Source organism: Mycobacterium sp. E735 (assembly GCF_001666955.1).
In the GTDB taxonomy this organism is placed as follows: Bacteria; Actinomycetota; Actinomycetes; order Mycobacteriales; family Mycobacteriaceae; genus Mycobacterium.
Genome location: NZ_LZIX01000259.1, coordinates 1 through 42,694 on the forward strand (window position 1 = coordinate 1; position 42,694 = coordinate 42,694).

Sequence of the window (42,694 nt, forward strand, 5' to 3'; positions counted from 1 at the left end):
GCCGCGCCGATGGCAGGATGTGGTTGTGGCTAGCGCAGTTCCCCCCGTCAACCGGCGTGGTGTGCTCGCCGGCGGCGTGGCTCTGGCGGCGCTCGGGGTGGTCACCTCCGCCTGCGGCGAATCCCCGCCGAAGCCCCCGGCCGTCGAAGAGCTGCTGGGGCCGTTGGATCAGGCCCGCAAGGACAGCGCGCTGGCCGGTGCCGCCGCAGCGGCCGTCGGCAATCCACCGCAGATCGCCGCCGCGCTGGCGGTGGTGGCGAATCAACGCGCCGCGCATGCCCGCGCGCTGTCGACGGAGATCTCGCGGGCAGCCGGCAAGATCACCAGCTCGTCGACCAGCGAGACGACGAGCCCCAGCCCGAGCGCGGCCGAGCCGCCGGGACCGCCGCCGGCGAGCACACCACGCCGGTTGACGGGGGGAACTGCGCTAGCCACAACCACATCCTGCCATCGGCGCGGCGGCGGTTACGAAGCCAGGCGCGATCGGGTCGTCAGAGGCGATTCCTGGCGTATCGTTGATAGCTGGCTCTCGCGGAACGGCAGCCCTCGCGTTCCGCCAGGACACTGGAGCCGCCCCCAAACCACGGGGCGGCGACACCCTCCAGCTGACCGGACAACTCAAGATGAGGAGCTCGCCGTGACCACCGGGCTACCTTCGCAGACGCAGGTGATCGAGCTACTCGGTGATGAGTTCGCGCGCGCCGGATACGAGATCGAAGACGTGGTCATCGACGCCCGGACGCGCCCCCCGCGGATCATGGTGGTCGCCGACGGTGACGACGCGCTCGACCTGGACACCATCGCGACGCTGTCGCGCTCAGCGTCGACTTTGCTGGACGGCATGGACGGCATCCGGGACCGGTATGTGCTCGAGGTGAGCTCGCCGGGCGTGGACCGCCCGCTGACCAGTGCCAAACACTTCCGCCGCGCCCGTGGCAGGAAGGTCGACGTGGACCTGTCGGACGGTTCGCGGCTGACGGGGCGCGTCGGCGAGACCCACGATCACGCGGTCGCCCTGGTGGTCCGCGAAGGCCGTGACTACCGGGTGCGCGACATTCCGCTCGCCGATATCGCCAAAGCCGTTGTCCAGGTGGAGTTTTCGCCCCCCGCCCAGGCGGAGCTGGACTTGGCGGGCCAGGCCGACAGGAAGGAGCGGCGCTGATGAACATCGACATGGCGGCGCTGCATGCCATCGAGGTGGATCGGGGCATCTCGGTCACCGAGCTACTCGAGACGATCAAGTCGGCGCTGCTCACCGCCTACCGGCACACCGAGGGCCACCAGAACGACGCCCGCATCGAGATCGACCGCAAGACCGGTGTCGTGAAGGTCGTCGCCCGCGAGACCGATGAGGACGGCAACGTCATCAGCGAATGGGACGACACCCCCGAGGGTTTCGGCCGCATCGCGGCGACCACCGCGCGGCAGGTCATGCTGCAGCGGTTCCGGGACGCGGAGAACGAGCGCACCTATGGCGAGTTCTCCACCCGCGAGGGGGAGATCGTCGCGGGCGTCATCCAGCGGGACAGCCGCGCCAACGCCCGCGGTCTGGTGGTGGTGCGGATGGGCACCGAAACCAAGGCCTCCGAGGGCGTGATCCCGGCGGCCGAACAGGTCCCCGGTGAAAGCTACGAACACGGCAACCGGGTGCGGTGCTACGTGATCGGTGTGACCCGCGGCGCCCGTGAGCCGATGATCACGCTGTCGCGGACGCATCCGAACCTGGTGCGCAAGCTGTTCTCCCTGGAGGTTCCCGAGATCGCCGACGGCTTGGTCGAGATCGTCGCGGTCGCGCGCGAGGCCGGCCATCGCTCCAAGATCGCGGTGAAATCCAATGTTCCCGGCCTGAACGCGAAGGGGGCCTGCATCGGCCCGATGGGACAGCGGGTCCGCAACGTGATGAGCGAGCTGTCCGGGGAGAAGATCGACATCATCGACTACGACGACGACCCGTCGCGGTTCGTCGCCAACGCCCTGTCACCGGCCAAGGTGGTCTCCGTGTCGATCATCGACCAGAGCGCGCGGGCCGCCCGCGTGGTGGTGCCCGATTTCCAGCTGTCGCTGGCCATCGGCAAGGAGGGCCAGAACGCGCGGTTGGCCGCCCGCCTCACCGGGTGGCGCATCGACATCCGCGGCGATACGCCGGGTGGTTCCGAGGCGCATTCGCAAGCTCACCCCGAACACGGCGCCACCCATCCGATGGCGCACGAGCGTTAGCGCAGCAACCCCGCCCGCCAGGGCGGCCGCGGGGGAGAGCGCCCAGCACCGTCGGGCGGTTCTGACGATCGGGTAAGTGACGCTAGACTGAGCCGTGATCCAGCGTGAGCCTTCGGTCTCGGCGCACAGGCGTGTGGACGGACCCGTCCGGACGTGTGTCGGGTGCCGGAAGCGAGAGTTGGTCGTCGAACTGCTTCGCGTAGTGGCTGTGTCGCGCGGGAACGGCGAATATGCCGTGATCGTTGACACCAGGAGTAGCCTGCCGGGGCGGGGTGCGTGGCTGCATCCCGTATCGCAGTGCGTGCAACAGGCGATTCGGCGGCGGGCTTTCACCAGAGCGCTGCGCATCGCCGGTCCCCCGGACGTGTCCGCGGTGGTCGAGCACCTAGAGTCTCTAGGCGCGCCCGATCGTCTCGGCACCAACAGAAGAGGCAGCAAAGAACATGAGCACACCGTGAAGTCCCGATGACCATGCGTCATAGCTAAACCCGAGGCGCGGCCCCACGACTGTCGCCTCATAGACAGGAGATGTAGTGGCAGGTAAGGCCCGCGTACACGAGTTGGCTAAGGAACTCGGTGTCACCAGCAAGGAAGTCCTCGCCCGGCTGAATGAACAGGGCGAATTCGTAAAATCCGCATCGTCAACGGTGGAGGCGCCGGTCGCTCGTCGACTGCGCGAATCCTTCGGGGGCGGCAAGGCGGCTCCCCAGAAGACCGCGGCCAAGGCGGCCGCCAAGGCTCCCGTCCGGGGACCGGACAAATCGCTCGATCAGGCACTCGACAAGGCCATCGGCAATGGCGAGGCCGCCGGCGCAGCGACGACGGCCACGGCGCAGGCCGCCCCGGCCGCGCCCACCGAAGCGCCGGCCCGTCCCGGGCCGGTGCCCGGCCGCCCCTCACCGGGACAGCCCGGGCAGCCGAAGCCGCCCGCGCCCGGCCAGCCGGCCGGCCAGCCCGGACCCCAACCCGGCATGACGCCGGGTCCGCGCCCCGGTCCGGCGCCGAAGCCCGGCGTGCGCACCCCGCGCGTCGGCAACAACCCGTTCTCGTCCGCGCAGCCCGTCGACCGGCCGATCCCGCGCCCGGTGCCCCGCCCCGGGGCGCCCCGGCCCGGTGCGCCGCGTCCCGGCGCTTCGCCCGGCAACATGCCGCCCCGTCCCGGCGGCGCCGCCGGTCAGGGCCGCCCGGCCCGGCCCGGCGCGCCGCGGCCCGGCGGTGGGCGCCCCGGCGGCCCCGGCGGTCGTGACGGCGGCGGTGGAAACTACCGCGGCGGTGGTGGAGTTGGGGCCCCGCCCGGGGGTGGCGGCGGTGCGGGAGGTTTTCGAGGCCGTCCCGGTGGCGGCGGTGGCGGCGGCGGCGGCCCCGGTCAGCGCGGCGGCGCGGCCGGCGCGTTCGGCCGTCCCGGGGGTGCGCCCCGACGCGGCCGCAAGTCCAAGCGGGCGAAACGCGCCGAATACGAGAACATGCAGGCGCCGGTCGTCGGCGGCGTGCGGTTGCCGCACGGCAACGGCGAGACGATCCGGCTGGCCCGCGGCGCGTCGCTCTCCGACTTCGCCGACAAGATCAACGCCAACCCGGCCTCGCTGGTGCAGGCGTTGTTCAACCTCGGCGAGATGGTGACGGCCACCCAATCGGTCGGCGACGAGACGCTCGAGCTGCTGGGCAGCGAGATGAACTACGTCGTCCAGGTCGTCAGCCCGGAGGACGAGGACCGCGAGCTGCTGGAGTCGTTCGACCTGACCTACGGCGAGGACGAGGGCGGCGAGGAAGACCTGCAGACCCGGCCGCCGGTGGTGACCGTGATGGGTCACGTCGACCACGGTAAAACGCGGCTGCTGGACACGATCCGGAACGCCAGCGTGCGTGAGGCCGAGGCCGGTGGCATCACCCAGCACATCGGTGCCTACCAGGTCTCGGTCGACCTCGACGGCAACGAGCGGCTGATCACCTTCATCGACACCCCGGGACACGAGGCGTTCACCGCCATGCGTGCCCGCGGCGCGAAGGCCACCGACATCGCCATCCTGGTGGTCGCCGCCGACGACGGCGTGATGCCGCAGACGGTGGAGGCCATCAACCACGCGCAGGCGGCCGACGTGCCGATCGTGGTGGCCGTCAACAAGATCGACAAGGAGGGCGCCGACCCGGCCAAGATCCGGGCACAGCTCACTGAATACGGTTTGGTGGCCGAGGATTTCGGTGGCGACACGATGTTCGTCGACATCTCGGCGAAGGAGGGCACGAACATCGAAGCGCTCGAAGAGGCGGTGCTGCTGACCGCCGACGCGGCCCTGGACCTGCGGGCCAACCCCGACATGGAGGCCCAGGGCGTGGCGATCGAGGCGCACCTGGACCGCGGCCGCGGCCCGGTCGCGACGGTGCTGGTGCAGCGCGGCACGCTGCGCGTCGGCGACTCGGTGGTGGCCGGCGACGCGTACGGTCGGGTTCGCCGCATGGTCGACGAGCACGGCGACGACGTCGAGGAGGCGTTGCCGTCGCGGCCGGTGCAGGTCATCGGCTTCACGTCGGTCCCGGGCGCCGGTGACAACTTCCTGGTCGTCGACGAAGACCGCATCGCTCGCCAGATCGCCGACCGGCGCAGCGCCCGCAGGCGCAACGCGCTGGCGGCGCGGTCCCGCAAGCGCATCAGCCTGGAGGACCTGGACTCGGCGCTGAAGGAAACCAGCCAGCTGAACCTGATCCTCAAGGGCGACAACGCCGGTACGGTCGAGGCGCTCGAGGAGGCCCTGATGGGCATCCAGGTCGACGACGAGGTGGAACTGCGCGTCATCGACCGTGGCGTCGGTGGCATCACCGAAACCAACGTCAACCTGGCGTCGGCGTCGGACGCGGTGATCATCGGGTTCAACGTGCGCGCCGAGGGCAAGGCGACGGAGCTGGCCAACCGCGAGGGTGTGGAGATCCGCTACTACTCGGTGATCTACCAGGCGATCGACGACATCGAGAAGGCCTTGCGCGGCATGCTCAAGCCGATCTACGAGGAGCAGGAGCTGGGTCGCGCCGAGATCCGCGCGATCTTCCGGTCCTCCAAGGTCGGCATCATCGCCGGCTGCATGATCAGCTCCGGGGTGGTGCGGCGCAACGCGAAGGCCCGCTTGTTGCGGGACAACGTCGTGGTCACCGAGAACCTCACGATCAACTCGCTGCGCCGGGAGAAGGACGACGTGACCGAGGTGCGCGAGGGCTTCGAGTGCGGTATGACGCTGGGCTACTCCGACATCAAGGAAGGCGACATCATCGAGTCCTACGAGCTCGTGCAGAAGGAGCGCGCCTGACCGCCACCGCCGACGATGCAGAACGAAGTGATGAGGAGAAGGCGGTGAATTCATAATGGCCGACCCCGCCCGGGCGCGCCGACTGGCCAAACGCATCAACACGATCGTCGCATCGGCGATCGAATTCGAGATCAAGGATCCGGGGCTCGACGGGGTGACCATCGTCGACACGAAGGTCACCGCCGACCTGCACGATGCGACGGTGTTCTACACCGTGATGGGCCGCACCCTGGACGACGAGCCGGACTACGCCGCCGCGGCGGCCGCGCTGGAGCGGGCCAAGGGCGCGCTGCGCACCATGGTGGGGGCGGGCACCGGTGTGCGCTTCACGCCGACCCTGACCTTCAGCCGCGACACCACGTTGGACACCGTGCAGCGGATGGACGAGTTGCTGGCGCGCGCCCGCGCCGCGGACGCGGACCTGGCGCGCGTCCGATCGGGGGCCAAGCCGGCCGGGGATGCCGATCCTTACCGTCCCAGCGGGGCAAGCGACGAGGACACCGGTGACGGCGACCGACGCGAAGACTGAGCTGTCCCGCGCCGCGGGAGCCGGGGCACGCGTCGACGCCCGCGGTGCGGTCGAATTGCTTTCCGCCGCCGAAACCATCGCGGTGGTCGCCCACGTCCACCCCGACGCCGACACCATCGGCGCCGGGCTGGCGCTGGCCTTGGTGCTGGACAAGTGCGGCAAAAGCGTCGAGGTCGGTTTCGCCGAGCCCGCGACGCTGCCCGAGTCGCTGGCCTCGCTGCCCGGCTGTGGATTGCTGGTGGCCGCGGATGCGATGCAGCGCGACGTCGATTTGGTTGTCACCGTTGACGTTCCGAGCGTCAAGCGGCTCGGCGCGCTCAGCGAGCTGGCCGGTCCGGGCCGCGAATCGCTGGTGATCGACCACCACGCCTCCAACGAGCTGTTCGGCACCGCGAATTTCGTTGACGTGTCGGCGGATTCGACCACGATGTTGATCGCCGACATCCTCGACGCGTGGGACAAGCCGATCGACCCGGACGTCGCGCACTGCATCTATGCCGGGCTGACCACCGACACCGGTTCCTTCCGCTGGGCCACCGCCCGCGCCCTTCGGCTGGCGGCCCGGCTGGTGGAGGCGGGCGTGGACAACGCGGCGATCAGCCGGACGCTGATGGACAGCCACCCCTTCGACTGGCTGCCGCTGCTCTCCCGCGTGCTGGGCTCCGCGCACCTGCTGCCCGACGCCGCCGGTGGTCGGGGGCTGGTGTATGCGGTTGTCCGACACCAGGATTGGATCAGTTCGCGTCCCGAGGAAGTCGAGAGCATCGTCGACATCGTGCGCACCACGCAGCAGGCGGAGGTGGCCGCGGTGTTCAAGGAGGTCGACCCGCTGCAGTGGTCGGTGTCGATGCGGGCCAAGGCCGAGGTGGACCTGGCGGCGGTCGCGTCCGCGTTCGGCGGGGGCGGTCACCGGCTGGCCGCCGGCTATTCGACGAGCGGCCCGATCGAGGACGCGGTGGCTTCGCTGCGCAGTGCCCTGGGCTAGGACGCCGTTGGGCTAGAACGCCCAGCTGCCCGCGCGCTGCAGCACGAATCCGTGGTCGCCGCTGGTGGTGTCCAGGCAGGCCACCAGGTTGTCGGCGCCGACGGCGCACGTGACGTTCAGGTACGTCAGCTTCTGGCCCACTCCGAGCAACTTGCCGCCCGGGGGAAGAGCCGCGGGGTTGCCGTCGCATCCGCCGTAGGACATGCGGCTCAATTGGTAGCCCGGCCCCTTGAACTCAGCGGAACCCACCAGGCAGTCGCCCGGGTGCGGGCGCCCGCCGAGGACGGGAACGTCGTCGATCCCGGGCATGTCGCCCTTGCACTTGATGTCCTGTGACGGCTGCGGCGCGGGCGCCGGCCCGCCGTAGAAGTCGCACGCCAGCGAGTACGGGGTGGAGAAACTGATTCGGGGCGGGGTGCCCGGCCCGGAGCTGGCCACGTAGCCGTCCGCCGGGACCGGGGCGAAACCGTCCAGACTGGGAAAGCCCGCCGGTGGCAGCGCGGCCGCGCGCGGCAACGCGGGCCCCGCGAGCGCGAACGCGAGCGCCAGAGCGCCCACCAGGACCCTCACGGTGACGTCGACGACCGTACGCATCAGCTGATCGTATGGGTTGACCTCAGTTCACCCATAAACCAGCGGCGATCAAAACGGACCCGAGGGCCATGACCAGGCCTAATGCCGGCCATTTCCACATCCCGGGGCGTCGGCGAGCACCCGCGACCAGCGCCCCGACGCATGACACCAGCAGTCCCACGGCTATTCCGGCGACGATGACGACCGTCCCGGCGAAGGTGCGGTGGACGAAGTGGGTGACACCGGGGCTGTCGCAGTTATCGCTGCATATCGGCAGCATCAACCACATCGAGGACAACAATGCCAAGGCGAACGCCCCGGCACTGACCACCAGCTGCACGACGAAGAGCAGCACGGTCGCGACGGTGTCCGCGGTCGCTCGTCCGCGCCGCTGAGGCGGCGGGAATTGCGTCATCAGTTCGGCCGCTAACGGACCTGGGCCCGGCCGCGCTGCAGCACCGCCTCGCGGTTGGCGGCGATGTCGTCGCCACTGGTCCGGAACCGGCGGGCCGCCATCGCCTCCTGCCACAAGCCCGCGCTGGTCTGCGCGTCGTCGATCCGGTGATAGGACGCCAGCAGCGCCCGCACCGCGTCCTGGTTGTTGCCGACGATCGACGCCGCCACGGCGCGGGCGGTGCCCGACAGCGCCTCGTGCGGCACCACCTCGGTCACCAGCCCGGCGCGCAGCGCGTCGGCCGCCGACAGGTAGTCCCCGGTCATGCTCATGCGCCGGGCCAGGCCGACGCCCACCTTCTGCGGCAGCCGCACGCTCAGCCCCCAGGTGGGCAGCAGGCCCACGCGGGCGTGGGTGTCGGCGAACCGGGCGTTCTCCGAGGCGATCAGGATGTCGCAGTACAGGGCCAGCTCCAGTCCGCCGGTCACCGCGGCGCCGTTGATCGCACCGATGACCGGCTTGCTCAGCGGTGGCCACCGCGGGGAGATGTCCGGAAGAGCCGAGGAACCCCCCAGCTCCTTGAGGTCCAGGCCCGCGCAGAACACCGGGTCGGTGCCGGTGACGATGATGACGTCGACGTCGTCGTCGGTTTCCGCGTCGGCGAGGGCCCCGAAGAACCGATCCCGCAGCGCGGAGGACAGCGCGTTGCGGGACTGCGGCCGATTGAGGGTCAGGGTGCGCACCCGCTCGTCGGTCTCGATCAGCAGGATGTCATCGGTCATGTGTTCACCGTAGAGGGTGACTCGCGGCGCCTATCGTGGATCCCATGTGCCGGAACATCACCGAGCTGAGGGGCTTGCAGCCCGCGGCCACGCCGCAGGAAATCGCGGCGGCGGCGCGCCAGTACGTCCGCAAGGTCAGCGGCATCACCCACCCGTCGGCGATCAACGCCGAGGCGTTCGAAGCCGCCGTCGCCGAGGTGACCGAGACGACGACGCGGTTGTTGGCGGCGCTGCCCCCGCGACGGCAGCCGCCCAAGACGGTCCCGCCGCTGCGCCGGCCCGAAGTGATCGCCCGCCTCGAGAACGCGCAATGACGCAGACGACCACCACCGGAACCGCGACGCCCGCGCTGAAGGAGTGGAGCGCGGCGGTGCACGCCCTGCTGGACGGGCGGCAGCGGGTGCTGCTGCGCAAGGGCGGCATCGGGGAGAAGCGCTTCGAGCTGGCCGCCGACGAGTTCCTGTTGTTCCCGACGGTCGCGCACAGCCACGCGGAGCGCGTCCGGCCCGAGCATCGCGACCTGCTCGAGGCGGCCGCCGCCGACAGCGCCGAGGATCGCCTGGTGATCCGGGCGGCGGCGAAAGTCGTTGCGGCGGTGCCGGTTAACCAGCCCGAGGGCCTGCCGTCGATCGAGGACCTGCACATCTGGACCGCCGAGTCGGTGCGCGCCGACCGGCTGGACTTCCGCCCGAAGCACAAGCTGGCGGTGCTGGTGGTGTCGGTGCATCCGTTGGCCGAGCCGGTGGACATCACCCGCGCACCCGACTACGGGGGCTGCAAGAGCTGGGTGGAGCTGCCCGTGCGGGCGCCGTTCGGGGCGCCCGTTCATGACGACGCGGCGCTAGCCGAGGTCGCCGCCCGCGTCCGCCGCGCCGTTGGCTGACAGGTCGAGCGGGCCGACGGGCAGCAGCAGCCGGGAGCGGCCGTAGCGCACGGTGTGGGTGGCCGGCCTGGACTGCCGGCCCGTCAGGATCGGCTCGTCGGTGCCCAGGTTGCGCGCGTAACGGGGGAACCAGCTGCCGGCGATCAGCACCCGGATGCGGGAGCCGGCGCGGAAGCGGTGGGCGACGCCGTCGAGCTCGATGCGGAGGGTTTTCTTCGAGTTCTTTGCGTTCTTGGCGGCGGCGTCCAGCCGCCGGTAGCCGTCGCTGACGTTCTTCGATCGGCCCTTGAAGTCGACCTCGCTCACCCGGACGAACAGGTCGACGTGGGGGTTGTCCGCGCCGTGCGCCAGCTCGACCACCGGGCTCCCGTAGACGCAGAGGTCGTGGGTGAGGGTGAGGCTGGTGAAGGCCAGCACGTCGTCGCGCGCGGCGAGCCGGCTGTCGTCGCGGTAGCCGCCGTTCGGCGAGAGCAACGGTCCGCCCGTGGTAGGGGTGGGGTCGGCGGGGTCGTAGCGGAAGGTCGCCGGTGCCAGCCGCGTCAGGTCCGTCGGCGCGGTCTCGCCGAGGTGGCCGCCCGGCCGCAGGTACAGCGCGCGTTCGGTGGTGGCCGGCGGCCAGTCGGGCACGTTGCGCCAGCCCTGCCCGGTGACGCAGACCCGCACCCGGCTGGGCCGGTCCGCGGGCGCGCCGCCCAGGTGGGTGTCCAGCCAGTCCAGCGACTCCCGCATGCAGGTGCTCAATCCGGTGGTGAGCACCTGGGCGTGCGTCCACGGGCCCATGGTGAGCGCGACGTCGAGGCCCCGGCCGCGCAGGTGCGCGTACTGCTGCAGCGTCTGCCTGACGAAGATGTCCTGCCAGCCGCCGATCAGCAGCACGGGCACCTCGGCCCGGTCCAGCGCGGCGCCGCAGCGCAGCGCGTCCCAGAACGGGTCGCCCGGATCGGTGTGCTCCACCCACGACTCGAACCACGGCGCGCCCGCGCCGAGCAGCGCGCGAGCCGTCTCGCCGACCGGCAGCCCGAGGGCCGCCTGTGCCACCTTGCCGCGGTTCTGCAGCTGGCGCAGCGCGGAACGCGCCCGGATCGGGTCCTCCTGGTGGGCCACCATGTCGCTCCAGCCCAGGAAGTCGTTGATGGCGAACGAGCCTGTGCCCCAGACGGATTCGTTGAAATCGTGCGGCCCCACCGTGATGACGGCCGCGGCCAGCTCCGGTGGGGGATCGGTCAGTAGCGCCCACTGGGTGAACCCGAGGTAGGACAGGCCGACGGTGGCGAAGCTGCCGGTGAACCAGGGCTGCTCGCGCAGCCAGGCCACGGTGTCGGCGCCGTCGGCGGCCTCGTTGGCCATCGGCTCGAATGCCCCGCCCGACCCGAACGTGCCGCGCACGCTCTGCAACACGACGTGGTAGCCGCGGCTTGCGTACAGCGCCCCGAACAGCAGCGAGAACGGCAACGCGCGCCCGTAAGGGCCCCGGGCCAGCACGGTGCCGGCGGCCGACGCGGTGGCCGGCGCGTAGTGATCGGCCACCAGGTCGACCCCGTCGCGCATGGGCACCCGCACGCGTTCGACGGTGTAGTCCATCGTCGCGGGCCGCAGCCCCAGCAGCCGGCCGGCGGCCTTGGCGCCGACGTGCCGCAGGGTGTGCAGGGCGGGCTGGGCTGGTCGCGTGGAGGTGATACTCACGGTGCCCAGGTTAAGGCCCGCCGGTCCCTAGAACTTGTAGTAAGGCGCCAGGTCGTTGGCGCGCTGCAGATTGGTGGACATGCAGTCCACCTCGGGATTGGAGTAGACCGTCGAGTAGTACAGCGCCTGCTGCAGCACGCCGTAGCTGGTCTTGAACACGGTCATGCAGGAGTAATACCAGTAGCTGTTGTGGTACGTCGGCTTGAGCACCCAGTACTGCGCGGCGCGGTGGCCCGCGATCGTCGTCTCGACGGCGTCGGGCGGCAGCGTCTCCTCGTAGGTGCGCCAGATGATCGGCTCGACGGCCACCTGGTAGTTACCCGCGTCGAAGTGGCAGCGCAGGCCGTCTTCGTGTTCGGGCGGTGTGAATCCCAGCCCGAGCCGCTGGATCACGTCGAACGGGATGTCCTCGCACGCGTCGAAGGGGCGCGGGTCGGTGGTCGCCACGATCGGGCTCTTCATCGTGGTCTCCATCGGCGCCGCGGTCGAGCGCAGCTCGACGCGCCCACCGCCCTCGGGCCCCGGCGCGGCCCCCAGCCATCCCGCGGTGCCTGCTACGGCCGCTGCGACCAGGGCGCCCACCGCCCCGATCAGACGCACCTTGGCGAACACGACACCCCCTGACGGCTCGGCGCTCCTTTGCCGGGAGTGTACAAGTCGCGTCGGTGAGGCCACAGGGAAACAAGAACACGTTCTAATGCCGCGGGCAAGGGCCGGTCCTGGCCGGCCCGCGACCGCGGGTCATTAGGCTGGTTAATCGTGGCTGGTCAAAATGCGGGGCACGAATCGCCCAACGGGGGACAACCGACGCTGTGGGCCGTCTCCGACCTGCACACCGGGCACCTCGGCAACAAGCCCGTCACCGAATCCCTGCACCCGTCCTCGCCGGACGATTGGCTGATCGTCGCCGGCGACGTCGCCGAACGCACCGACGAGATCCGCTGGGCGCTTGACCTGCTGCGCCGCCGATTCGCGAAGGTGATCTGGGTGCCCGGCAATCACGAGCTGTGGACCACCACCCGCGACCCGGTGCAGATCTTCGGCAAGTCCCGCTATGACTACCTGGTCAACATGTGCGACGAGATGGGCGTCGTCACCCCCGAACATCCCTTCCCGGTGTGGACCGAGCGCGGCGGCCCCGCCACGATCGTGCCGATGTTCCTGCTCTACGACTACAGCTTCTTGCCCGAGGGTGCGACGAGCAAAGCGGAGGGCCTGACCATCGCGCGGGAGCGCAACGTCGTCGCCACCGACGAATTCCTGCTCTCGCCGGAGCCGTACCCGACCCGGGAGGCCTGGTGCCGGGAGCGGCTCGCCGCCACTCGGGCCCGCCTCGAGCAACTCGACTGGATGACGCCGACGGTTCTGGTGAACCATTTCCCGATGGTGCGCGAACCCTGCGACGCGCTGTTCTATCCCGAGTTCTCGCTGTGGTGCGGAACCACCAAGACCGCCGACTGGCACACGCGATACAACGCCGTCTGTTCGGTCTACGGCCACCTGCACATCCCGCGGACCACCTGGTACGACGACGTGCGCTTCGAGGAGGTGTCGGTGGGCTACCCGCGGGAATGGCGGCGCCGCAAGCCGCACAGCTGGTTGCGCCAGGTGCTGCCCGACCCGCAGTACGCGCCGGGCTACCTCAACGACTTTGGCGGCCATTTCGAGATCACCCCCGAGATGCGGCAGCAGGCCGCGCAGTTCCGGGAACGGTTGCGGCAGCGGCAGTCCCGATGACCGAGCAGTTGCTGGTCTCCTCGGTACTGCCCGACGCGCGCGAGCTGGCCTACTCCGAGCTGTATTCCGACCCGCCCGATCTGGCCCCGCTGCCCGAGGAGGAGCCGCTGATCGCCAAGTCGGTCGCCAAGCGGCGCAACGAGTTCATCACCGTCAGGCACTGCGCCCGCGTGGCGATGGGCGAACTCGGCCTGCCGCCGGTGCCGATCCTCAAGGGCGACAAGGGCGAACCGTGCTGGCCCGACGGCGTGGTGGGCAGCCTCACCCACTGCACCGGCTACCGCGGCGCGGTCGTGGGCCGCACCGAGGCGGTGCGCTCGCTGGGCATCGACGCCGAACCGCACGACGTGTTGCCCGACGGCGTGCTGAACGCGATCAGCCTGCCCGAGGAGCGCCACGAGATGGCGGCGCTGCCCGCGGGCCTGCACTGGGACCGAATCCTGTTCTGCGCCAAGGAGGCAACGTACAAGGCCTGGTTTCCATTGACCGAGCGCTGGCTGGGTTTCGAGGACGCCCACATCGTGTTCGACCTCGACCCGCCCGACGGCGGGACGACCGGGGTGTTCGTGTCCAAGATCCTGATCGACGGGCAGGCGCTCGACGGGCCACCGCTGACCGCGCTGCGGGGCCGGTGGTCGGTGGAGCGGGGACTGGTGCTGACCGCCATCGTGCTATGACGTCGAGCCCTGCCGGCCCTGGGTTGGTCATCGTCGACAAACCGGCCGGGATGACCAGTCACGACGTGGTGGGGCGCTGCCGTCGCATCTTCGCCACCCGCAGGGTGGGGCACGCCGGGACGCTGGACCCGATGGCCACCGGCGTGCTGGTGATCGGCGTGGACCGCGCCACCAAGATCCTCGGCCTGCTGACGGCCGCTTCCAAGTCGTACGCCGCCACCATCCGGCTCGGGCAGACCACGTCCACCGAGGACGCCGAAGGGGAAGTGCTGCACAGCGTTTCGGCCGCGCACCTGACGCGCGGGGAGATCGACACCGCGGTCGCCGGCCTACGCGGTGAGATCGACCAGGTGCCGTCGGCGGTGAGCGCCATCAAGGTGGACGGCCGCCGCGCCTACCGGCTGGTTCGCGAGGGCCAGGCCGTCGAACTCGCGGCCCGGCCGGTCCGCATCGACCGCTTCGAGGTGTGCGACGTTCGCTCCGATGGTCCCTTCGTCGACGTCGACGTGGAAGTCGACTGCTCGTCGGGCACCTACGTTCGCGCCCTGGCCCGCGACGTCGGCGCCGCACTCGGCGTGGGCGGACATCTGACGGCCCTGCGGCGCACCCGCGTGGGCCGCTTCACGCTGGAGCAGGCCCGTTCGCTCGAAGACCTGGCCGAGCGGCCCGCCCTGTCCTTGACCCTGGACGAGGCGTGCCTGCTGGTCTTTCCGCGGCGCGAGCTGACCGCCGAGGAGGCCGAGGCCGCGGCCAACGGGCGAGGCCTCTCGCCGGCGGGCATCGACGGCGTCTACGCCGCCTGCGACGCCGGCGGCCGGGTGATCGCGCTGCTGCGCGACGAGGGCTCGCGGACCAAGTCGGTGGTGGTGATCCGCCCGGCGACGCTGTAGCGAAGGGTCCCCATCGAGCGCCCGGTGGGGTTAAGTTGCACACTGGGGGCCTGAGCCGCTGGAAAGGGACAAAGATGTCTAACAAGGTGTACGTCGTCGGCGTCGGCATGACGAAGTTCGAGAAGCCGGGCCGCCGCGAAGGCTGGGACTACCCCGACATGGCGCGCGAGTCGGGCACCAACGCGCTCACCGACGCGGGCGTCGACTACCGCGAGGTGCAGCAGGGCTACGTCGGCTACGTCGCCGGCGATTCGACGTCCGGGCAGCGCGCCCTCTACGAACTGGGCATGACGGGAATTCCGATCGTCAACGTCAACAACAACTGCTCGACCGGCTCCACCGCGCTCTTCCTGGCGGCCCAGGCCATCCGCGGCGGGATCGTCGACTGCGCCATCGCGCTCGGCTTCGAGAAGATGCAGCCCGGTTCGCTGAGCGGCGGAGCCCAGGACCGCGAATCGCCGATGGGCAAGCACGTCAAGGCGATGGCCGAGATCGACGAGTTCGCCATGCCCGTCGCGCCCTGGATGTTCGGCGCCGCGGGCCGCGAGCACATGCGCCAATACGGCACCACCGCAGAGCATTTCGCGAAAATCGGCTACAAGAACCACAAGCACTCGGTCAATAACCCGTTCGCGCAGTTCCAGGAGTCCTACACGCTCGACGACATCCTGGCGGCGCGGATGATCTCCGACCCGCTGACCAAGTTGCAGTGCTCGCCCACCTCAGACGGTTCCGGCGCGGCGATCCTGGCCTCGGAGAGCTTCGTCGACAGCCGTGGGCTGGCGGGCCAGGCCGTGGAGATCGTCGGTCAGGCGATGACGACCGACTTCGAGTCGACCTTCGACGGAAGTGCCAAGAACCTGATCGGCTACGACATGAATGTCCAAGCGGCCCAACAGGTTTACCACCAGTCCGGGTTGGGGCCCGAGGACTTCCAGGTGATCGAGCTGCACGACTGCTTCTCGGCCAACGAATTGCTGCTATACGAGGCGCTGGGGCTGTGCGGCCCGGGTGAGGCGCCCAAGCTGATCGACAACGGCGACACCACCTACGGCGGGCGGTGGGTGGTCAACCCCTCGGGCGGCCTGATCTCGAAGGGTCACCCGCTTGGCGCCACCGGGCTGGCGCAATGCGCCGAGCTGACCTGGCAGCTGCGCGGCACCGCGGACAAGCGTCAGGTCGAGAACGTCAGCGCCGCACTGCAACACAACATCGGTCTGGGCGGCGCGGCCGTCGTGACCGCCTACCAGCGCGCCGAGCGCTGACGGGCGGCTAGCTCGAATGGCGGCGACCCGCGGCGCCCGGCTTCGCCGCGCTTGCGATCGCCGCTAGCTCGAATGGCGGCGACCCGCGGCGCCCGGCTTTGCCGCGCTTGCGATCGCCGCTAGCCGACCACCCAGATCGCCCGCGCGGCCGGGCTGCCCAGGTCGACCGTCGTCTCGGCGCCATCGCCCGAGTCGATCGCCACCGAGATCATGCCGGCGAATTCCCGACGGGTCAGGACCCGCAGCCGGGAGTCGAGGTTGATGCCGACGTCGGCGAAATAGCGCAGCATCTGCGGGTCGGCGTCGGAGATGCGGGCGACCGTTCCGGCGTCGCCGTCGTCGCACGCCCAGAGCTGACGCGCCGGCGGGGTGGGCACCTGCCCGTCCGAGGCCGGGATGGGGTCGCCGTGCGGGTCGCGCTGCGGGAACCCCAGCTTGGCGTCGATGCGGGCGACCAGCCGGTCCGACACCGCATGCTCGAGCACTTCGGCCTCGTCGTGCACCTCGTCCCAGCCGTAGCCGAGCTCGTTGACCAGGAAGGTCTCCAGCAGCCGATGCCGGCGCACCATGGCCAGCGCCGCGCGCCTGCCGGCCTCGGTCAGCGAAACCGCGCCGTATTTCTCGTGGTCGACCAGGCCCTGTTCGGCCAGTTTGCGGATCGACTCCGAGGCGGTGCTGGCCGACACCCCGATCTTCTCGGCCAGCATCTTGGTGCTGACCTTTTCCACCGACCATTCCTGCGCGTTCCAGATGGCCTTCAGATAGTCCTGGCCGACCGCGGTGAGACCGCCACGCTCTTCGTCAGCCTTCACACCGAGAGAGTTTAGGCAACCCACGCCTGATCGTGTGCTCCTCGACACCGTCGCGCATGCGGATCTCCCGGCGGGGGGCCGCGCGCCGTAGGCTTGCGGTCGTGCAGCGGTGGCGCGGCCAAGACGAGATTCCCACGGACTGGGGCAGGTGTGTGCTCACCATCGGTGTTTTCGATGGGGTGCACCGGGGCCACGCCGAGCTGATCGCGCATGCGGTGAAGGCCGGCCGCGCCCGCAACGTCCCGACGGTGCTGATGACCTTCGACCCGCACCCGATGGAAGTGGTCTACCCGGGCAGCCATCCGGCGCAGCTGACGACGCTGACGCGACGCGCCGAGCTGGTCGAGGAGATGGGCATCGACGTCTTCCTCGTGATGCCGTTCACCAGCGATTTCATGAAGCTGACCCCGGAGCGCTACGTCCACGAGCTGCTGGTGGAGCACCTGCATGTGGTGGAGGTCGTGGTGGGGGAGAACTTCACCTTCGGCAAGAAGGCGGCCGGCAACGTCGAGACGCTGCGGCGCGCGGGGGACCGGTTCGGGTTCGCGGTGGAGGCGATGTCCCTACTTTCGGAGCACCACAGCAACGAGACGGTGACGTTCTCGTCCACCTACATCCGGTCCTGCGTCGACGCCGGTGACGTGGTGGCGGCCATGGAGGCGTTGGGCCGTCCGCACCGGGTCGAGGGTGTGGTCGTCCGGGGCGAGGGGCGCGGCATGGAGCTGGGGTTCCCGACCGCCAACGTGGCGCCGCCGATGTATTCGGCGATCCCGGCCGACGGCGTGTACGCCGCCTGGTTCACCCTGCTCGGCCACGGGCCGGTGACCGGCACCGTCGTGCCGGGCGAGCGCTACCAGGCCGCGGTGTCGGTCGGCACCAACCCGACCTTCTCCGGGCGCACCCGCACCGTCGAGGCCTTCGTCCTGGACACCACCGCCGACCTCTACGGTCAGTACGTGGCGTTGGACTTCGTCGCGCGCATCCGCGGGCAGCACAAGTTCGACTCGGTGAAGGACCTCATCGACGCGATGGGCAAAGACACCGAACGGGCCCGCACCACCCTGTCGGCCCAGGACTGATCCGCGGAAGCGTCAGGAGGCGATCAGGTCGTCGATCTGGTTGATGGCCGACGACGCACCCTCCACGACGCCCATGTCCAGCACCTGTCGAAGCGCCTCGGCGGAGGAGTAGGCGCTCACGTAGGTCGCGCGGGTGCCGCCGTCGTGCTCGGCGAACGTGTACACGTTCCTCGAGACCGGCAGGTCGGGGTTCGGGTTGAAGTCCGCGTCGGCGAAGCCGTCGAGGAACGAGAAGCTCGTCGGCTCATCGACGGCCGTGATCTCCCAGTACCCGGCGTACTTCTCCCCGTCGGGGCCGGTCATGAAGTACGTCGTGCGGCTGCCGGGCGTGAGGCTGTGGTCGACGATGGTCGCCGGGTGGGACGGCGGCCCCCACACCCTCTCCAGCTGACGAGGGTCGGCGTAGACCTGCCAGATTCGGGCCGGCGGAGCGGCGAAGTCCGCGGTGATGGTCAGCGTCAGGTTCTCGGGGTCGTGCCGGACGTCGGTCACGGGCATGGTTCAGTCCTCCTGGGTTGGGTCGGATGCGATGAGGTCGTCGACGCGTGCGATGCGATCGCGCCAGAGGAGCTCCAATTCGGTGAGCATGGCGGCCACCGACCGCACGGCCGTCACGTCGCCGCTGGCCAGCTGCTCGCGACCGCTTCGTCGTTTGGTGATCAGTCCGGCCTTTTCCAGCACGACGACATGCTTTTGCACCGCCGCGAAGCTCATGTCGTACTTGAGTGCCAGCGCGGAAACCGAGTGTTCCCCGGCCAGCGTTCGGCGCATGATGTCGCGCCGGGTTCGGTCGGCGAGCGCGTGGAACAGGGCGTCCACCCGGTCCTCCTGGTCTACGGTCACCCGTCCAACCTACAACCAAATGGTTGTAGATTGTCAAGAGCGCGGCGCTGGCCTGCGATTTCTGCGCACGTCACCGCCGCTGATAGACTCGCCAGCCGATACGGCGTGTGCTGCAGTCCGCGGCGGCCACGCACCAGAGTTTTCGCGGCACCGATTGATGGAGATATTTTCGTGGCGCTGACCGCCGAGCAAAAAAAGGAAATCCTGGGCACCTACGGCCTGCACGACACCGACACCGGTTCCCCGGAGGCGCAGGTCGCGCTGCTGACCAAGCGGATCGCCGACCTGACCGAGCACCTGAAGGTGCACAAGCACGACCACCACTCGCGGCGGGGCCTGTTGCTGCTGGTCGGGCGCCGGCGCCGGCTGCTCAAGTACGTCGCCCAGATCGACGTCGAGCGGTACCGCTCGCTGGTCGAGCGCCTGGGCCTGCGCCGCTGACCCGGGTCTACTGAGCGCTACGCCCGCCCGTGTAGAGTGGGAGCGTTCTGGGCCGGTTCGGCCCGAACGAACGGTGCGGCCACGCAGATCCGCGTGTGCCGTTCCAGCGTGTCATGACGGGAGCAGCCCAGTCTGTATCGGGCGGTCTTCGGTAGTGGCAGCCGGGCTCCCCGGATCTGGGGCAGGTCGGCCGCTTCGATCGATGGCCGTAGCCGCATCCAGACTTTTTCCTCTCGTAGGAAGCTCTCGGGTTCAAGCGTGACGACGCGAAAAAGCTGAATACCCAGAGAGGCCGTACGGACACCCATGTCTGTCGCTGAAATTGAAGAAGGCGTGTTCGAGTCAACCGCCGTTATCGACAACGGGAGCTTCGGCACCCGCACCATCCGTTTCGAGACCGGCCGGCTCGCCCAGCAGGCCGCCGGCGCCGTCGTCGCCTACCTCGACGACGAGAACATGCTGTTGTCGGCGACCACCGCCAGCAAGAGCCCCAAGGAGCACTTCGACTTCTTCCCGCTGACCGTGGACGTCGAGGAGCGGATGTATGCCGCCGGCCGCATCCCCGGTTCGTTCTTCCGTCGCGAGGGCCGGCCCTCGACCGACGCGATCCTGACCTGCCGGCTCATCGACCGGCCGCTGCGCCCGTCCTTCGTCTCCGGGCTGCGCAACGAGATCCAGGTCGTGGTCACGATCCTGAGCCTGGACCCCAACGACCTCTACGACGTCGTGGCGATCAACGCCGCGTCGGCGTCCACCCAGCTGGCCGGGCTGCCGTTCTCCGGCCCCGTCGGGGGCGTGCGGGTGGCGCTCATCGACGGCACCTGGGTCGCCTTCCCGACCGTCGAGCAGCTCGAGCGGGCCGTGTTCGACATGGTGGTCGCCGGCCGCATCGTCGGCGACGGTGACGCTAAAGACGTGGCGATCATGATGGTCGAGGCGGAGGCCACCGAGAAGGTCATCGAGCTCGTCGAGGGCGGCGCGCAGGCGCCGACCGAGACCGTGGTGGCCGAAGGCCTGGAGGCGGCCAAGCCGTTCATCGCGGCGCTGTGCACCGCGCAAGAGGAGCTGGCCCAAGCGGCCGCCAAGCCCACCGGCGAGTACCCCGTGTTCCCCGACTACGGCGACGACGTCTACTACTCGGTGGCCTCGGTGGCCACCGACGAGCTGGCCAAGGCGCTGACCATCGGCGGCAAGGCCGAGCGCGATCAGCGCACCGACGAGATCAAGGCCGAGGTGCAGCAGCGCCTCGCCGAGACCTATGAGGGCCGGGAGAAGGAGGTCAGCGCGGCGTTCCGCTCGCTGACCAAGAAGCTGGTCCGCCAGCGCATCCTGACCGACCACTTCCGCATCGACGGCCGCGGCATCACCGACATCCGCGCGCTGTCGGCCGAGGTCGCCGTGGTGCCGCGGGCGCACGGCAGCGCGTTGTTCGAGCGCGGCGAGACGCAGATCCTGGGCGTGACCACGCTGGACATGGTGAAGATGGCCCAGCAGATCGACTCGCTGGGGCCGGAGACCTCGAAGCGCTACATGCACCACTACAACTTCCCGCCGTTCTCCACCGGTGAGACCGGCCGTGTCGGTTCGCCCAAGCGGCGCGAGATCGGGCACGGCGCCCTGGCCGAGCGGGCCCTGATCCCGGTGCTACCGAGCGTCGAGGAATTCCCGTACGCCATCCGGCAGGTGTCCGAAGCGCTGGGGTCCAACGGCTCGACGTCGATGGGATCCGTGTGCGCCTCCACACTGGCGTTGCTCAACGCCGGCGTGCCGCTCAAGGCGCCGGTCGCCGGCATCGCCATGGGCCTGGTCTCCGACGACGTCGAGGTGGACGGCAAGACCGAGCGCCGCTTCGTCACCCTGACCGACATCCTGGGCGCCGAGGACGCGTTCGGCGACATGGACTTCAAGTGCGCCGGCACCAAGGACTACGTCACCGCGCTGCAGCTGGACACCAAGCTCGACGGCATCCCGTCGCAGGTGCTCGCGGGCGCTCTGGCGCAGGCCAAGGACGCGCGCCTGACGATTCTCGAGGTGATGGCCGAGGCGATCGACGGGCCCGACGAGATGAGCCCCTACGCGCCGCGGGTCACCACGATCAAGGTCCCGGTGGACAAGATCGGTGAGGTGATCGGGCCCAAGGGCAAGGTCATCAACGCCATCACCGAGGAGACCGGCGCGCAGATCTCCATCGAGGACGACGGCACCGTGTTCGTGGGCGCCACCGACGGGCCCTCGGCGCAGGCCGCGATCGACCGGATCAACGCGATCGCCAACCCGCAGCTGCCGACCGTCGGCGAGCGGTTCCTCGGAACCGTCGTCAAGACAACCGATTTCGGTGCCTTCGTGTCGCTGCTTCCCGGGCGCGACGGGCTGGTGCACATCTCCAAGCTCGGCAAGGGCAAGCGCATCGCGAAGGTCGAGGACGTCGTGAACGTCGGAGACAAGTTGCGGGTCGAGATCGCCGACATCGACAAGCGCGGCAAGATCTCTCTGGTCCTGGTGGAGGAAGACAGCTCGGCCCCGGCCGACGCCCCGGCGGCCGCACCTGCCGATGCCGCGACCGCGAGCAGCTGACCGCGCCGCGGCCCTGCGCCGCGGCAAGCACACCTTAGAGGTCGAACCCTCGACCGCGCTGCGCCGCAGCACGCTTCCGGGTGGTCTGCGCGTCGTCACCGAGTACCTCCCGGCGGTGCGTTCGGCCTCCGTCGGGGTCTGGGTCGGCGTGGGATCGCGGGACGAGGGTGCCACCGTGGCGGGAGCGGCGCACTTCCTCGAGCACCTGCTGTTCAAATCGACGCCCACCCGCAGCGCCGTGGACATCGCGCAGGCGATGGACGCCGTCGGCGGGGAGCTGAACGCGTTCACCGCCAAGGAGCACACCTGCTACTACGCGCACGTGCTGGACAGCGACCTGGAACTGGCGGTCGACCTGGTCGCCGACGTGGTGCTCAACGGTCGCTGCGCCGCCGAGGACGTCGAGCTGGAACGTGACGTGGTGCTCGAGGAGATCGCCATGCGCGACGACGACCCCGAGGACGCGCTGGGCGACATGTTCCTGGGCGCGATGTTCGGTGACCATCCGGTGGGCCGGCCGGTGATCGGCACCGCGCGCTCCGTGTCGTCGATGACCCGGGCCCAGCTGCACTCCTTTCACGTCCGGCGCTACACGCCGGAGCGCATGGTGGTCGCGGTGGCCGGCAACGTCGACCACGACGAGGTGGTCGCGCTGGTGCGCGAGCACTTCGGGCCGCACCTGGTCCGCGGGCGCCGGCCGATAGCCCCGCGCAAGGGCGCCGGGCGGGTGACCGGACGGCCCGGCCTGATGCTGGGCAACCGGGACGCCGAGCAGACGCACGTGTCGCTGGGCGTGCGCACCCCCGGGCGTGGCTGGCGGCACCGCTGGGCGCTGTCCGTGCTGCACAGCGCGCTGGGCGGCGGCCTGAGTTCCCGCCTGTTCCAAGAGGTTCGGGAGTTGCGGGGGCTGGCTTATTCGGTCTATTCCACGGTCGACATCTTCGCCGACAGCGGCGCGCTTTCCGTCTACGCCGCCTGCCAGCCCGAGCGGTTCGCCGAGGTGATGCAGGTGACCAACGAGGTCCTCGAGTCGGTGGCCCGCGACGGCATCACCGAAGCGGAGTGCCGCATCGCCAAGGGGTCGCTGCGGGGCGGGCTCGTCCTCGGTCTGGAGGATTCCAGTTCCCGGATGAGCCGGCTGGGCCGCAACGAACTGAACTACGGCGAGCACCGCAGCATCGAGCACACCCTGCGGCAGATCGACCAAGTGACCGTCGAGGAGGTCAACGCGGTGGCCCACCGGCTGCTGAGCCAGCCGTACGGCGCCGCGGTCCTGGGCCCGTATGCCTCCAAACGGTCACTGCCCCAACAACTTCGGGCGATGGTATCTTAACCCGCATGTTCGCCTCCTCACTCGCGCCGTGCCGGCGCTCGCCGTCAGCGAATTAGCCCCGTGGTACTGGGCTTTTGGGACATCATGGTGCCCATCGTGGGCGCGCCGATGGCCGGCGGACCGGGCACGCCCGAGCTGGCCGCGGCGGTGTCCAACGCGGGTGGGCTCGGGTTCGTCCCCGGTGGTCACCGCAGCGCGGACCGGTTCGCCGAGGACATCGCCGCCGCGCGCGCGGCGACCACCGGTCCGCTGGGCGTCAACCTGTTCGTGCCCCAACCAAGCGTCGCCGACTGGATGGCGCTGGACTACTACGCCGAAGAACTCGAGGAGATCGCCGACTACTACCAAGTCGAGGTCGGCCACCCGCACTACGGCGACGACGACGACTGGGAGCGCAAGCTCGAGGTGGTGGCCGACGTGCGGCCCGAGCTGGTGTCCTTCACCTTCGGGGTGCCGCCGCCCGACGTCATCCGGCGGCTCGGGGCGCTCGGCCTGCTGGTGATGGTCACGGTGACCTCGCCGTACGAGGCCGGCGTGGCCGTCGCCGCCGGTGCGGACAGCCTGATCGTCCAGGGCCCGGACGCGGGCGGGCACCGGGGCACCTTCGCGCCCGACATGGAGCCCGGCAACGAATCGCTGCACCACCTGATCGACCGCATCCGCCACGCCCATGACGTCCCGATCATCGCGGCGGGCGGCCTGGGCAACGCCCGGGACGTCGCCGCGGTGCTGCACCGCGGCGCGGTGGCCGTGCAGGTGGGCACCGCGCTGCTGCTCAGCGACGAGGCGGGCACCAGCACCGCGCACCGCACCGCTCTGAAAAACCCGGTTTTCGGCACGACGGTGGTCACCCGCGCCTTCTCGGGCCGCTACGCGCGGGGCCTGGAGAACAACTTCACCCGCCTGCTCGACAACGTGGCGCCGCTGGGCTACCCGGAGGTGAACCAGATGACCTCCCCGATCCGGGAGGCCGCGGCCGCCATGGAGGACCCGAACGGTATACCGCTGTGGGCCGGAACGTCGTTCAAGGAGGCCCAGCCCGGGCCGGCGGCCGACATCATCGCCAGCCTGGTGGAGTCCGACTAGGCCAGCAGGCTCGCCGGATCGGTGAACGGCAGACCGAGGTCGGCGGCCACCCGCTCGGACAACAGCGCCCCGCCGTGCGTCGAAAGGCCTTTACCCAGAGCGGGATCCGACCGGCAAGCCGCCTGCCAGCCGCGGTCGGCCAGCGCCAGCACGTACGGCATCGTCGCGTTGGTCAGCGCCACGGTTGACGTCTTGGGTACCGCGCTGGGCATGTTCGCCACGCAGTAGAACTGGGTTTCGTGCACGGCGAACGTCGGGTCATCGTGGGTGGTCGGCCGGGAATCGGCGAAGCAGCCGCCCTGATCGATCGAGATGTCGACCAGCACGGCACCCGGTTTCATCTGCGCCACAAGTGAATTCGAGATCAGCTTGGGCGCCTTGCCGCCGGGTAGCAGGACCGCCCCGATCAACAGGTCCGCGCGCGTGACGGTGCCCTCCAGCTCGTAGGCGGACGAGTAGCGCGTGCGGACCTGTCCGCCGAACTCCGCGTCCAGGAGCCGGAGCTTGCCGATGTTGACGTCGAGCACCGTCACGCTCGCGCCCATGCCGTTGGCGACCCGGGCGGCGTTGTAGCCGGCCGTACCGGCGCCGATCACCACCACGTCCGCGGGTTTGACGCCCGGGACCCCGCCCATCAGCACCCCGCGCCCGCCGTGGGAGCGCATCAGATGGTAGGCGCCGGCCTGCGCCGAGAGTCGGCCGGCGACCTCACTCATCGGAGCCAGCAGCGGGAGGGCGCCATCGGAGGTCTGCACGGTCTCATAGGCGATCGATGTTGTGCCGGAAGACAATAGCGCCTCGGTGCAGTCGCGGGAGGCGGCCAGGTGCAGGTAGGTGAACAGCACCTGCCGCGCGCGCAGCAGCCCGTATTCGGACGCGATCGGTTCCTTCACCTTGAGCAGCAGATCGGCTTCGGCCCACACCTGTTCGGCCGAGCCGGCCAACTGGGCGCCCGCGGCCTTGAACTCCTCGTCGGGGATCGACGATCCCTCCCCGGCGCCCGCCTGGACGAGCACCTCGTGGCCGCGGCGGCTCAGTTCGGCGACGCCGGCGGGCGTGATCGCCACCCGGAATTCGTTGGCCTTGGTCTCGGTCGGTACGCCGACTCGCATGAATTACCCCTTGCTTTGGTTCGCCCTCAAGTGTGGAGAAAGTTCGGATGCGCCGCAATCGACGTGGAGCGGTCCGCACCGTGGCTATGATCGGCGCATGACTGACCCCTGCGTGACGGAAACCGTGCAGGTCAACGCCCGCCCGGACGTCGTGTACCGGCTCATCACCGACCTGCCCACCCTGGCCTCGTTCGCCGAGGAAGCCGAGGCGATGGAATGGCGCAAGGGGAACGCGGCGCGCCCCGGGGCGGTGTTCACCGGGCACAACGCGAGCGCCAAACGGCGCTGGAGCACCAAGTGCACGGTCACCGACGCGGAACCGGGCCGGCTGTTCGCGTTCGACGTGCGGCACTCCATGCTGCCGATCGCGCGCTGGCAGTACGACATCGAGGCGGCCGACGGTGGTTGCCGGGTCACCGAGAGCACCTGGGACCGCAGACCCGGCTGGTTCCGCACGATCGCGGGTAAGGCCACCGGTGTTCCAGATCGCGTGGCCGCCAACGCCGAACACATCCGGCTCACCCTGCAGCGCCTCAAGCAGCGCGCCGAGTCGGAAGAGCCGTGACCCCGCGACGCGAGCCCTCCGTAGCCGTTGTCGGAGCGGGTATGTCGGGGCTGTGCGTCGCAATCGCGTTGCTGCGCAGCGGCATAACCGATGTCACGATCTACGAGAAGGCCGACGAGGTCGGTGGCACCTGGCGGGAGAACACCTACCCCGGCCTGGTCTGCGACATCCCGTCGCGGGTCTACCAGTACACGTTCGCCCAGAACCCGAACTGGTCGCACCTGTTCTCGCCCGGCGGCGAGATCCAGGCCTACCTCCGCGATGTCGCCGACCGGTTCGGACTGCGCGATCGCATCCGGTTCGGCACCGAAATCTCCCACGCCCGCTTCGAGGACGGCCGGTGGCGGTTGCGCGCGGCCGCCGGCGAGGAGTCGACCGTCGACTTCTTGATCTGCGCCACCGGTGTACTGCATCACCCGCGCCTGCCGTCGATCCCCGGCCTGGACGACTTCGGCGGGCGCGCCTTTCACTCCGCGCGCTGGGATCACGCCGTCGACGTGCGCGGCCGCCGGATCGCGATCGTGGGCAACGGCTCGACCGGGGTTCAGCTGGTCTGCGGCCTGGCCGGTGTCGCGGACCGCGTCATGCTCTTCCAGCGCACCGCGCAGTGGGTGCTTCGCCTTCCCAACCCCCGCTACAGCCGGCTCACCAGCATCACCCACAACCGGTTCGGCTGGCTAGACCGGCTGGCCTACCGGTGCTACAGCTTCGGCTACGACACCTTCGCCGCCGGGCTCACCAAGCCGGGACTGCGCCGAAAGATCATGGGGGCGCTGTGCCGCGCCAGCCTGCGCGAGGTCCGCGACCCCGAGCTGCGCAGGGCCCTGACCCCGGACTACACGCCGATGTGCAAACGGCTGGTCATGTCCAACGGCTTCTACCGCGCGATGCAGCGCGACGACGTCGAACTGGTCACCTCCTCGATCGACCACGTGGAACGGCGCGGCATCGTGACCGAAGACGGTGTCCTGCACGAGGCGGACGTCATCGTGCTGGCCACCGGGTTCGACACCCACGCGTTCTTCCGGCCGATGCAGGTGACCGGCCGCGACGGTATCGCCGTCGACGACGTGTGGCGCGACGGTCCGCGGGCCTACCGGACGGTGGCGCTGCCGGGCTTCCCCAACTTCTTCATGATGCTCGGGCCGCACAGCCCGGTCGGCAACCTCGCGCTGACCACCGTCGCCGAATCGCAGGCCGACCACATACTGCGGTGGATTCAGCGTTGGCGCCGTGGCGAATTCGACACGGTGGAGCCCACCTGGCCGGCGACCGAGAGCTTCAACGCCAGGCTGCGTGCCGCGATGCCGGACACGGTGTGGACCACCGGTTGCGACAGCTGGTATCTCAACAAGGACGGGGTGCCCGAGGTGTGGCCCTTCACGCCCGGGGAGCATCGCGCCATGCTGGCCAGCACCGATCTCGGCGAGTACGACTTGCGACGACACGTCACCGCCGGCTGAGCCGATAGCCTAGATGGGCGACCTTGACCCCGGGCAGCGGCTCCCAGTCCAGGGTGCGTCCGTCGGCGTGAAAGCCGTTGCTTTCGTAGAACTTTCGCCCCTGCGTGTTGCGCTCGGCGCACCACAGGACGAGGTCGCCCGAGCGGCTTTCGCGCAGCGCCGTGGCGAGCAAGCGGGTGCCGACACCGTGGCCCTGGGATTCCGCCGCGATGTACAGGGAGTCCAGTTCCACCTGTTCGGGGTTCGCGGGATCGGGGCCGAAGATGGTCATACCGATTGTCGCCGAACCGGATTCGGCGACCCACATGCTCCAGTTGCGGCGTTGCAGGATGCGCGGATAGGCGAGGATGGCCCAGCGCCGGGGCGATCCGAGCACGTCGAGCGTGGAGTCGGGCAGTATGCCGGCCCAGGATTGCCGCCAGACCGGATAGTGCATCTCGGCGACCGGGGCGAAGTCACTCGGTCCGGCTCGGCGGATCGTGACGCCGCCGGCGGTCACGGCCTGGACTGCTCCAGGTAGGCCGCCAGCGCATTGGTCAGGCCGCGGCGCGCCATGTCCAGGTCGGCGTACGAGCCGAGCTGGCGCTCGGAGACCAGCCCGCGCATCGCGCCGGGGATCAGGGCGGCGACCTCGCGCACCCGATCCGGGTCGACGTCCAGGCCGGCGAACGCGTTCTGGCAGGTTTCCAGCCAGCTCTTGCCCCAGGAGAACAGCTCGGCGGCGGTGCGCGGGAACAACCGCTCGAGCTCGCCGGGGTCACGGGGGAGGGCCGCCCGCAGGTTCTCGATCGCGCGCGAGTCCGCCGACGCCAGCCCGTTGTACAGGGTGTCGATGATGGCGCCGACCCGCTCGCGCAGGGGCGCGTCGGTTGAAATCGGCGTCGACAGAGTCGAGAAGGTCGCGGCGCGCCGCTCGGCGGTGCGGTGCAGCACCGCGGCCCAGAACCCGTCCGTGTCGCCGAACTGGTATTGCACGGCACCCCAGGTGGCGCCGATCTCCTTGGCGATCCGATTGGCCGACACCGAGCCCGGGTCACCGGAGGCCAACGACTTCAGCGCGGCCTCGAGCATGCTCTCGCGCGTGGCGTTGCCCCGCCGGTTCGGGCGCCGGTTCGCGGTTCCCGCCCCGCTGACCTGCCGAGTCATTTGCAGAGCCTATCGCGCACAACGGCGGAATTTTCATAGAGGGTACTTTGATTTGTCTGCGGCCCGGCCTATCATTCGTTTCAAGGAGGGATCCCGCATGGCTAAGCCGCCGTTGTCGATGGAACCAACCGGCTGGTTCCAGGTCGCCTGGTCCGACGAGATCGGTGTCGGCGACGTGCACAAGATGAAGTACTTCGGCCAGGAAATGGTCGCCTGGCGGGCCGAGTCCGGGCAGCTCACCGTGATGAACGCCTACTGCGAACACCTCGGCGCGCATTTGGGGTACGGCGGCACGGTCGTCGGCGAGATCTTGCAGTGCCCGTTCCACGGGTGGCAGTGGAGCCGGGAGGGCCGCAACGTCTGCATCCCCTACCAGGATCGGCCCAACCGCGGCAGGCGCATCCGCACCTATCCCGTGGTGGAACGTAACTCGTCGGTCTACATCTGGCACGACGTCGAGCGCCGCGAGCCGTACTTCGACGCCCCCGACGTGTTCGGCGCGTTCCACGACGACAGCAGCGCCGACGACTACTACCCCCAGCAGCGGTTGTACCGGCCGGGCCTGGAGCTGCACCCGCAGTATGTGCTGGAAAACGGCGTCGACTTCGCGCATTTCAAGTTCGTGCACAACACGCCCATCGTGCCGGTGTTCACCCGCCACGACTTCGACGAGCCGGTCTCCTTCGTCGACTTCACCATCACGTTCGAGGGTGACGACGGGCAGAAGATCGAGGACGTCAACAGCGGTGTCGAGGCCATCAACGGCGGCCTGGGCATCGCGGTCACCAAGAGCTGGGGGATGATCGACAACCGCACCATCTCCGCGGTCACCCCGGTCGACGAGTGCACCTCCGACGTCCGGTTCATGGTCTACATCGGCCGCACCCCCGGCAAGGACCCGGAACGGGCCGAGCGCAAGGCGGCCGAGTTCGGCCGCGAGGTGATCCGGCAGTTCGAGCAGGACATCGAGATCTGGCGGCACCAGCGCTACTCCGACCCGCCTGCGCTGGCCACCGACGAGTACGAGGGCTTCACCGCAATCCGCGCGTGGGCCAAGCAGTTCTATCCCGAGGCATTCGCACTACAGGAAGGCTCCACGCAATGAGTAGCTCACCGATTCGCGTCTTCCAGGTGGGAAGCGGAAACGTCGGTTCGGAGATGATCAAGCGAATCGCCACCTATCCCGGCCTCGAACTCGTTGGCGTGCATTGCTATTCGCCGGAGAAGGTCGGCAAGGACACGGGCGAGTTCGCCGGCGCGGCGCCCAACGGGGTGAAGTTCACCGGCTCCATCGACGAGATCATCGCCGCCAAGCCGGACGTGCTGACGTTTCACGGCGTGTTCCCCGACGAGGACCTGTATGTGAATGTGCTCGAGGCGGGCATCGACATCGTCACCACCGCCGACTGGATCACCGGCTGGCACCGTGACAAGAACCACCCGCACCCGTCGGGCAAGCCGGTGAGCCAACTGCTGGCCGAGGCCTGCGAAAAGGGCGGGGCGACGTTCTACGGGACGGGAATGAACCCGGGCCTCAACCAGATACTCGGCGTGGTGTGTTCGGCCGACGTCGCCGATATCGAGAACGTCACCACGATCGAATCCGTCGACGTGTCATGCCACCACTCCAAGGACACCTGGATCGAGGTGGGCTACGGCCAGCCGGTCGACGATCCGGAGATCCCGTCGAAGCTGGAGAAGTACACCCGGGTCTTCGCAGACAGCGTGCTGATGATGGCCGACTGCTTCGACCTGCCGCTGGACGAGGTGAAGTTCAGCTACGAGCTGGGCGCCTGCATCAAGGACGTGGACCTGGGCTGGTACACGCTGCCCAAGGGCTCGCTGGGCGGCAACTACATCAAGTACCAGGGCATGGTGGACGGGGTGCCCCGGGTGGAGACGCACCTCGAGTGGCAGATGACGCCGCACACCGATCCGAGCTGGAACATCAAGGGCTGTTACATCACTCAGATCCAGGGCGACCCGTGCATCTACAACAAGCACATGATCTTCCCCAAGCCCGGCGTGGATCTTTCGAACCCGGACAACTTTGCCTCCATCGGCATGACCGTCACCGGGATGCCCGCGCTGGCGGCCATCAAATCGGTCGTGGCGGCCCCGCCGGGGCTCATCACCAGCGCCGACCTGCCGCTGCGCGGGTTCGCGGGGCGGTTCAAGAGGTGAGCGCGCGGGGGTCAAGGGTCTTCGGCGCGTTCGGGGTGGTGGTAGTCGTTCGTGCGCTGCCCGCGGTCTTGCTCCGGCGGCGGTAGCCACTCGGTCCGGCCGTCGGGCAGCTTCCTTGTCCGCCAACCCTTTTCGATCAGCCTGTGATGCGGCGTGCAGGCGAAGGTGAGTGTGTCGGCGTCGGTCAGCCCGCCTGCGGCCCACTCGTCGAGATGGTGCACCTCGCACCAATAACCCGGCGCGTCGCAGCCGGGATGCGTGCAGCCGCGGTCCTTCGCGTACAGGACGATGCGCTGATCCGGCGTGGCGATTCGCCGCGACCGGCCGAGATACAGCGGGCGGCGCGAGTGTTCGTCGAACACGGCCAGATAGTGGTAGGCGTGGCGCGCCATCCGGATCACGTCGCGCATCGGCAGCACCGTTCCACCGCCCGTCACCGCGCGCCCGGTGCCGGACGTCAGCTCCTGCAGCGTGGTGGAGACGATGACCGTGACAGGTAAACCGTTGTGCGCACCCAGTTGCGGGTTGCCCAGCTGACCGCGTACCAGGGCGTTGATCGCGTCATGCTGACGCTGCGCGTGGCTGCGCGTGTCGCCGCTCGCGGACTCGTCGTTGGGTTCTCCGTCGAGACAAGGCTTTTCGTCGTCTGGATTGCACATGCCGGGGGCGGCGAAGCGCGCGAGCCAGGCGTCGAGGTTGGCCCGCAATTCCGGGGAAGCGACCAGCTTCCCGATGCTCATCCCGTCGGACCGCTGCCCGGCCCAGGTGAAGCCGCGCTGCCGGGCGCGGTCGATGTCGGAGAAGTTCCCGTCGGGATTGATCCGCAGCGCGCACCGGTGCGCGACCTTTTCCAGCTGGTCGGGCCGCAACTGCACCGCCTGGCGGGCCAGGAATCGCTCGGCGGCGTCGACCGTCACGGCGGGTACGGCGTCGGGCAGGTCGCGAAAGAAGGTCTGGATCACGCGCAGGTGCTGCGCGTCGAGCGCTCCGCCGCGCCAGGCCTCGGCGGTGGCGGGCAACTCCGGCGGCAATGGCTGGCCGGTGAGGGTCAGGCGCGGCGTGAGCTGCCTGGCGTCTCGAATCCGCCGGCATGCCTCGCTGTAGCTGATCCGCAGCCAGTCGCCGATGACCTTGTGGACCGGCCCACCCAGGTCCCCGGCATCCTCTGGCGCCAGGCCCGCGATCAGGTCGTGACTCGTCGCAACCTGCTGGCGGCGCGCGGTCTCCATCCGCTCCAGCACCCGCAGCCGGACGGCGGGGCTCAGCGCCCGCAAGTTGAGCGCGCGCACCGACGCGCCGGCCGCGTCCAGCGCGTCGAGCGCCGCGGCCACCTCCTGCGGCACGTCGATCGAACTCATGTTCGAACAATAGGGCGCCCAATCCGGCCCGCGCCACCGCGAACGCGCCGGTTGTGGATAAACACCCGACTGTGGATGAATCGGCCCGGTCTAGGGTGAAGCTCATGCGGGTAGGCGTCTTGGGGGCTAAGGGCAAGGTCGGGTCGGCGATGGTGCGGGGAGTGCAGGCCGCCGAGGATCTCACCCTGTCCGCGGAGGTCGACGCCGGAGATCCGCTCAGCACGTTCACCGACTCCGGCACCGAGGTCGTCATCGACTTCACCCACCCCGACGTGGTGATCGGCAATCTGGAGTTCCTGATCGCCAACGGAATTCACGCCGTCGTCGGCACCACCGGATTCACCGCCGAGCGGCTGGAGCAGGTCGAAAGCTGGCTGGCCAAGAGTCCGAACACGAGCGTCCTCATCGCGCCCAACTTCGCGATCGGCGCCGTGCTGTCAATGCATTTCGCCAAGCAGGCGGCGCGCTTCTTCGATTCGGTGGAGGTGATCGAGCTGCACCACCCGCACAAGGCCGATGCCCCGTCGGGCACCGCCGCCCGCACCGCGAAGCTGATCGCCGAAGCGCGAAAAGGACTGCCGCCCAACCCCGATGCCACCAGCACCGGCCTGCCCGGCGCCCGCGGAGCCGACGTCGACGGCATCCCGGTGCACTCGGTGCGGCTGGCCGGATTGGTCGCCCACCAGGAGATCCTGTTCGGCACCGAGGGGGAGACGCTCACCATCCGCCACGACAGCCTGGACCGCACCTCGTTCGTGCCGGGCGTGCTGTTGGCCGTCCGCCGCGTCAGGGAACACCCGGGCCTCACCGTGGGGCTCGAGCCCCTGCTCGACCTGCGGTGAGCCCGCCGTGAACGCCGCCCTGCGCACCCAGTTGCTCATCGCGTTCCTGTGCGTCGCGATGCTGGTGTACTTCGTGATGCTGGGGCGAATGGCCGTCGCAATGATCGCCTCGGGCCGGGCCGCCGCCGTGGGGCTGGGCCTGGCGGTGTTGATCATGCCCCTGATCGGGCTGTGGGCCATGGTGGCGACGCTGCGGTTCGGGTTCGCCCACCAGAAGCTGGCCAATCTCATTGCGGCCGACGGCATGGAGCTCGACACCAGCGCGCTGCCACGGCGGGCGTCGGGCCGCATCGAGCGTGACGCCGCCGACGCCCTGTTCGCCTCCGTACGCACGGAGGTCGAAGACCACCCCGACGACTGGCGGCGCTGGTACCGGCTGGCCCGCGCCTACGACTACGCCGGGGACCGCCGCCGCGCGCGGGAAGCCATGAAGACGGCGCTCGAACTGCAGGGCCGCCAGTGAGTAAGCCAGTGAGCAAGACGCTGCTGATCGTTCACCACACACCGTCCCCGCACTGCCACGAGATGTTCGAGGCCGTGGTCTCAGGGGCCACCGACCCCGAGATCGAGGGCGTCGAGGTCGTGCGGCGACCGGCGCTGACCGTGTCGCCCGCCGAGATGCTGGCGGCCGACGGATATGTGCTGGGCAGCCCCGCCAACCTGGGCTACATGAGCGGTGCGCTCAAGCACGCGTTCGACTGCGCCTACTATCAGCTGCTCGACTCGACGCGCGGGCGCCCGTTCGGCCTGTACCTGCACGGCAACGAGGGCACCGAAGGCGCCGAGCGCGGCGTCATGTCGATCACCACCGGGCTGGGCTGGGCCAAAGCCGCAGAGACCGTGGTGGTTTCGGGCAAGCCGGACAAGGGCGACCTGCAGGCCTGCTGGGAACTCGGCGCGACGGTGGCCGCCCAGCTGATGGAATGAGCCGTCTAGGTGTGGGTCGGGTTGAACGCCTCGGCCGGTTGGGCCAGGGCCAGCGCCGAGCTGGTGCCGATCGGCCCGTGCCGGTCGAAGAGGGTGGCGGCGCCGGTGGCCACCCCTGCTGCGCCGTAATGGCTTTGCGCCGCCAGCCCCAGGAATTCACCGTCGGGCAGACGGCTGGCGGTGACGGTGTAGTCGGCGTTGATGTAGCGCAAGCCGCCTGTGCCCCAATGGGTCAGCGAACTCGTGATGTCACCGACGAAGGCCAGTCGGGTGAAGGGGGTCAGGGGATAGCCCTGCACCATCGGGCGAAAGATCCTGGTCCACGCGAACTTCTGGGAGTGGGACTGTTCCCACTCGCCGGCCGCGATGCCCGGACTGCCCGCGGCGGTGGCCCCGTAGCCCCAGATAAGAAACGGCATGTCGGCCGGGAAATCTCCGGAATCGGCCGGAAGCGGCGGCATGGCCAGGGGAGCCGACCACACCGCGCCGTCGGGATGTTCGCCTCGGCGCAGGAACAGCGCGCTGGCCCTCGCGACGGTATTGCCGTTCTGCACCAGCGCGCCGTCGACGAGCTTGATCCGCCGGCCTTCCCGCTGCACCGAGGTCCGGATCTGCACCGGCTCGAGCAACGCCGGGCGGAGCAGGTCGACCGTGAGACGGGCCGGCTGGAAGTCGGCCTCGATACCGGATTGCTCTATGCCCCAACCCAACAGACCACCGACGTTCTGGCCACCCATCGCGGCGCCCCACGGTCCCCGGGTCAGCGGGCCCGGCACGTAGGAGTCGCCGTCGACAGTGAAGAACGCCTCGGGCATGATGGCGGAATCGTCGACCGTCACGGCCATCACGATAGGACACCGGATAGTAAGGACCGGGAATGCCTCCAGTGATCGAAATCCCGCGCGCCCACAACCCGTTTCCGACGACAGGCGTGACCCGCGACGCCGACGGCGTCCCACACTACGACGATCTGCCCGCCAGCCTGGTGGACATGCTCGCCGAACAGGTCGAGCAGCGCCCGGACAGTGAGGCGGTGGTTGAGCTTGGCGCCGGCCGATTGACCTACCGCCAGTTGTGGGACCGCGCGGCCCGGGTCGCCGGGGGGCTGCGCGGGGGCGGGCTGCGGGCCGGTGATCGCGTCGCGGTGCGGTACCCCGCCGGCATCGACTGGGTGCTGGCGTTCTGGGGCATCGTGATGGCCGGTGGTGTTGCGGTGGCTGTCAATACGCGCTCGGCGCAACCGGAAGTCGAATTCGTCCTCACCGACTCGGGGGCGACGCTGGACCTGGCGGCGGGCAACCCGCTGCCCGACGGCCAGCCGTATGTGACGGAGCGACTGGGCCGCGCCGACGTGGCCGCGCTGTTCTACACGTCGGGCACCACCGGCCATCCCAAGGGGGTGCCGACGACCCACGAGGCCTTCCTGACCAACACCGAGAACGCGATCCGGTGCCTGGACCAGCCGCGCGACCTGGGCGAAGCGATGCGCACACTCATCTCGGTGCCGCTCTTCCACGTGACGGGCTGCAACTCACAACTGCTGGCCGCCACCCGCCTGGGCGGGGCCTCGGTGATCATGCCCGTCCTCAACCTGGACGAGTTGATCGCCTCGCTGGCCGCCGAGCGCATCTCGGTCATGGTCACCGTCCCGGCCGTCTACGCACTGATGTTGCGGCACAACGGGTTCACCGACGCCGACGTCTCCGGCGTCCGCTGGGTGGGTTACGGGGGCGCCCCGATCGCCCCGTCGCTGGTGCGTTCGGTGCAGGACGCCTTTCCGCGAGCCACGGTGTTCAACGGCTACGGCATGACCGAGTCGGCGTCGCTGATGACCGTGCTGCCGAGCCGGGACGCCGTCGATCACGCCGACTCGGTCGGGTACGCGGTCCCGTCCGTCGACCTCGGCCTGATTTCGTTCGGCGGCGACGAGGAAGGCGTCGGCGAGCTGGTGGTGCGCGGCGCGAACATCACCGCCGGGTACTGGAACCGGCCGGAGGCGACCGCGGCAACCATCGCGGACGGCTGGCTGCACACCGGCGACGTCGTGCGCGTCGACGAGGCGGGCCGGGTGCACATCGTCGACCGGCTCAAGGACATCATCAACCGCGGGGGTGAAAACGTCTCGAGCGTCGAGGTGGAGGCCGTGCTGCTGGCCGCGCCTCACGTCGCGGACGCGTGCGTGCTGGCGGTTCCCGACGACGTCATGGGCGAGAAGGTGGGCGCGGTGTTGTTCGGCGGTTCGGACGAGATCGACGTGCCGGCGGTGCTCGACCACTGCCGCGAGCAGCTCGCCGATTTCAAAGTGCCCCAGTACGTCACCGTGGTCGACAGCGCGCTGCCGCGCAACGCCGGCGGCAAACTGCTCAAGGGCAAGCTCCGCGAGCAGGTTCGGTGGGGGGATCCGCTGCGATGAGCGGGACGGTGCTGGTCGCCAACCGCGGCGAAATCGCGCTCCGAATCGTCCGCACCGCAACAGAATTAGCGATGCGATCGGTCGCGGTTTACGCCGAGGACGACGCCGAGAGCCCGCACGTGCACGCGGCCGACGAAGCGATCGGCCTGCCCGGCGCGGGGCCACGCGCCTACCTGGACCAGCCCGCCGTGCTGGCCGCGGCGAAAAGCTGCGGCGCCGAGCTCATCCACCCGGGCTACGGATTCCTCAGCGAGAACGCAGAATTCGCCCGGGCCTGCGCCGGCGCCGGGCACACCTTCGTCGGACCGGACGCCGACGTGCTCGAACTCGTGGGCAACAAGTCCGCCGCCCGCGGCGCCGCCGTCGCGGCCGGGGTGCCGGTGTTGCCCGCCACGGACGGACCGAGCAGCATCGCGGACATCGAGGCGTTCTTCGCCGCGCAGGGCGGCGCCGTCATGATCAAGGCGCTCGCCGGAGGGGGTGGCCGGGGGATGCGCACGGTGCGCAGCGCCGAGGAGATCGCCGCCGCGTACCAACAATGCGCCGCGGAGGCGCAACTGGGCTTCGGAGATCCGGCGCTGTTCGCCGAGGCGCGCCTCGACGGCGCGCGGCACATCGAGGTGCAGGTGGTCGCTGCGCCCGCGGGACACCAGACGCGCGCGCTCGCGCTCGGCGACCGTGACTGCAGCATCCAGCGGCGTTATCAGAAACTCGTCGAAATCGCACCCGCCCAAGGGCTTTCCGAGGCGCTGCGGCATGACCTGCACCGGGCGGCGGTCCGGTTGTGCGCGCGGGTCGGGCTGCGCGGGCTGGCCACGGTCGAATTCCTGGTGGCCGGTGAGGAGTTCGTGTTCCTCGAGGTCAACCCGAGGATTCAGGTCGAGCACACCGTCACCGAGGAAACGACCGGGTTCGACCTGGTGGCCGTCCAGCTGGCGATCGCCGGGGGCGCCTCCTTCTACCAGCTCGGGCTCCCTGCCGGCATCGCCTCCGACGGCAACGAAGTCATGGGCGAGCCCGCCGCGCACCGTGGCATCGCCATTCAGGCGAGGGTGAACATGGAGACCTTCGCCCCGGACTTGTCGGTTGTGCCCGCGGCCGGCACCCTCACCGTGTTCTCGCCGCCGAGCGGCCCCGGAATCCGCGTCGACACCTACGGCCGGGCCGGACTGGTCGTCAGCCCGCACTACGACTCACTGCTGGCGAAGGTCGTCGCTCACGTACACGGGTCGTCGCCGCAGGCGGCGCTGCGCAAGGCCCGCACCGCCCTGGCGGAGTTCGGCATCGAGGGCGTCCGTACCAACATCGACTTCCTGCGCGAGCTGCTGTCCCAACCGCAAATCGAATCCGGTTGGGTGAGCACGGGTTTCCTCGACGAGAAGCTGCCCGAGCTCGCCGCGGCCGCGGCGACGCACCGGCACGCGGATCCCGTCGTGCCGGTCGAGCTGTATCCCGGTGAGGACGTGCTGCGCGCGCAGCTGGCGGGCACCGTGATCGAGGTGGCGCCCGAGTGCGCCGACTTCGGTGCGGGCAGTCAGCTCGTCGTCCTCGAATCGATGAAGATGCAGCACGTGCTCACCGCCCCCGACGCGCTGCGAACCGTCCGCGTTCTGGTAACGCCCGGGCAGGTGGTCGGAACCGGCGACCCGTTGCTGGTCTTCACCCGCACCGGCGACGGCGCCGGCGGCGACTCCGCCGCCGACGCAACGGATCTCGATCGGCCGCGAGCCGACCTCGACGAGGTGCGCCGACGGCATCTGTTCACTCTCGACGAGGGCCGCGAGGCCGCGGTTGCCAAGCGGCACAAGCAGGGCCGTCGTACCGCGCGGGAGAACATCGCCGACCTGATCGACCCCGGCAGCTTCATCGAATACGGCGCGCTGGCCATCGCCGCACAGCGCAGCCGCCGCTCCGAAGAAGACCTGATCGCCAACACGCCGGCCGACGGCCTGGTCGCCGGGCTGGCCACGATCGGCGCCGCCCGCTTCGGGCGGGCGGTCGCCGAGGCGGTCGTAGTGTCCTACGACTACACCGTGCTGGCCGGCACGCAAGGCATGCGCAACCACGCCAAGACCGACCGCGCGTTCGACCTGGCCGTCCGAAAACGCTTGCCGGTGGTGCTCTTCGCGGAGGGCGGCGGCGGCCGCCCGGGGGACACCGACGTGGGTGGCGCCGCCGGGCTGGACGTGCCGACCTTCCGGATGCTGGCCGGGCTGAGCGGTCGGGTGCCGTTGATCTCGATCGTGTCGGGCAGGTGCTTCGCCGGGAACGCCGCGCTGGCCGGGGTCTGCGACGTGATCATCGCGACCCCGGACGCCAACATCGGGATGGGCGGGCCCGCCATGATCGAGGGCGGCGGTCTCGGTGTATATCCGCCGGAGGCGATCGGCCCGATCGGTGTCCAGCGCCGCAACGGCGTCGTCAGCCTGGTCGCCCGCGACGAGGCGCACGCGGTGTCGCTGGCCAAGCAGTATCTGTCGTATTTCCAGGGCGGCGTGGACGATTGGGCGGCTCCGGACCCGCGGCTGTCTCGGCATGTGGTGCCGCAGAACCGGCTACGCGCCTATGACGTTCATCGGGCGATCGAGGCGATCGTCGATACCGGCTCGGTGCTGGAGCTGCGGCCCGACTACGGCGTCGGCATAGTCACCGCGCTGGTCCGCGTCGAGGGCGCGGCGTACGGGCTGATCGCGAACAGCACGCATCACCTCGGCGGCGCCATCGATGCCGAGGCCGCCGACAAGGCCGGCGACTTCCTTGCGCTGTGCGAATCGTTTCGGCTGCCGCTGATTTCGCTGTGCGACACCCCGGGCTTCATGGTCGGGCCCGACGCGGAGAAGGACGCGGCGGTCCGGCGATTCGGGCGGATGTTCATCCTCGGCGCGCGGCTGACCGTGCCGGTCGGGATGATCATCCTGCGCAAGGGATACGGGCTGGGCGCGATGGCGATGGCCGGGGGGTCCTTCCGGGCGCCCCAATTCACCGTCGCCTGGCCGACCGGCGAGATCGGCGGGATGGGACTGGAGGGCGCTGTGCGCCTCGGGTTCAGCAAGGAGCTGGCCGCCGAGGGCGACCCCGCCAAGCGTCAGGAACTATTCGACAAGCTGGTCGCCGCGGCCTACGACCACGGCAAGGCGCTGCGGGCGGCCACCACGTTCGAACTCGACGACGTCATCGACCCCGCGGACTCCCGGGCCTGGATTGTGAGGCTCCGGGAGCCGCGGAGATCGCGGTGACCGAACCGATCAGGCGTGGCCGCCGCCGCAGCCGACGCCGGGCAGGCAACCCTGCCCGCCCGGAATGCCGCCGGGCCCCGCGTTCTGGCCGCCCGAGCCGCAGCCGACGCCCGGGACGCAGCCCTGACCGCCGGGACCGCCGCCGGGGCCCTGGTTCTGTCCGCCGGAGCCACAGTTGCCGTTGCCGTCGCAACCGCCGCCGCCCGGGTCATCCTTGATGACCACGTGGGAGGGCGCCGCGGACGGTGCGGGTGCCGAAGCGGGGGAATCGGTCATGGCGATCGGCGCAACGGCGATCGCGGCGGCCGCAGCCCCGCCCATCACCAGTCTTTTCGTAAGGGTTAATTTCGAGAACATGCGGGTCGCATACCACCGACCCACACGTGTAAAACATCCATGTAGCGAACGGGAAACCGTTGGCTTTCGCGCGACGGAAGGCGCACCACGATGACCTCACAGGACCTGACCGGCCGGACCGCGATCATCACCGGCGCCTCGCGCGGGATCGGGCTCGCGATCGCCCAGCAGCTCGCCGGGGCCGGAGCCAACGTGGTGCTAACCGCCCGCAAGCAGGAGGCGGCCGACGAGGCGGCCGCACAGGTGGACGGCAACGCCCTGGGGGTCGGCGCGCACGCCGTCGACGAGGACGCCGCCCGGCGCTGCGTCGACCTGACCTGCGAGCGTTTCGGCGGCGTCGACATTCTGATCAACAACGCGGGCACCAACCCGGCGTACGGGCCGCTGATCGACCAGGACCACGCCCGATTCACCAAGATCTTCGACGTGAACCTCTGGGCCCCGCTGCTGTGGACCTCGCTGGTCGTCAAGGCCTGGATGGGTGAGCACGGCGGCGCGATCGTCAACACTGCCTCCATCGGCGGCCTGCACCAATCGCCCGCCATGGGCTTGTACAACGCCACCAAGGCCGCACTGATCCACGTCACCAAGCAACTGGCGCTGGAACTTTCGCCCCGAATCCGCGTCAACGCCATTGCCCCCGGGGTGGTGCGCACCCGGTTGGCCGAGGCGTTGTGGAAGGACCACGAGGATCCGCTGGCATCCTCGATAGCGCTCGGACGCATCGGCGAGCCCGTCGACGTGGCAGGCGCCGTGGCCTTCCTGGTCTCGGACGCCGCGAGCTGGATCACCGGCGAGACCATGGTGATCGACGGCGGGCTGCTACTCGGCGCCGCACAAGGCTTTCAAACTCGGCCGCAGGGCTAGCCATGACCACCGAAGACCTGGCGGTGGATCTCAAGGCGCGGGTGCAGGCGCTGCTCGACGAGCACGACCCGGCCACCACCGACCCGCGGGAATTCCTTGGCGCGCAGTACGACGCCGGCCTGGCCTGGGTGCACCTGCCGCGCGGCTTCGGCGGGCTGGACCTGCCGCGCAAGGCCCAGGAACTCGTCGACGCGCAACTGGCCGCCGCGGGCGCGCCGGTGGGCGGCACCGTCAAGAACTTCATCGGCATGGGCATGGCGGCGCCCACCATCGCGGCGTTCGGCACCGACGAACAGAAGCGAAAGTTCCTGCGCCCCTTGTTCACCGGTGAACAGGTCTATTGCCAATTGTTCAGCGAGCCCGGCGCGGGCTCGGATCTGGCCGGGTTGGCCACCCGCGCGGTCCGCGAGGGTGAAGACTGGATCGTCAACGGGCAGAAGGTGTGGACGTCGATGGCGCAGCACGCGCAGATGGCCATCCTGGTCGCCCGCACCGACCCGACGGTGCCCAAGCACGCGGGCCTGACGTACTTCCTGTGCGACATGACGCAGCCCGGCGTCGAAGTGCGGCCGCTGCGGCAGATCACCGGCGAGGCGGAGTTCAACGAGGTGTTCCTCACCGACGTGCGGGTGCCCGACTCCAACCGGCTCGGCCCGGTCGGCGGCGGCTGGCGCGTCGCGACCACCACGCTCAACAACGAGCGCGTCGCGATCGGTACCCGCGCCGGGACACCGCGCGAGGGCGGGATCATCGGGAAGGTCACCAAGGCGTGGCGGGACGAGCCCGGGCTGCGCAATCCCGCGATGCACGACGAGCTGATGAAGCTGTGGGTCGACGCGGAGGTCCTGCGGCTGGCCGGCGAGCGCCTGCGGCAGCAGGCCCAAGCCGGTCAGCCCGGTCCCGAAGGCGCCGGCATGAAGGTGGCCTTCGCCAGATTGGCGCAAGCGATTTCGGGGTTCGACATCGAGCTGCACGCCGAGGCGGGGCTGCAGTACGACGACTGGACCATGCGCAGGACCGAAGTCGTCGACCTGGTCGGTCGGGAGCCCGGGTACCGCTACCTGCGCGCCCGCGGCAACTCGATCGAGGGTGGCACCTCGGAGATCCTGCGCAACACCATTTCCGAGCGCATCCTCGGGCTGCCGGGTGAGCACCGCGTCGACAAAGACGTCGCCTGGAAGGACCTGCCGCGATGAGCGACCTGTTGTACTCCGAAACCGAGGACGCCCTGCGCGACAGCGTTCGGCGCCTGTTCGCCGACCGCTGCCCGCCCGAAGCGGTCGCACGCGCCTATGACCCTACGCCACAAGACTTTTCGGGCCTGTGGCGGACGCTGGCCGCCGAGTTGGGCGTCGCCGGCCTGTTGGTCCCGGAGTCACTCGGCGGCGCGGGCGCGGGGGCCCGCGAGGCCGCGGTCGTGATGGAGGAGATCGGCCGGGCCGTCGCGCCGGTGCCGTTCTTGTCCAGCGCGGTGCTGGCCACGGTCGCGCTGTTGCGCGCCGGCGATACCGAGACCGTGTCGGCGCTGGCGCGGGGTGAGCTGACCGCCGCGTTGGCGGTGCCGCTGTCGACCGCGCCCGGCGATCCGATCGGACTCGTCCCCGGCGGCGCGGACGGGCTGAGCGGATCGGTCACGAGCGTCGCCGGCGCCGCCGAGGCCGACGTGCTGGTGGTGCCGGTCGCGGGCCCGGATGGGCCCGAGCTGCACACCGTCTCGCGCACCGCGGCGGGGGTGGAAGTTTCGCCCCTGTTGGCGTTGGACATGACGAGACCCCTTGCCGACCTCAGCTTTTCGGCGGCAAAGTCGTCACGCGTCGGCCCTGCGGACGGGCCGATCGACGCGGCTCTGCGCACGGGGGCGGCGCTGCTTGCGTCCGAGCAACTCGGAGTCGCCCAGTGGTGTTTCGAAACCACGCTGGATTATGCCAAGCAGCGCAAGCAGTTTGGTCGCGCAATCGGCTCCTACCAGGCGATCAAGCACCGGCTCGCCGATCTGTGGTTCGAGGTCAGCGCCGCGACGGCGGCGGCCCGCCACGCCGCCGACACGTGTGCCCGCGCCGACGAAGACGCCGCCGTCGCCGCGGCGCTTGCCCAGGCGTATTGCAGCGGCGTCGCCGTGCACGCCGCCGAGGAATGCGTCCAGCT

General features: G+C 69.8%; 43 protein-coding genes and 1 pseudogene. 30 read left to right on the forward strand and 14 right to left on the reverse strand.

Annotated features, from left to right (window positions below; genetic code table 11):
- Positions 1–25: 25 nt before the first annotated feature.
- The 7 genes and pseudogenes from A5704_RS29350 to A5704_RS21180 all read left to right on the forward strand — a co-directional run.
- Positions 26–460: pseudogene (locus A5704_RS29350) on the forward strand (hypothetical protein); the annotation flags it as partial.
- Between the two features lie 177 nt (positions 461–637).
- Positions 638–1,162, forward strand: a complete 525-nt coding sequence (gene rimP, locus A5704_RS21160) for a ribosome maturation factor RimP (protein WP_067759954.1) — start codon at positions 638–640, stop codon at positions 1,160–1,162.
- Entirely contained in the window at positions 1,162–2,217 is a 1,056-nt protein-coding gene (nusA, locus tag A5704_RS21165) for a transcription termination factor NusA (RefSeq protein WP_067779283.1), read from the forward strand. The genes rimP and nusA overlap by 1 nt, the downstream gene beginning before the upstream one ends.
- Before the next feature lie 208 nt (positions 2,218–2,425).
- Complete coding sequence (locus A5704_RS27920; protein WP_369828483.1) at positions 2,426–2,686, forward strand: YlxR family protein; 261 nt, start codon at positions 2,426–2,428, stop codon at positions 2,684–2,686.
- A gap of 64 nt (positions 2,687–2,750) precedes the next feature.
- Complete coding sequence (gene infB / locus A5704_RS21170) at positions 2,751–5,513, forward strand: translation initiation factor IF-2 (protein ID WP_067890872.1); 2,763 nt, start codon at positions 2,751–2,753, stop codon at positions 5,511–5,513.
- Between the two features lie 55 nt (positions 5,514–5,568).
- Positions 5,569–6,042: a 30S ribosome-binding factor RbfA gene (rbfA, locus tag A5704_RS21175; protein ID WP_067759943.1), complete on the forward strand. Its 474-nt coding sequence runs from the start codon at positions 5,569–5,571 to the stop codon at positions 6,040–6,042.
- Complete coding sequence (locus tag A5704_RS21180) at positions 6,017–7,027, forward strand: bifunctional oligoribonuclease/PAP phosphatase NrnA (protein ID WP_067780310.1); 1,011 nt, start codon at positions 6,017–6,019, stop codon at positions 7,025–7,027. The genes rbfA and A5704_RS21180 overlap by 26 nt, the downstream gene beginning before the upstream one ends.
- Before the next feature lie 12 nt (positions 7,028–7,039).
- Here the strand turns inward: A5704_RS21180 and A5704_RS21185 are convergent, their stop codons facing one another.
- From A5704_RS21185 to A5704_RS21195, 3 genes are read right to left on the reverse strand one after another with little or no spacing between them, the layout of a single operon-like run.
- Positions 7,040–7,621, reverse strand: coding sequence for a hypothetical protein (locus A5704_RS21185; RefSeq protein ID WP_067780307.1), 582 nt, complete (start codon positions 7,619–7,621; stop codon positions 7,040–7,042).
- Between the two features lie 22 nt (positions 7,622–7,643).
- Complete coding sequence (locus A5704_RS21190) at positions 7,644–8,015, reverse strand: hypothetical protein (RefSeq protein WP_067780304.1); 372 nt, start codon at positions 8,013–8,015, stop codon at positions 7,644–7,646.
- Between the two features lie 11 nt (positions 8,016–8,026).
- Positions 8,027–8,776 (reverse strand): enoyl-CoA hydratase, encoded by a 750-nt coding sequence (locus A5704_RS21195; protein ID WP_067759932.1) that lies wholly within the window; start codon positions 8,774–8,776, stop codon positions 8,027–8,029.
- Positions 8,777–8,820: 44 nt separating this feature from the next.
- On the opposite strand from A5704_RS21195, the gene A5704_RS21200 reads away from it, so the two are divergent.
- Positions 8,821–9,090 carry a DUF2277 domain-containing protein gene (locus tag A5704_RS21200; protein ID WP_067890876.1) on the forward strand — a complete coding sequence of 90 codons (270 nt, stop codon included), beginning with the start codon at positions 8,821–8,823 and terminating at the stop codon, positions 9,088–9,090.
- A complete protein-coding gene (locus A5704_RS21205; RefSeq protein ID WP_067759923.1) occupies positions 9,087–9,659 on the forward strand; it encodes a DUF1802 family protein in 573 nt (190 codons plus the stop codon). Before A5704_RS21200 ends, A5704_RS21205 begins: the two co-directional genes overlap by 4 nt.
- Here the strand turns inward: A5704_RS21205 and A5704_RS21210 are convergent.
- Both A5704_RS21210 and A5704_RS21215 read right to left on the reverse strand, forming a co-directional pair.
- A complete protein-coding gene (locus A5704_RS21210; RefSeq protein ID WP_067759920.1) occupies positions 9,618–11,342 on the reverse strand; it encodes a CocE/NonD family hydrolase in 1,725 nt (574 codons plus the stop codon). The two genes, A5704_RS21205 and A5704_RS21210, sit on opposite strands and share 42 nt — an antisense overlap.
- Positions 11,343–11,369: 27 nt before the next feature.
- Positions 11,370–11,954, reverse strand: coding sequence for a DUF3558 domain-containing protein (locus A5704_RS21215; RefSeq protein WP_067759917.1), 585 nt, complete (start codon positions 11,952–11,954; stop codon positions 11,370–11,372).
- Between the two features lie 147 nt (positions 11,955–12,101).
- Between A5704_RS21215 and A5704_RS21220 the strand changes: the two genes are divergently transcribed.
- The 4 genes from A5704_RS21220 (at position 12,102) to A5704_RS21235 (ending at position 15,911) form a co-directional block, all read left to right on the forward strand.
- Entirely contained in the window at positions 12,102–13,079 is a 978-nt protein-coding gene (locus A5704_RS21220; protein WP_067759913.1) for a metallophosphoesterase, read from the forward strand.
- A complete protein-coding gene (locus A5704_RS21225; RefSeq protein WP_067890879.1) occupies positions 13,076–13,756 on the forward strand; it encodes a 4'-phosphopantetheinyl transferase in 681 nt (226 codons plus the stop codon). The genes A5704_RS21220 and A5704_RS21225 overlap by 4 nt, the downstream gene beginning before the upstream one ends.
- A complete protein-coding gene (gene truB / locus A5704_RS21230) occupies positions 13,753–14,646 on the forward strand; it encodes a tRNA pseudouridine(55) synthase TruB (RefSeq protein ID WP_067750941.1) in 894 nt (297 codons plus the stop codon). Before A5704_RS21225 ends, truB begins: the two co-directional genes overlap by 4 nt.
- A gap of 74 nt (positions 14,647–14,720) precedes the next feature.
- Positions 14,721–15,911 (forward strand): lipid-transfer protein, encoded by a 1,191-nt coding sequence (locus A5704_RS21235; protein WP_067750936.1) that lies wholly within the window; start codon positions 14,721–14,723, stop codon positions 15,909–15,911.
- Between the two features lie 119 nt (positions 15,912–16,030).
- On the opposite strand, the gene mntR is transcribed toward A5704_RS21235, so the two are convergent.
- The gene (mntR, locus tag A5704_RS21240; RefSeq protein WP_067780289.1) at positions 16,031–16,723 is read right to left on the reverse strand and encodes a manganese-binding transcriptional regulator MntR; all 693 of its coding nucleotides are present in this window, start codon (positions 16,721–16,723) and stop codon (positions 16,031–16,033) included.
- Between the two features lie 101 nt (positions 16,724–16,824).
- On the opposite strand from mntR, the gene A5704_RS21245 reads away from it, so the two are divergent.
- Positions 16,825–17,802, forward strand: coding sequence for a bifunctional riboflavin kinase/FAD synthetase (locus tag A5704_RS21245; RefSeq protein WP_067750956.1), 978 nt, complete (start codon positions 16,825–16,827; stop codon positions 17,800–17,802).
- A gap of 12 nt (positions 17,803–17,814) precedes the next feature.
- Here the strand turns inward: A5704_RS21245 and A5704_RS21250 are convergent, their stop codons facing one another.
- Positions 17,815–18,300, reverse strand: coding sequence for an SRPBCC domain-containing protein (locus A5704_RS21250; protein WP_067750928.1), 486 nt, complete (start codon positions 18,298–18,300; stop codon positions 17,815–17,817).
- Positions 18,301–18,303: 3 nt separating this feature from the next.
- Positions 18,304–18,645, reverse strand: coding sequence for a helix-turn-helix transcriptional regulator (locus A5704_RS21255; RefSeq protein ID WP_067750922.1), 342 nt, complete (start codon positions 18,643–18,645; stop codon positions 18,304–18,306).
- 171 nt (positions 18,646–18,816) lie between these two features.
- On the opposite strand from A5704_RS21255, the gene rpsO reads away from it, so the two are divergent.
- The 4 genes from rpsO to A5704_RS21275 all read left to right on the forward strand — a co-directional run bounded on the left by rpsO (position 18,817) and on the right by A5704_RS21275 (position 24,079).
- The gene (rpsO, locus tag A5704_RS21260; protein ID WP_003878661.1) at positions 18,817–19,086 is read left to right on the forward strand and encodes a 30S ribosomal protein S15; all 270 of its coding nucleotides are present in this window, start codon (positions 18,817–18,819) and stop codon (positions 19,084–19,086) included.
- Between the two features lie 306 nt (positions 19,087–19,392).
- A complete protein-coding gene (locus A5704_RS21265; RefSeq protein WP_197504940.1) occupies positions 19,393–21,660 on the forward strand; it encodes a polyribonucleotide nucleotidyltransferase in 2,268 nt (755 codons plus the stop codon).
- A complete protein-coding gene (locus A5704_RS21270) occupies positions 21,638–22,993 on the forward strand; it encodes a pitrilysin family protein (protein ID WP_067750912.1) in 1,356 nt (451 codons plus the stop codon). Before A5704_RS21265 ends, A5704_RS21270 begins: the two co-directional genes overlap by 23 nt.
- Positions 22,994–23,053: 60 nt before the next feature.
- A complete protein-coding gene (locus A5704_RS21275) occupies positions 23,054–24,079 on the forward strand; it encodes a nitronate monooxygenase (RefSeq protein ID WP_067750908.1) in 1,026 nt (341 codons plus the stop codon).
- Here the strand turns inward: A5704_RS21275 and ald are convergent.
- Positions 24,076–25,191: an alanine dehydrogenase gene (gene ald, locus A5704_RS21280; protein WP_067780280.1), complete on the reverse strand. Its 1,116-nt coding sequence runs from the start codon at positions 25,189–25,191 to the stop codon at positions 24,076–24,078. The genes A5704_RS21275 and ald overlap by 4 nt on opposite strands.
- 97 nt (positions 25,192–25,288) lie before the next feature.
- Here ald and A5704_RS21285 point away from each other — a divergent pair, with 97 nt between their 5' ends.
- On the forward strand, positions 25,289–25,756 hold the full coding sequence (locus A5704_RS21285) for an SRPBCC family protein (RefSeq protein WP_067890883.1): 468 nt from the start codon (positions 25,289–25,291) through the stop codon (positions 25,754–25,756).
- Positions 25,753–27,219, forward strand: a complete 1,467-nt coding sequence (locus tag A5704_RS21290) for an NAD(P)/FAD-dependent oxidoreductase (protein ID WP_082950491.1) — start codon at positions 25,753–25,755, stop codon at positions 27,217–27,219. The genes A5704_RS21285 and A5704_RS21290 overlap by 4 nt, the downstream gene beginning before the upstream one ends.
- On the opposite strand, the gene A5704_RS21295 is transcribed toward A5704_RS21290, so the two are convergent.
- Both A5704_RS21295 and A5704_RS21300 read right to left on the reverse strand, forming a co-directional pair.
- The gene (locus tag A5704_RS21295; RefSeq protein WP_067750891.1) at positions 27,206–27,718 is read right to left on the reverse strand and encodes a GNAT family N-acetyltransferase; all 513 of its coding nucleotides are present in this window, start codon (positions 27,716–27,718) and stop codon (positions 27,206–27,208) included. The two genes, A5704_RS21290 and A5704_RS21295, sit on opposite strands and share 14 nt — an antisense overlap.
- Positions 27,715–28,290, reverse strand: coding sequence for a TetR/AcrR family transcriptional regulator (locus A5704_RS21300; protein ID WP_156669994.1), 576 nt, complete (start codon positions 28,288–28,290; stop codon positions 27,715–27,717). Before A5704_RS21300 ends, A5704_RS21295 begins: the two co-directional genes overlap by 4 nt.
- 172 nt (positions 28,291–28,462) lie before the next feature.
- On the opposite strand from A5704_RS21300, the gene A5704_RS21305 reads away from it, so the two are divergent.
- Positions 28,463–29,470 (forward strand): Rieske 2Fe-2S domain-containing protein, encoded by a 1,008-nt coding sequence (locus A5704_RS21305; protein ID WP_067780274.1) that lies wholly within the window; start codon positions 28,463–28,465, stop codon positions 29,468–29,470.
- Complete coding sequence (locus tag A5704_RS21310; protein WP_067890886.1) at positions 29,467–30,549, forward strand: dihydrodipicolinate reductase; 1,083 nt, start codon at positions 29,467–29,469, stop codon at positions 30,547–30,549. Before A5704_RS21305 ends, A5704_RS21310 begins: the two co-directional genes overlap by 4 nt.
- Positions 30,550–30,560: 11 nt before the next feature.
- Here A5704_RS21310 and A5704_RS21315 read toward each other — a convergent pair whose 3' ends face one another.
- Positions 30,561–31,907, reverse strand: a complete 1,347-nt coding sequence (locus A5704_RS21315) for an HNH endonuclease signature motif containing protein (RefSeq protein ID WP_067890889.1) — start codon at positions 31,905–31,907, stop codon at positions 30,561–30,563.
- A gap of 104 nt (positions 31,908–32,011) precedes the next feature.
- Here A5704_RS21315 and dapB point away from each other — a divergent pair, with 104 nt between their 5' ends.
- The 3 genes from dapB (at position 32,012) to A5704_RS21330 (ending at position 33,676) form a co-directional block, all read left to right on the forward strand.
- Complete coding sequence (gene dapB / locus A5704_RS21320) at positions 32,012–32,749, forward strand: 4-hydroxy-tetrahydrodipicolinate reductase (RefSeq protein ID WP_067750947.1); 738 nt, start codon at positions 32,012–32,014, stop codon at positions 32,747–32,749.
- A gap of 58 nt (positions 32,750–32,807) precedes the next feature.
- Positions 32,808–33,212, forward strand: coding sequence for a hypothetical protein (locus A5704_RS21325; RefSeq protein ID WP_156669993.1), 405 nt, complete (start codon positions 32,808–32,810; stop codon positions 33,210–33,212).
- Positions 33,213–33,274: 62 nt separating this feature from the next.
- Complete coding sequence (locus tag A5704_RS21330) at positions 33,275–33,676, forward strand: flavodoxin family protein (RefSeq protein WP_197498962.1); 402 nt, start codon at positions 33,275–33,277, stop codon at positions 33,674–33,676.
- Positions 33,677–33,681: 5 nt separating this feature from the next.
- Here the strand turns inward: A5704_RS21330 and A5704_RS21335 are convergent, their stop codons facing one another.
- The gene (locus tag A5704_RS21335) at positions 33,682–34,515 is read right to left on the reverse strand and encodes an acyl-CoA thioesterase domain-containing protein (protein WP_197504939.1); all 834 of its coding nucleotides are present in this window, start codon (positions 34,513–34,515) and stop codon (positions 33,682–33,684) included.
- 38 nt (positions 34,516–34,553) lie between these two features.
- On the opposite strand from A5704_RS21335, the gene A5704_RS21340 reads away from it, so the two are divergent.
- Both A5704_RS21340 and A5704_RS21345 read left to right on the forward strand, forming a co-directional pair.
- Entirely contained in the window at positions 34,554–36,089 is a 1,536-nt protein-coding gene (locus A5704_RS21340) for a class I adenylate-forming enzyme family protein (RefSeq protein ID WP_197504938.1), read from the forward strand.
- Positions 36,086–39,325, forward strand: a complete 3,240-nt coding sequence (locus tag A5704_RS21345; protein WP_067890892.1) for a carboxyl transferase domain-containing protein — start codon at positions 36,086–36,088, stop codon at positions 39,323–39,325. The genes A5704_RS21340 and A5704_RS21345 overlap by 4 nt, the downstream gene beginning before the upstream one ends.
- Before the next feature lie 9 nt (positions 39,326–39,334).
- On the opposite strand, the gene A5704_RS21350 is transcribed toward A5704_RS21345, so the two are convergent.
- Positions 39,335–39,682 (reverse strand): PE-PGRS family protein, encoded by a 348-nt coding sequence (locus A5704_RS21350; RefSeq protein ID WP_067750810.1) that lies wholly within the window; start codon positions 39,680–39,682, stop codon positions 39,335–39,337.
- Between the two features lie 90 nt (positions 39,683–39,772).
- Here A5704_RS21350 and A5704_RS21355 point away from each other — a divergent pair, with 90 nt between their 5' ends.
- The 3 genes from A5704_RS21355 to A5704_RS21365 all read left to right on the forward strand — a co-directional run.
- The gene (locus A5704_RS21355) at positions 39,773–40,549 is read left to right on the forward strand and encodes an SDR family oxidoreductase (RefSeq protein ID WP_067750805.1); all 777 of its coding nucleotides are present in this window, start codon (positions 39,773–39,775) and stop codon (positions 40,547–40,549) included.
- A 2-nt stretch (positions 40,550–40,551) separates the two neighbouring features.
- Positions 40,552–41,745, forward strand: coding sequence for an acyl-CoA dehydrogenase family protein (locus tag A5704_RS21360; protein WP_067750799.1), 1,194 nt, complete (start codon positions 40,552–40,554; stop codon positions 41,743–41,745).
- A partial coding sequence (locus A5704_RS21365) for an acyl-CoA dehydrogenase family protein (protein WP_067750793.1) occupies positions 41,742–42,694 on the forward strand: 953 nt, incomplete at its 3' end. The genes A5704_RS21360 and A5704_RS21365, both read left to right, overlap by 4 nt.

Bases quoted from the DNA above. Each gene is read 5' to 3' on its own strand.
- dapB (WP_067750947.1), top strand. From the start codon at position 32,012: ATGCGGGTAGGCGTCTTGGGGGCTAAGGGCAAGGTCGGGTCGGCGATG.
- A5704_RS21305 (WP_067780274.1), top strand. From the start codon at position 28,463: ATGGCTAAGCCGCCGTTGTCGATGGAACCAACCGGCTGGTTCCAGGTC.
- ald (WP_067780280.1), bottom strand. From the start codon at position 25,191: ATGCGAGTCGGCGTACCGACCGAGACCAAGGCCAACGAATTCCGGGTG.
- truB (WP_067750941.1), top strand. From the start codon at position 13,753: ATGACGTCGAGCCCTGCCGGCCCTGGGTTGGTCATCGTCGACAAACCG.
- A5704_RS21330 (WP_197498962.1), top strand. From the start codon at position 33,275: ATGTTCGAGGCCGTGGTCTCAGGGGCCACCGACCCCGAGATCGAGGGC.
- A5704_RS21235 (WP_067750936.1), top strand. From the start codon at position 14,721: ATGTCTAACAAGGTGTACGTCGTCGGCGTCGGCATGACGAAGTTCGAG.
- A5704_RS21185 (WP_067780307.1), bottom strand. From the start codon at position 7,621: ATGCGTACGGTCGTCGACGTCACCGTGAGGGTCCTGGTGGGCGCTCTG.
- rbfA (WP_067759943.1), top strand. From the start codon at position 5,569: ATGGCCGACCCCGCCCGGGCGCGCCGACTGGCCAAACGCATCAACACG.
- A5704_RS21310 (WP_067890886.1), top strand. From the start codon at position 29,467: ATGAGTAGCTCACCGATTCGCGTCTTCCAGGTGGGAAGCGGAAACGTC.
- A5704_RS21250 (WP_067750928.1), bottom strand. From the start codon at position 18,300: ATGCCCGTGACCGACGTCCGGCACGACCCCGAGAACCTGACGCTGACC.
- A5704_RS21345 (WP_067890892.1), top strand. From the start codon at position 36,086: ATGAGCGGGACGGTGCTGGTCGCCAACCGCGGCGAAATCGCGCTCCGA.
- nusA (WP_067779283.1), top strand. From the start codon at position 1,162: ATGAACATCGACATGGCGGCGCTGCATGCCATCGAGGTGGATCGGGGC.
- A5704_RS21315 (WP_067890889.1), bottom strand. From the start codon at position 31,907: ATGAGTTCGATCGACGTGCCGCAGGAGGTGGCCGCGGCGCTCGACGCG.
- A5704_RS21340 (WP_197504938.1), top strand. From the start codon at position 34,554: ATGCCTCCAGTGATCGAAATCCCGCGCGCCCACAACCCGTTTCCGACG.
- A5704_RS21350 (WP_067750810.1), bottom strand. From the start codon at position 39,682: ATGTTCTCGAAATTAACCCTTACGAAAAGACTGGTGATGGGCGGGGCT.
- A5704_RS21285 (WP_067890883.1), top strand. From the start codon at position 25,289: ATGACTGACCCCTGCGTGACGGAAACCGTGCAGGTCAACGCCCGCCCG.
- A5704_RS21225 (WP_067890879.1), top strand. From the start codon at position 13,076: ATGACCGAGCAGTTGCTGGTCTCCTCGGTACTGCCCGACGCGCGCGAG.
- A5704_RS21355 (WP_067750805.1), top strand. From the start codon at position 39,773: ATGACCTCACAGGACCTGACCGGCCGGACCGCGATCATCACCGGCGCC.
- A5704_RS21300 (WP_156669994.1), bottom strand. From the start codon at position 28,290: ATGCTCGAGGCCGCGCTGAAGTCGTTGGCCTCCGGTGACCCGGGCTCG.
- A5704_RS21360 (WP_067750799.1), top strand. From the start codon at position 40,552: ATGACCACCGAAGACCTGGCGGTGGATCTCAAGGCGCGGGTGCAGGCG.
- A5704_RS21190 (WP_067780304.1), bottom strand. From the start codon at position 8,015: ATGACGCAATTCCCGCCGCCTCAGCGGCGCGGACGAGCGACCGCGGAC.
- A5704_RS21200 (WP_067890876.1), top strand. From the start codon at position 8,821: ATGTGCCGGAACATCACCGAGCTGAGGGGCTTGCAGCCCGCGGCCACG.
- A5704_RS21270 (WP_067750912.1), top strand. From the start codon at position 21,638: ATGCCGCGACCGCGAGCAGCTGACCGCGCCGCGGCCCTGCGCCGCGGC.
- A5704_RS21205 (WP_067759923.1), top strand. From the start codon at position 9,087: ATGACGCAGACGACCACCACCGGAACCGCGACGCCCGCGCTGAAGGAG.
- A5704_RS21265 (WP_197504940.1), top strand. From the start codon at position 19,393: ATGTCTGTCGCTGAAATTGAAGAAGGCGTGTTCGAGTCAACCGCCGTT.
- A5704_RS21195 (WP_067759932.1), bottom strand. From the start codon at position 8,776: ATGACCGATGACATCCTGCTGATCGAGACCGACGAGCGGGTGCGCACC.
- A5704_RS21325 (WP_156669993.1), top strand. From the start codon at position 32,808: ATGCTGGTGTACTTCGTGATGCTGGGGCGAATGGCCGTCGCAATGATC.